The organism is Flavobacterium sp. (assembly GCF_039930565.1).
Lineage (GTDB): Bacteria > Bacteroidota > Bacteroidia > Flavobacteriales > Flavobacteriaceae > Flavobacterium.
In genome coordinates, this window is sequence record NZ_JBDTTP010000030.1 from 1 (window position 1) to 43,561 (window position 43,561).

A 43,561-nucleotide genomic window follows, 5' to 3' on the forward strand; every position below is an offset into this window, starting at 1 on the left:
AATCAGAATGGTTTTTGATAAAGATTTATTCAGATAGTCATTGCGAGGAACGAAGCAATCACACTAAAATAAATATTTTTAGAAGCTATTTCCTGCTATTCGTTGCAATCTTTTTATTTTTAAAGAAAAAATAAAAAGGATTTTCACTTCTATCAGGGCCAGAAAAATAAAAATAAGAAAGTTCTTCACGGAACATTAAAAACATAAAATTCATAATTTAAAATAACAGAACATGATTTTAGAAATGAAAGTCCCATCACCAGGGGAATCAATAAAAGAAGTAGAAATTGCAACTTGGTTAGTAAAAGACGGAGATTATGTAGAAAAAGATCAGGCTATTGCCGAAGTTGATTCAGACAAAGCTACTCTTGAATTACCAGCTGAAATGAGCGGAATCATTACGCTAAAAGCAGAAGAAGGTGACGCGGTTGCAGTAGGAGCCGTAGTTTGTTTAATTGACACGGATGGTGTAAAACCTGCAGGAGATGCTCCGGCAGCAGAAGCTCCAAAAACTGAAGCTAAAGCAGAAGCACCAAAAGCTGAGGTTAAGGCAGAAGCTCCAAAAGAAGCACCTGCAGCAGCAACTACATATGCTACAGGAACTCCATCTCCGGCAGCAAGAAAAATATTAGACGAAAAAAATATAGCACCAGCAACAGTTTCAGGAACTGGTAAAGGCGGAAGAATTACAAAAGACGATGCTGTAAACGCATCAGTACCTTCAATGGGAACTCCAACTGGAGGAAACCGTGGTTCTGAGCGTACAAAATTATCAATGTTACGTCGTAAAGTGGCTGAAAGACTAGTAGCTGCTAAAAACGAAACAGCGATGTTGACTACTTTCAACGAAGTAAACATGACGCCAATCAACCTGATTCGTAATGAGTACAAAGACGCTTTCAAAGCAAAACATGGCGGTTTAGGTTTAGGATACATGTCTTTCTTTACTAAAGCAGTTACAAGAGCTTTAGAATTATATCCTGATGTTAACTCAATGATGGATGGTGATTATAAAATAGCATACGATTTTGCCGATATCTCAATTGCAGTTTCAGGACCAAAAGGTTTGATGGTTCCTGTAGTTCGTAATGCTGAAAATTTAACTTTCCGTGGAGTTGAAGCCGAAATCAAAAGACTGGCTTTAAGAGCACGTGACGGACAAATCACAGTTGATGATATGACAGGCGGAACATTCACAATTACAAATGGTGGTGTATTTGGAAGTATGTTATCTACACCAATTATCAATCCTCCTCAATCAGGAATCTTAGGAATGCACAATATTATCGAGCGTCCGATTGCTGTAAACGGTAAAGTGGAAATTCACCCAATGATGTACGTAGCACTTTCTTACGATCACAGAATTATCGACGGACGTGAGTCAGTTGGTTTCCTGGTTGCTGTTAAAGAAGCTTTAGAGAATCCAGTAGAATTATTGATGAACGGCGATGCTAAAAGAGCATTGGAGTTGTAGTCAAAATTTACTCTTAAAATAAAAAAATCCGTCTCGTTCTAAAACGAGACGGATTTTTTGTTTATTTGCCCTACTAACGACCAACATTATTTATGGCATCCAACAAAAAACAAGCTGCAATCAGTTTTATCTTCATCACCATGTTGATTGATATTACAGGATGGGGAATTATTATTCCTGTTATTCCCAAATTAATCGAAGAACTGATTCAGGACGATGTCAGCGAAGCCGCAAAATATGGTGGCTGGTTAACCTTTGCGTATGCAATAACCCAATTTATGTTTGCGCCTTTGATTGGTAACCTAAGTGATAAATTCGGGCGTAGACCCATAATTTTGATTTCGCTTTTTGCTTTTTCGCTCGATTATATTTTGCTTGCATTTGCCCCAACAATAACGTGGCTGTTTATAGGAAGAGTAATTGCCGGATTAACAGGTGCCAGTATTTCAACTGCTGCGGCCTATATTGCTGATGTGAGTACGCCAGAAAACAGAGCCAAAAATTTCGGAATGATTGGGGTAGCTTTTGGCCTTGGATTTATAATCGGACCTGTTATTGGTGGACTTTTGGGGCAATACGGATCCAGGGTTCCATTTTACGCAGCAGGGATATTATGCCTGCTGAATTTCTTGTACGGTTATTTTATTTTGCCGGAATCATTATCAAAAGAAAACAGAAGACCTTTGAATCTGAAAAGAGCCAATCCAATTGGGGCTTTTTTAAATTTAAAAAAATACCCTTCGCTGTACGGATTAATGATTGCCTTGTTTTTGATTTATGTGGCATCGCATGCGGTAGAAAGCAACTGGAGTTATTTTACGATGTACAAATTCAGCTGGAACGAAAAAATGGTCGGAATTTCGTTGGGGGTTGTCGGAGTTTTGGTAAGTCTTGTTCAGGGAGGATTGATACGATTCACCAGTCGAAAATTCGGAAATGAAAAAAGCATTTATATTGGAATGGCATTGTATACTATCGGAATGTTTTTGTTTGCCTTTGCTTCAAAAGGCTGGATGATGTTTCTTTTTTTGATTCCGTATTGTCTTGCCGGTATCGCCGGACCTGCATTGAAGGCTATAATTGCAGGGAATGTCCTTCCAACGGAACAAGGTGAAATTCAGGGAACAATTGCGAGTTTGATGAGTGCGGCAATGATTATCGGTCCGCCAGTAATGTCGGGTCTTTTTTATTATTTTACGCATAAAGAAGCACCCTTTGAATTTGCGGGAATGCCATTTGTTTTGGGTGGTTTTTTGATGATGATTAGCGGTATTGTCGCTTACCGATCATTAAAAAAACATGCTGCTTCAAATACAAAATAATTAACTCCTTACTACCAAAAAATCCCAAATTCCATTAAGGAGTTTGGGATTTTTTTGAGTTCAGGGTTCGAATCTAATTCTTTATTCTTTTACAATTTTTAGTGTTTTGATTTTTCCTTCTGACTTCACTTTAATGAAATATACGCCTGTTGAAGTACCTGATAAATCAATTTCAGAATGTGTAGTGTTTATTTTTTTAGTTAAAACAGATTTACCTGCAATAGAAAATATTTCGATTTCATCAATAACTTCTGTGTTGCTTATCCACAAGTTTTGGTGTACCGGATTTGGGTAATATTTTAAATTCGGCAAAACAAAATCTGAAGTTGAAAGTGATCCGTTTGATTTTGCAGTTACGGCAAGACGTTCCTTACTTTCAATTCCGTTAATGGTTTGCGAGGCATAATAAGTCACACCATCAATCAAAACTGTTGTTAAAGGCAAAGTTGTTTCAGCTAACTTACGCGTTTTACCAGTTAATGAATTTTGTGAGCTGTACCATTTTATATTTTGACCATCAACAACAATATCTCCCAAAGTTTGTCCTGGAGTAAATTCTACAGCTAATGTGTTTTTACCATTTATTAACGGAGTAGGAGGATTTACTGTTACAGTCATCTCAAAAGCGCATGCATACTCATCTTTAACATAAATATTGTGATCCCCAAAAGCCATATTTGTAAAAACATTACTTGGTTGATAAGTAACACCATCTAATCCATAACTGTAATTAGCGTTACCTCCAGTAGCATTAATTGTTATGGTTTGATTTTCTACAGTAGCTGTTGCGACTAAAATAGTTGGTTCGGTTATGAATACCGGGTAAGTTACAAAACATCCAAGAGCATCTTTTACAGTTATGTTATAAGTACCAGATGCTAAATTTGTAAATATATTTGAAGTTTTGTAACTACTACCATTCATTGAATAAGTATAAGGTGACTTTCCTCCAGTTGTTTTAACCTCGATTTTTCCATTACTAGTACCGAAACAAGTATTGTCAATTTTTAAATATGTTACAGCAAGTGAAGGTAAAGGAGTTACGATTTTTTCAGAAGTGACTATACAGCCATAATTATCTTTTATATAAATAGCATAGGTTCCTGGATCTAAATTTTCAAAAAAATTATTTGTTTGAAAATTAACTCCATCTAAAGAATATTGATAAGGAGATCTACCTCCGGTAACACCAATGGTTAACTTTGAATTTGCACAGCTTGGATAGGTAAGATTAGCATAAGCAATATTCAAAGGAGAATTCAAGATCAAAAGAAAGGAACCCATAATACTGTTTCCAGTACTAATATATATTTTATAATAAATACTTAGTTGGCTTTCATTGAAAACAAAATTCTTAGGATCTGTAATTGCATACTCGTCATTTCTGGCATAAGTATCCTTTGCATAATATTTAATGTTGGTAATAGTTACATTAGAATTTTGATTTTTTATTTCCTCATATCGGCTTGTTAAATCAAAAGTAGTATCTCCAGCACAGTGTATTATACTGCTAATCTGAGCATAAAATAAGGAAGGCAGAAAAACAAGTAGACAAAATAGAGTTTTTTTCATAAAAGTATATTTGTTAAAAACAGATTTGGCAAATATAGATAAAAAACTTACTTTTTACTTCAAATACAAATAATGATTATAATAATCAATAATTCCTTTTCCTTCCATCAAAACATCAGCGCCTATAATGCCGTGAACAGGTTTTGCTTTGTATTGCGTTAATGCTTCATTAACATGAGAAAGGTCGAAAATTACTATTCCAAAATCAGTAGTTTTCCACGAACCAATTTGCAGGGAATTATGTTTGGAGATTTGGGTTTTCATTCCGGTTCCGCCTGCTCCTGCAGCTTTGGTTTTGGATTTTTTAGAAGTTAATTCAAATCGCTCGATACTTTCAAAACCCACGCAAGAGTTGGAAGCACCTGTATCTAAAATAAAATTTCCAGAAACACCATTGATTTTTGCTTTAATCAATAAATGCTGCGTTTTTATGATTTTGAACTTTATCTTTTTATACTTTTCTTTTTTGAGAACCAGGTGAAGATTTTCCATTTTTGATAACGATTGAAAACCAAAAATAAGCCAATTACAGCCAAAAAGCTAATGATATAAACGATATAATTTGTTGTGTTTTCCTGAGTAGATATCGAACCATAATAGACAAATGAACTCCAGTAATAAGGTGACTTTTTATCGTTTGACACTTCAGGATCATTTAAAAAGGCAATTTTAGCGTTGGTATTGGCTTCAAAATAAGTTTGGTTATTTTTTACATTCTCATAGAAGTCAGACATAAATACAGAAGTCGTATAATCATTCACTTTCCACAGGGAGAACAATAAATTCTGGGCACCGGCAAACTGAAACCCCCTTGCTATGCTCATTGCACCTTCGGCTTTGTACAGTTTGCCAATTCCGGTTTCGCAGGCGCTTAAAACAACTAGATCCGGATTTATATTGAGATTGTACAATTCAGAATACAGTATTTCCTGATCATAAAATTTGATGCTGGCCGGAGTTTCCATATCGCCCGAAGAAGCATGAGTACTTAAATGCAGAATAGAATAATGAGCAGCATTATTTTTGAAATTAGAAAATGTGGCAGTATTGTTTTCAAAAAACCTGCCTTTAAAATTCTTTTTTATGGATTGTAACTCATTTTCGGAAAAAGTTAAAGCAAAATTGGTTTTTTCAAATACAGGAAAAATTCCCAAAACTGTTTTTTTACTCTTTGAGAATGGAATCGAGTTTAAATAAAACGAAGCAGAATTATTATAGCCAATTTTAAAATCATTTAACAAATAATGCATTTTTGCAAAATTTGTAGTTGTAGATTCTTCACTAATCAGTGCTTCAAAAGGCAGGAAGCTCAAAATACCATCAGGAATGATAATAAGGTTTTTATACTTTTTAGAAGAAGGAATTTTTAACTTCCGGTATATTTTATTTCCAACCCGATTATAATTTTGGGGATCATCAGCAATCGCTTTCGGATTACTAAAAAAGCGAATAAAATCCATCAGATTACTAAAACCGGTATTTTCAAGAGAGATATAATGAAGTGTTATTTTTTTGTTTTCGACCGTAAAATTATAAATGCAATTATCGCCAAAAAAATACGCAATCATTGTAGCCTTGTCATTCTCTAATTTAGAATATAATTTTTCTAAGACAAATTCTGTTTTTGTTTCTTTAGCTTCTTCACTTTTATTATTTTTAAGAAGGAGTATTAATTCATTTTGCTTTTTGATGGCTTCATTAATTTTAGAAATATCTGCTAATTCCAGTTTTTGCTGTTCTTTTAGGATAGTTGTATTCCAGTTTTGAAGTTGCTGCAGAATTAATTTTTCTTCTCTTGTCATGCTTTCAGCATTGCTTAGATGATTTTTTAAAACCACAGATTTGGTTTGTTCAGAAAGAAGAAAAGCACTTTCGATATAACTCATTTTTTTTTCTTTTTCAAAAAGAGAGTAGTAGATAGCAATGCACTTTCCAGTTCGGTTTCGATTTCTGATTTGCGTGATGATTTTAGAATTTTCATATACCAAAAGCGATTGGAATAAATCTTCGATATAAAAGGAAAGAGCGTAACTTTTTAAAGCATTTTCAGGCTGTTTTTGTGCCTGATAAATTTCAGCCTGCAAATCTAAAGCATCCAGCAAAACAGTTTCAGCATACAGCGAATTTTGATTAGGCAAAATACTTTTTAGTTTCGAATAGTGGGGAAGAAGTGTTTTAAAAACAGCTGTAATATTTGTATTTGCTTCAGTTATTTTTGCTTGTTTGAAACAAATAAAAGCAGCCTCATAATAAAACTGCGCTATTTTCCGGGGTTCCTGATTTGGGATTTTATTAAATTCAATTTTAGCTTTTTCGAAATATTCCGAAGCCATTTTTAAATCGTTGCGTTCCAGGTTTAGTTTTGCTAAATTCCGGTAAGAATTGGATAAAGTTTCAGTTTGTGATTTATAATTTTTTAATAATGAAATGGCTTTCAGAAAAGCATTTTCAGCCTTGCTAAAAGCATTTTTTTGCATTAAAAAACCCTTTGTTGTCAGGAAATAATTAGTTCCTAAATTGTTTAATAAAATACCTTTTTGAGTTGGGGTTAATTTTTCTGTCTGAAGTGTCTTTTCGATTAAATCAATTGCTTTATAAACATTTCCTGTATTTTGGTAAACATTCGATAAATTAAGAATTGCAGCTACTTTATGGGGCTCATTTTTTTCGAGATTCGCAATAAAATAATATTGTTTAATGGTGTTTTCGGCGCTGTCATAATCGCCCAAAATCGTGTATAAGTTGCCTAAAGGTTTTAGGCAATATTCAGTAATATCATAATTATTAAGTTGGTGTTTCTGATAAACCTGCCAGGCCTTTTCGTAGCTTTTTATTGCATTTTGAGATTGCCCAAATTGATTTTCATAATAGGCTTTATTGCAGTTTAAAACTACAATCGCCAATAATTCATTTTTAGTTTTGGGTCTGGAATTTCGCCAAAAAGCTGTTTCTTTATTTGTTAGATTTTGTAACGCTTTCGCGGAAGGACGAGCGACAAAAACATCAATTGCATTGTATATTTTATCTTCCTGATTTTGTCCAAGAACATTCAGGTTAACAAAAAGAAAGATTAAACCATATAAGTAATATAAGTTCATATTAGTTTGTGCGTATTTATTTCACTGAGATTCACAAAGATTTTCGCAAAGGCACGCAAAGAGGTAAAAATAATTTTGCGAATCTTTGTGCAGTCTCTCTGAATCTCTGTGTCATAAACTAAAATTTCCAAATCCCATACAACTGGAAATAATTAAAATTCTGTTCAAAATTAATTACATAACGGGCACCCAGACTTGGGCCAATTCTGGCAAATCCGGCGGTTAAATCCAGCAGTAAACCGGTTTTTACGTCAGTAAATGAGTTTTTAACTGAATTAGATTCTGTTCTTGTATTAATAATGAATTTATCGGAATCCCCTTCAAAAAGATCGATTTGTTTAGTCTGGTTTTGTTCTTGCGTAATATTTATGTTAGCCTGAAAGCCGGCACCAATTCCTATGTAGTTGTTAATGTTGTACCGAATCAAAACCGGTACTTCCCAATTTAGGCTTTTATTTTCAGTACTCGTTGTCGTACGTTGTCTTTGCTTGACACCGTTTGGATTGGCAATTGTTTCATCAAGCACATTAATTGCACTGTCATATTTATTTAAACTATTCACCCATTCTGCCTGCCAGTAAAAGCGATACGATTTGAAAGGTGAAATGGTAGCTCCTACGAAATAACTGGTCGATTTTTCCAGATCAGGATAGAAATTATATCCGGCTTTAACTCCAATGGATATTCCGGGTAAAAACCGGGTCGTGGCATAATTGGTAATAATGGGTTCATTTTTATCAAAAATAATCGCGGTTCTGCTTTTGGTTTTTACTTTGTGAAAGTCTTCGTTGAATTTCATTGAATACCTTACAAAACCTTTTGTACTGTCTTTTTCCTGTACGTTTTTTTGCTCCGTTCCCGGAAGATAAATATTTTTGAAGGTAAAAATGATTTGTTTTTGTTTGATGATGGTATCCAGACAGCTTACTGTGGGTTCCTCGCCTTTTGGACAAATCGGGCATTCGGGATACATGCCTTCAATTTGAAACGTTTTTTTGTCGAACATATCCGGAATATCCGTCTCTAAGCGAATTTTTCTTGCAGGTCCTTCACCGTTGTTTTGAAAACGGGTTTTGAATTTTACTCTTTTAAAACGAACCAATCTGTAATTGATCAAATTTCCGTTAGAGCCCATTTTGTTGGGATCGTGGGAGGTTACAATTTCCATTTCAAGGTTTTTTATTTTATGATTCTTAAAACTTCGGTTCGGGACAAAAATACCCCGCATGGTAACCGTTGCACTGGTATCTTTAATCATTTCCGGAGTGGTTTTGAAAGTGTAAAAAACATTTCGTGTTTCTGTTGGATTGCTGTCGTCAAATTCCAGAATTGATACATTATTGTAAAGTGAATGTGCCTCTTTTAAACTAGCTTCCAGATCTTCTTCTGTCGTGGTGTTTTTGTATTTCTTGGTTTTGAAACTATTTTCGGCGGAAGCCAGATAATTTTTAGAATCGTCCAGATCATCAACTGATGCAATGGTATTTTCTTTTACTTCGCGTTCGCCTGCGTACGTTCTAAAATCAAGTAATTCGAAGTTGTTGTTTTTGAATTGTTTCTCGTTGTAAAAAAGATATAGTTTTCCGTTGGCAACATAATTCTCCAGGTTTTGGTAACTGACTACGACTACCATTTCCTGATCCGGAATGGGATCGCAGTTTTTTTGAATTGCAAATCCGTTTTGGCCGGCAATTGAGGCGATGTCCTGATAGGGATCGTCTGCTATTTCGTTGACGGCTACTTTTTTTGGACGTGTAGCAGGAGGTTTTCCGTTGTCGTAATTATTGGTAACGGCTAGACGTGCAGTGTAGGTTCCTTTGTTTTTATAAACATGTATGGGTTCTGCCTGTTTGCTGTAATGACCATCGCCGAGTTCCCATAAATAGGAGTAGCTTGGTTTCGGTGCGCCTGCGATTGGTATTAGTGGCGGGGTTTCGGGTTTAAACGTTACCGTATTTGCTTTTTGATTGTAGCTGATAGTGGCTCTTCGGGTGATGGTGTCTTTTACTTTGGTCTGCGCCAACACCATTACTGATGAAAGAAGAAGGAAACAGCATAAAAGTTTTTTCATGGTCGAGGAGGTTTTTTAGCCCTGATGGAAACGGCATCCTTTTGTGCCGGGGTTCGGCATAAAAGATATAGTGTACAGCAGGATTAGCTTATAATACCATTTAAACTTAGAATTTACAGCAATAAAATAACTTTTTTTCCTTTCTTCTTCAAAATAAAAAGAAACCGTAGCCAGCTATGCTTTATTTTTCTTTTTTGAAATAAAGAAAAAAAATCAAATTTTATTTACTATAAATTCTAAGTTTAAATGGTATAAAAATCATTAAAATGAGTTCAAATAAGTTTTAAATGTAAAAAAAAGTGATGAGCAAATCACCACTTTTTCTTAAAAAAGTATTTAGTAAGTTATTGAATAGCATTTATTGCGGCTACCAATTGGGCTTCTGTAACAACAGTTGTTTCAGCAAGTGTAAACGTATAAACTGCATTAGCTGTTGTAGTCACTCCTTTAATGGCATAACGCCAGTTACCGTTATCTTCTGTAGCGAAAATGATGTGACACGCCAATCCCACCGGAATTTGTCCGTAGTGTTCGCTGAATAAACCTTCTGCAGTATAAGTGTCTAATTTGGCAAGTGCGTTTTGGCCTTCTCCATCGTAAGATAAATAAACAGCGCTGTTTGTATTGTCGTAACCTTCAGGAGCATCTACAAGAATTGTTGTTTTAGGTCTTGGATCGCTGTAAAAACGGTCAACATTTGTCCATCCAAAGTTTCCAAAAGTAACATAATAGTTGTTTCCTTCACCTTGTACACCCCCTTTTCCACCATTTCCGTCAGCACCCGCTTTTGCTTCTCTCCATGCTAATTCTCCTGTGTCATCGATTAAACCATTCCATAAAGTCATAGTATTGTCGACACCATCAGTTAAGGCAGCAGGAACCATCATATTCATTGAGCAGGAAGTTTCAAGTGCTACACCACCTTGTGTTGCTTTGATAAAGAATTCACCACCTGAAATCAATAAATTTTTCTTTCCATCAGCTGTTACACCCATTGTAGGTTTGTTGGTAATAAGCATATTTCCTTTGTCAAAAAGCTCGATATATTCAATATTTACTGCTCCTGTTACTGCAACTCCGTTTTTTGTTAAGCAATCTCCGTTGATGTTTACTTTAACTCCTTTAGCAGATGTGAATGTTACTAGACCCGCTCCGGCTGTAACGGTAAAATTCTGTGTATTCTTTTTAATTCCTGCTTCGTTTATTCCTTTAAATGCAGCAGCAGTGGGAGGCGTAATCATAGTTTCGTTTTCTCCGTCATTATCATCACAACTTGCAAAAGTTGCTAATGCTAAAAATAATAATCCGATTTTTTTAAAATTTGTATTCATGATTTCTAATTTTTATAAATCTGAGCTGATCGTTATCAGTTGGTTTTCAGATTCTGGTTGTTAATTTAATTCTTATGTTCTTATATCAATTCGGGTTTGATATTGTTACCCTTTATTTCAAAATTTATTTTTAATCTCTGTTTCTACTGGTATATCAATTGGGTAAATAATTTGTTACCCCTGTTTTTGATTTTTTTTTAATCTTTATTTATAGGGTTATATCAATTGACTGAATAATTTGTTACCCCTGAATTTTAGTTTACTTTAAAACCCAATGCGATGTAAGGTTGTGCAAAATTTAAGGCTGGTCCGCCGGTTCCATAAAACGAGGAACTTAGAAAGACTGCAGTTCCCTGCGTAATTGGATATGGAACAGTTGAGCCGTTTGATTTTCTAAGTAAACGCCCCACAGTTTGGTTTAACATGGTATAGCCGGGAAGAATGGTTCTTTTTACGTTGATGATATCTCCGTTATTTACGATTACAGGTGTGATAGGTTGATAATCCAATGCTGTTTGAGAAAATGTATGCACACCTGAATAACTTGTATTGGTGGTTGTATTGGTTACTGTCATCGTATAGCCTCCGGTATACGTACTGGGGTTTTGATAGCCCACACTGCAGATTTCCCCATCTTCATTGATTTGAATCGTATATTCATGTGTCTCCAAATCCATTGTTGTTAGATCATCATAACTATTGGCTGTAGAAAACGCCGTAGTGATCAGAGTAGAAACATATGTTGTGTCGCATACATTGTTTGAAGGGTCGTTGTCATTGTCGCAACCTAATATTGAAACGAATGCAAAACAAAATATAAGAGTTTTAATAGTTTTCATAATTTTTGGTTTTAAAGATTTATAATAGATGTTGAAAGTGAAGAAATTGTTACCCTCCATTTTTTGATTTATAGGGAAAGGCATTTTTCTTCAAAAATATTTCCGTCTTCATCGACAGCTACAAGAATGTCTTTTTTATGATGGGAAATAATAAACTGATAAAGCCAGATAACGGACCAAATCCCAAGAGTTGCAAAAACCATCGCCAGATGAAATGAAGAATCAATCTGCTTTTTCTTTCGGGATAAAACTGCGTAAGGCAATTTGTCATTTTGCTCTATAATTACAAATCCATTGCGAATTTTGGCCGAAAGCGTTTTTTGAAATTTGGTAAAATCTTTTTCTGTTGTAAATTGATACCTGTTCATTTTGAGATTATTTAAATTCCTAAAAAGATTATTGTTCCCTTATATCAACCTCATCTTATAATTGTTACCCCTTTTATCTGAATTTATATTGGATTCTTTTTTTTACATTCGCATATAATTTTTAATATGGCAAATAGTACAATTCATCCCGACCAAATGTTTATAGGAGGACTCGCAAATAATGATTCTGCAGTTATTCAGACTATTTATAAAAAGTTTGTACCCAAAGTGGTTAACTATATAATGAATAATTCCGGTGACAAGGATCAGGCTCAGGACGTAATTCAGGAAGTTATGATTTTGCTTTTCAATCAGGCTAAAGCCAATACTTTGCAGCTCACTTGCCCGTTCGATGCCTACTTTTTTTTGTTATGCAAAAGAAAATGGCTGAATGAATTGAAAAAAACATCCAATAAAGGGGTAACAATTAATGAAGATGCAGCATCTATAAATGAATCTGCTCTTGAATTGGTTGAACAAGCCGAAACATTTGATGAAAAACAACAACTTTTTGATGCTATGTTTCTAAAGTTAGGCGATAAATGCCAGGAACTGTTAAAATTAAGTTTCGCGATTAAATCAATGGAGGAAGTAGCCGAAAAACTTAATGTTACCTACGGTTATGTCCGTAAGAAGAAATCGTTATGTATTGGGCAATTGACACAGTGGATTCAGGAATCGAAAAACTTTAAATCGCTAAAAAACTAACTAGTCATGAACGAGGAAAAATACATACAATTTGATCACTATCTTCAAAACGAAATGACAGTTGAGGAGCGCAACCTTTTTGAAAGCCGGTTATTGAATGATGAAGCACTGGCTGCAGAATTCAATACTTTTAAGGAAGTACAATTTCAATTAGACAGCAAATTTGGAATCGAAGAGGAACGTGAAGCATTTAAGCAAAACCTGAGTCGTATTGCTGATGACCATTTCAATAAAAACAAAACAAAAGTGATATCGTTACAGCCGTGGTATTATGCTGCAGCGGCTTCAGTAGCATTATTATTTGGATTGTTCTTTTTTAATCAAAATTCAAATCCTGAATTTGCTGATTATAATCATCCGGAACAAGCTTATTTTACAGAAAGAGGGAATACTGTATTAGAATTAAAACAAGCGGAAGATGCTTTTAATAGTAGAAATTACAAAACTGCAATTCCTCTTTTTGAAACCATTCTGAAAGAAAATAAAACAACTGAGATTCAATATTTTTATGGAATTTCTTTATTGGAGGAAAATCAGTTTGTAAAAGCAGAAACTGTATTTAAGGAACTAAAATCCGGAACATCCGTTTATAAAAATAAAGCAACCTGGAGTCTGGCGTTATCCAAATTAAAACAAAAAGATTACAAGGACTGCAAAGAAATTTTACTGACAATTCCTTCGGATTTTGAGCATTATGATCAGGTTGAGAAATTATTGAAAGAGCTGGATTAGTGATTTTTTGAAACAGTGAAATAAGATAGGAAGCCACTTTTTAAGATGTGTAAAAGACACAAGGAATTTTCCTTAGTGTCTTTTTTATTTTATGATTTTTAAATGATTAAATTTTAAAAAACTTCGCAACTTTGCAGTCTTAAACTTTTAACTTGGAAACAACTATTATAATAACCGATACACACACACATTTATATTCTGAAGAATTTGATCAGGATCGTGACGGAATGATACAAAGAGCCATAAATGCCGGAGTAACGCGTTTTTTTATTCCCGCCATTGATGCCTCCGCTACACAATCTATGTACGATTTAGAGCAAAATTATCCGGATAATGTTTTCCTGATGATGGGGCTGCATCCCACTTACGTGAAAGAGAATTACCTGGATGAGCTGCAACATGTTGAAACAGAACTTTCAAAGAGAAAATTTTATGCCGTTGGAGAAATCGGAATCGACTTGTATTGGGACAAAACGCATCTCAAAGAACAGCAAATTGCTTTTAGAAGGCAGATTCAATTGGCAAAACAATATAAATTACCTATTGTAATTCATTGCAGAGAAGCTTTTAATGAAATTTTTGAGATTCTGGAAGAAGAAAAATCAGATGATTTGTTTGGGATTTTTCATTGTTTTACCGGAACTTATGAGCAGGCAATTCAGGCAATTTCATACAATATGAAGCTGGGAATTGGAGGCGTAGTGACTTTTAAAAACGGAAAAATTGACCAGTTTTTAAACCAAATCAATTTGAAACATATTGTCTTAGAGACCGATTCACCTTATCTGGCACCCATTCCATACAGAGGAAAACGAAACGAAAGCAGTTATTTAGTAAATGTAATTGCAAAACTGGCTGAAATTTACGAACTTTCAGAAACTGAAATTGCAGAAGCCACGACACAGAACTCTAAAGACGTTTTTGGGATTTAATATCCTGATTACAATACTTTGATTTTTTTTTTGTTCTTTTGCGCTCCTAAATAGATATTTATAATGCAGAAATTTGATGCCATTCGTCCATTTTATGATTCTGAAGTAAATGAAGCACTTCATGGTGTTGTCAATCATCCGATGATGAAAACCATGATGAATTTTACTTTTCCGGAATTAGAAGATCAGGTTTGGAAAGAGCAATTGAAGAAAACACACTCTATTCGTGATTTTCAATGCAACTTTATCTATCAGACAATTCAAAAAGTACTCGACAAAAGTTCTGAAGGACTTACGACTTCAGGTTTTGAAAAGTTAGAAAAAAATACACCTTATCTATTCATTTCCAACCACAGGGATATTCTTCTGGATACTACTTTACTGAATGTTTGCTTGTTTGAACATGGCTTAGTAATGACAGCATCTGCAATTGGAGATAATCTGGTTAAAAAAGCATTCCTGAGTACACTGGCAAAACTGAACCGAAACTTTTTGGTTTTAAGAGGCCTGACACCAAGGGAAATGTTACAAAGTTCTAAATTATTGGCAGAATATATGGGGCAATTATTGCTTCGCGAAAATCGTTCAGTTTGGATTGCACAAAGGGAAGGCCGTACCAAAGACGGAAATGACGAAACCAATCCGGGTGTTTTAAAAATGATCGGAATGGGTTCTGACGAAGCCAATCTGATGGACTACTTCAAAAAATTAAAAATTGTTCCGGTTGCTATTTCCTACGAATACGATCCGACCGATGTTTTAAAAATGCCGCAGTTAATGGCAGAAGCCAATAATGAAGTTTATGTTAAAGATAAAAATGAAGATTTCATGACCATTTTAAGCGGTATCATGGGAACTAAAAAAAGAATACATATTTCTGTTGGAGATGTTCTGGATACTGAAATTGATCAGATTGTTGCAGAAAATGATAATTCGAACAAACAAATTCAGGCTTTGGCTCAGGTAATTGATGATTCCATTTTGCAGAATTACCAATTATGGCCAACCAATTTTATTGCTTACGATATCTTAAATGAAACCAATAAATATTCACATTTATATAAGGAAAACGAGAAGCTGCTTTTCGAGCGCCGTTTAGAAATGCGAATTGGTTGTGATAATGGTGTTGCCAGACAAGGATTTTTATCCATGTATGCCAACCCGGTTGTCAGTAAATTAAAATACCAGGATGTCATCTAAAGCCAAAATACTCTTGATCTACACCGGTGGAACAATCGGAATGAGTAAAGATTTTGAAACAGGAGCACTCAAAGCTTTTGATTTTGGCAAATTGCTGAAAAATATTCCGGAAATCAAACAATTGGATTGTGAAATCGAAACGGTTTCATTTGAAAATCCAATTGATTCTTCTAATATGAATCCTGAAATGTGGGCTAAAATTGCCGACATTATCGAGGAAAATTATCTTGTTTTTGACGGATTTGTAGTCTTGCATGGTTCTGATACTATGTCATACTCAGCATCTGCATTGAGTTTTATGCTCGAAAATTTAACCAAACCTGTGATATTTACCGGTTCCCAATTGCCAATTGGAGATTTGCGTACTGATGCAAAAGAAAACTTGATTACAGCCATTCAGATTGCTTCTCTTCAGGAAAATGGAAAGCCTGTTATTACTGAAGTTTGCCTGTATTTTGAATATAAATTATACCGAGGTAACCGAACTTCAAAAGTAAATGCAGAACATTTCAGGGCTTTTACAGCACCTAATTATCCTGAATTGGTAGAATCCGGAGTTCATCTTAAACTAAACCGGCATTTATTTCTTCCTGTAAAAACAGATGCAAAACTGATTGTTCATAAAAATCTGGATAATCATGTAGCCATTATAAAAATGTTTCCGGGAATGAGCGAAACTGTCTTAGGATCAATTCTGGCAATAAAAGATTTAAAAGGAATTGTTTTGGAAACCTACGGAGCCGGAAATGCACCAACGGAAGTCTGGTTTTTAAACCTCATAAAAAAAGCGATTCAGAATGGTTTGCATATAGTAAACGTTACTCAATGTTCCGGCGGAAGCGTGAATATGGGACAATACGAAACCAGTACTGTTTTAAAATCTTTAGGCGTTATTTCCGGAAAAGATATTACGACAGAAGCGGCCATCACAAAACTGATGTATTTGCTGGGACATTCGGTTACGATTCCGCAAACTGAATTTAAAACTATTTTTGAAACATCGTTAAGAGGTGAAATTTCACTTTAGGAAAGTTTTTTTATAAAATAACAGAAAACTGAGAAAGGATTCTTCAAAATAGTTTTTCTAACTCATTTTTTTTCATGTTATTTGCAAACCAAAATAGAGAGGTGTCCGAGTGGTTGAAGGAGCTAGCCTGGAAAGCTAGTATATGGGTAACTGTATCGAGGGTTCGAATCCCTTCCTCTCTGCGAGTTTTAACTCCAATAATAGTAAACCCCGGAATCTGTATTTCGGGGTTTTTTATTAACTTTCTCCCATTACCAAATCAACATTATAATGTCAGACGAACAAAAGAAATTGCTGGAACAAAAGCTGTGGGATATTGCGAATATATTACGAGGAAAAATTAGTGCCAACCAATTTCAGGATTATATATTGGGTTTTATTTTCTACAAATACCTTTCGGAAAAACTGGAGAAAAAAGCCAATGAATTTCTGAAGCCAGATAATTTGATTTTCGCTGAAATTGATGAAAATAGCGAGCAGGGAAAAGAAATTTTAGGCGCATTAAAAGAAGCTACAGTTGATGCTTTAGGATATTTCTTAAAACCATCTGAGTTGTTTGGAACACTTGCCAAAAAAGGAAATGCCAAAGTAATTAATGAAGATGACGAAGAACAAATTCAAAGTACTTTTATACTAGAAGATTTAGCCAATGTTCTAAATAGCATAGAAAAAAGTACAATGGGTTCTGAAAGCCAGGATGATTTTGATAACCTTTTTTATGATATCGATTTAAACTCAACCAAAATTGGAAGAACTACCAAAGACAGAAACGATGTTATCGTGAAAATCTTAACCGCGCTGGATGCAATTGATTTTGATTTGGACAATACCGAAGGTGATGTTTTAGGAGATGCCTACGAATATCTAATTGCACAATTTGCAGCAGGAGCGGGACAAAAAGCGGGAGAGTTTTATACGCCACAGCAAGTTTCGACTATTTTGGCGAAAATTGTAACCACCAAAAAAAGCAAATTAAAATCAGTTTACGACCCTACTTGTGGGAGTGGTTCGTTGTTGCTTCGTGTGGCAAAAGAAGTCGATGAGGTTGGTCATTTTTACGGACAGGAACAAAACCGTACGACCTACAACCTTGCACGAATGAACATGATTCTGCACGATGTCAATTATCATAAATTTGATATTAAACACGAAGATACGCTGGAACGCCCACAACACGAAGGATTAAAATTTGAGGCAATTGTAGCGAACCCGCCTTTCTCAGCAAAATGGAGTGCCAACCCATTGTTTTCGAACGAAGAACGTTTTTCGCAATACGGAAGATTAGCACCGGGAACTAAAGCCGATTTTGCTTTTATACAACATATGGTGCACCATCTTGACGATAACGGAATCATGGCGTGTATTGCACCGCACGGCGTTTTGTTTCGTGGTGCCGCCGAGGGACATATTCGTAAGTTTTTAATAGAAGACCGGAATTATATAGATGCTATTATTGGTTTGCCGGCCAATTTGTTTTATGGTACGAGTATCCCGACTTGTATTTTGGTTTTTAAAAAATGCAAAGAAAACCCGGATGATATTTTGTTTATTGATGCCAGCAACGATTTTGAAAAAGTAAAAAACCAAAATGTATTGCGTGAGGAACATATTAATAAAATTGTCGAAACCTATCAATCACGTGCTGTAATTGAGAAATACTCGAATACTGCGACTTTAGAACAAGTAAAAGCTAACGATTACAACCTGAATATTCCTCGTTATGTTAATACTTTTGAAGAAGCCAAAAGCATAGATGTAAATGCAATTGCAGAAAAACTGCAAAGTATTGATAGTAAAATGGAAACGGTTGATAAAACAATTGCTTCTTTTTGTGCAGAGTTAAATATAAAAACGCCTTTTTAAGATGGAAAAGCAGGAATTTATTTTTTACAACACTGTAGATGGAAAAGCAAATGTGGTTCTATTTGCCAAAGACGGAGATGTGTGGATGAACCAAAATCAACTGGCAGAACTTTTTGACACCTCTAAACAAAATATAAGTCTGCATATTGCAAATATCTTAAAAGATAAGGAGTTAGACGAATTTTCAGTTGTAAAGGATTACTTGACAACTGCCTCTGACGGTAAAAAATATAATGTTGCGTTTTATTCTTTAGCTATGATTTTGGCAATTGGTTTTAGGGTGCGAAGCATAAGAGGTACCCAATTTAGACAATGGGCAAACCAAAACCTGCAGGAATATATGATTAAGGGTTTTGTAATGGATGACGAACGTCTTAAAAACCCAAACGGAAGAGCCGATTATTTTGATGAATTACTCGAACGAATTAGGGATATTCGAGCTTCTGAAAAAAGATTTTATCAAAAAGTTCGTGATCTTTTTACTTTAAGCAGTGATTATGATGCAACAGACAAAGCAACCCAAATGTTTTTTGCCGATACACAAAATAAAATGCTTTATGCTATTACAGGAAAAACGGCTGCAGAAATAATTGTTTCCCGTGCCAATGCCGATACTCCAAATATGGCACTTACTAGTTGGAAAGGCAGTATTGTACGCAAACAGGATATTTATACCGCAAAAAATTATCTTACTGCAGATGAGATAGATTTACTTAATCGTTTTGTAGTAGTATTTCTTGAAACAGCAGAATTAAGAGCAAAAAATGCGCAGGATATTACAATGGATTTCTGGAAAACAAATGTGGATCGAATTATAGCGTTTAACGATAAAGAAGTCCTGAATCATAACGGCAATATGACCCATTTGCAAATGGAAAAAAAAGTAGATGCTGTTTACGATGCATTCCATAAACAGCGTAAACAGTTAGAAGCGCAAAAAGCAGATGAACAGGATCTCGAAGAATTAAAACAATTAGAAGACCAACTTAAAAACAAACGAAACTAATGACTGCAAAACAAACTTTACAGCCAAAATTACGGTTTCCTGAGTTTGAAGGGGATTGGAAAAAAAATGTTTTTGAAAATTTAGTTAAAATTAATCAAGGCTTACAAATACCAATATCAGAAAGATTTTTGGAAGAAGTTGAAGATTCACATTTTTACATTACTAATGAGTTTTTAAAAGAAAGTTCTCAAAAAAAATATTTTATAAAAAATCCAACTCAATCTGTTCTTTGTACAGAAGATGATATTTTAATGACCAGAACTGGTAATACAGGAATGGTTGTTACAAATGTAAAAGGAGCTTTTCATAATAATTTTTTTAAAATACGATTTCCAGAAAGTATTAACAAAGGATTTTTGTATTTTTTTTTGATTCTCGACAAAACTCAAAATTTGATTAAAAGCCTGGCTGGAACTTCAACAATACCAGATTTAAATCATTCAGACTTTTATAAGATAGAATTTGGACATCCCTCTCAACAAGAACAAACAAAAATCGCCAATTTCCTTTCGTCAATAGATGAAAAAATCAATTTATTAAAAGAAAAAAAAGCCCTTTTAGAAGAATATAAAAAAGGAATGATGCAGAAAATCTTTAATCAGGAGATTCGGTTTAAAGATGATAATGGAAATGATTTTGAGGATTGGGAGGAGAAAATTTTTAAAGAGATTTTTTCATTTAGAAGTACAAATTCTTTATCTAGAGATAAATTAAATTATTCAGAAGGAACCGTCAAAAATATTCATTATGGAGATATTCATACAAAGTTTAAAACACTTTTTTATCTAGAAAAAGAAAACGTTCCATTTATAAATAATGATGTTTTAATTGAAAAAATACCATTAGATAATTATTTAAAAATTGCCGATGCTTCTGAAGATTATGATGATATTGGCAAGAGTATTGAAATTATAAATTTGAATAATGCAAAGGTTTTAGCAGGACTGCATACTTTTGTAGCAAGACCTTCAAATAATTTTTTGTCTACTGGCTTTCTTGCCTACTTAATGAAATCTGATAATATCAAACTTCAAATAAAAATAATGGCTCAAGGAACTAAAGTGTTAAGTCTTTCCCCGACAAGATTTGCAGAGATTAAATTTGCTTTGCCATGTTTAGAAGAACAAACCAAAATCGCCAATTTTCTTTCAGCCATAGATGAAAAAATAGCTTTGGTGACAACTCAAATAAAAGATACGCAGGAATATAAAAAAGGACTGTTGCAGCAAATGTTTGTGTAAGTTGAGTTTGTAGTTTTAAGCAAGCGTGCGTTTTTAATGTAAAATGATAATTAGCGTTCGTTTTTTGTGAAATGCGTTTGATTTTTTCTAAGTCTTTTTCAATTAGATAGAACATAAAGCTTATAAATTCTTCGAGATTCATAAAGAATCTCGAAGAATTTATTATATTTGGTTAATCTTAATATATTCTCTTATGATTGAAGAAGCACCAAAAATGATTTTTACACAGAAGATATTTGTTCTGGCAAACAAGCCTGATGTCGTAATTAAAATTAAAGAGATAAATAATGAATATTTATATTGGGATAAAGTAAAATATAAAAAAATTGACGATTTAGAGCCTTCACAAGTATGGTCTGCCGTGAAAATGGCACGTGCTGTAAATTATAAAATCGTAACTTTTGGTAAATATCAATTCAATTATATAAGCACTGATTATATTCAAAAAACGCTTCATTATTTTGATATGAATATTGGCGGTTATATGGGAGCCAAAAATGTGGTTCCCGATGCAGACAAAACCAGATATTTAGTGAGTGCTATTATGGAAGAAGCCATTTCGAGCAGTCAGATTGAAGGTGCCAATACCACTCGAAAGAAAGCAAAAGAAATGCTTCGTAAAGAAGTAAAGCCTAAAACAAAATCAGAACAAATGATTGTTAATAATTACGTAACAATCAAACATATTACCCAAAATAGAAATGATGATTTAACACCAGAGAAATTATTATATATTCATGGTTTAATATCCTGTGACACTTTGGATGATAAAAAGGAAGAAGGGGCTTTCAGAATATCTGATGATGTGCATGTGGTTAATCATGTTGATGGAGAAGTGGTTCATACACCTCCGGGTAATAAAGAATTAGAAAAATTGATTGAAGATTTATGCAATTTTTTTAATACTGATAAAAAAGAAACTTTTATACATCCAATCCTGAAAGCCACAATAATTCATTTTATGATTGGTTATATTCATCCTTTTACAGATGGAAACGGGAGAACGGCCCGTGCCTTGTTTTACTGGTATTTATTAAAAAAAGGATATTGGCTGACAGAATATTTATCTATTTCAAAAATTATTCAGGATACTAAAAATCAATACGAAAAGGCTTATTTATATACTGAAGCAGATGCCAATGATTTGACTTATTTTATGACCTATCATTTGAAAGTAATGGATAAATCATTTGAAGCCTTAAAAGAATATATCCAACTTAAACAAAAAGAAAATTTACAGATTGCAAATTTTGTAAAGATTCCAGGAGTAAATGAACGACAAGCACAACTATTAAAAATACTGTATGATGAACCAGAAAGTATTTTTACAGTAAAAGAAGTGGAAAATCGTTTTTTAATATCCAATTTTACAGCTCGTACAGATTTGTTAGGACTTGTAAAAATTGGTTTTTTAGAAATAATACAAGTAAATAAAGTCAAGCAGAATTTTGTTCGCTCAGACAATTTCAGTTCTTTATTAATTAAAAACAAAATTAAATAAACTTCGAGATTTTTATAGAATCTCGAACTATTTACAAGATATGACATCACAATCCGAACTAATTTTAGAACAAAATCTAATCAATCAATTAACTTCAAATGGTTACGAAAGAGTGACTATCTTAGACGAAACTGATTTGCTGGTTAATCTTAAAAACCAATTAGAGAAGCACAATAACAAAGTGTTTTCGGAGAGTGATTTTAAACAGATTTTGAATCATTTGACCAAATCGAATAATGTTTTTGAAAAAGCATTATTGCTTCGGGATAAGTTTGCTTTTAGAAACGAGGCAAACGAATTGGTTTATATCGAATTCCTGAATATGGATTTCTGGTGTCAAAATGAATATCAGGTTACGAATCAAATAACGGTTGAAGGAACGTATAAAAACCGTTATGATGTTACGGTTTTGATTAACGGTCTGCCTTTGGTACAAATAGAATTAAAGAAAACGGGACTTGAATTAAAAGAAGCATACAATCAGATTGACCGTTATCAAAAACATTCGTTTTCTGCCAATACAGGATTATTCAATTTTGTGCAATTGTTTATTATCAGCAATGGTGTAAATACCAAATATTTTAGCAATTTCGGAAACAAAAAACCGGACTTCAAACAAACTTTTTACTGGACAGACGACAATAACAAACGTATTTCTAAACTGGAAGATTTTGCCAATATCTTTTTGGAAAAATGTCATTTGTCTAAAATGATTACGAAATATATTGTTTTGCACGATACTGATAAAATGCTGATGATTTTGCGGCCATATCAATTTTATGCCGTAGAACGTGTTATTGAAAGAGTGAAAAATTCTAATAAAAACGGCTATATCTGGCACACAACAGGTTCTGGAAAAACACTGACTTCTTTTAAGGCGAGTCAGATATTATCGCAATTGCCGAAAGTGGATAAAGTTGTTTTTTGCGTTGACAGACAGGATCTGGATTATCAGACAGCTAAAGAATTTAATGCCTTTAAACCGGATTGTATTGATCCAACAAACAATACCAAAAACTTAGTTCGTCAGTTTAATGACCACAACAATAAATTAATTGTTACGACAATACAAAAATTGTACAACGCCATTACCCGCGAGCACCATTTGAAAACGATGGATAATCTGAAGGATAAAAAGATTGTGTTTATTTTTGATGAATGTCATCGTAGTCAATTTGGAGATACGCACAAAAAAATTACGCAATATTTTGACAATTATCAAATGTTTGGCTTTACCGGAACGCCAATTTTTGTTGAAAATGCTTTATCCAAACAAAGACAAAATCAAACTACGGCAAGTCTGTTTGGCGATAAATTACACCATTACGTAATTACTGATGCCATAAAAGATGAAAACGTCTTGCGTTTTTCTGTAGAATATGTTGGGAAATACAAAGAAAAACAAGATTCCCAAAATGAAATAGATATTGATGTTGAGGCAATTGATACGCAGGAATTATTGGAAAGTAGTGAGCGTATCGAAAAAATTGCCAATTATATTATTCAACAACATCCGGTTAAAACACAAAACAAAACATTTACAGCTATGTTTTGTGTGAGCAGTGTCGAAATGCTGATTAAGTATTATGATTTGTTCCTCAAATTAAAAGAAGAAGATAAACATGATTTAAAAACCGCTACCATTTTTAGTTTTGGAGCCAATGATGAAATGATTAGCGACGTAACTGATTTTGATGAGCAGGATTTTAATAAAGTTGCAGATACTATAGAGGACTATAAATCCTACCATAAAAGAGATAAACTAGAAAATTATATACAAGATTATAATCAAACTTTTAGAACAAATTACAGCACAAAAGATAGTGAATCATTTTACAGTTATTACAAGGATATTGCCCAAAGAGTAAGAGCTAAACAAATCGATTTACTTTTTGTTGTAAACATGTTTTTAACGGGTTTTGACAGCAAATCATTAAATACATTGTTTGTCGATAAAAACCTGAAATATCACGGATTAATTCAGGCGTATTCCAGAACAAACAGAATTTTAGGAGACAAAAAATCGCAGGGTAATATTGTAGTTTTTAGAAATCTTAAAAAAGCTACCGATGATGCTATTGCTTTGTTTTCAGACAAAAATGCCAAAGAAATCATTATTCTGCAACCTTATGAAAAATATGTAGAGGATATTAATGAAGCCTATGAAAAACTAAAAAATATTGTTCCTACACATGAAGCAGTTGATGACTTGTACACAGAAGATGAAGAGCTTGAATTTGTAAAAGCATTTCGGGAAATTATTCGTTTAAAAAATATTATCGCTTCCTTTGTAGATTTCAGTTTTGATGATATCGATTTAGAGGAACAGGAGTTTGATAATTATAAATCAAAATATCTCGATCTGTCAGAAAAAGGAAAAAAAGTTAAAACTTCTATTTTGAATGAAGTTGATTTTGAATTGGAATTAATACATCGTGATGATATAACAGTTTCTTACATTTTAGGATTACTGTCTAAATTAAAAGGAATAACCTTTGAAGAAAAGGAAAAGAAGAAAAAGGAGGTTTTAGATTTAGTATCCGGCGATGTGAAATTACGAAGCAAACGTGAATTGATTGAACGTTTTATAGAAGAAAATTTGCCATTAATACATGATGATAACATTGAAGAAGGTTACAATTCATTTATGATTATTGAACAGCAAAAAGCATTTAATCAATTCGTAGCCGAAGAAAAACTAAATGCTGAAAAATTAAAAAAACTAACCGAAGATTATTTATTCTCGCAACGAATTCCAACAAAACAGGATGTTGTTTCAGTATTGGAAAATCAGCCCTCTATTTTACAGCGTTCTACTATCGGTGACACAATTTTAAGTAAGTTTTTGAATTTTATTGATACGTTTTTTAATGATTAGTATTTGTAGCTCGATTACAATGATCTAAAAACCAAAACCTCTGATCTAGCCACGATAGAAACGACATCCTTTTGTGGCGGGGTTCGCCACAAAAGATAAAGTGAATAGCGGGACAAAACGTATTTTGAAAACGGATTTTGTGCTTCTTAAAATATCCGTATGAGATAATTATAAACACAAAAGCGTATGTTTTTATTACAATATATCCTTTAGCGTTCGTTTTTAATAAAATGCGTTTGTTTTTTTGCAAAAAAATTTGTGTCAAAATAAAAACCGCAACTTCATCATAAATGAAATTGCGGTTTTTTACTTTATAATTTCTAATTAGATGTAAAACTCTAATTCACAATTATCAAAATTAGTAAATTATAATCTTGTGTGTAGATTTTGATACATCACTTCCTGAAAGCTGTACCATGTAAATGCCTTTTGATAAATGGCTCAAATTAATTTTTGCTGAATTATTTGAAACTGAATGTGCCGAATTTGACACTAATTTTCCGCTAATATCATAAATTGCAATCTTGATCTCATTTGAAGAACCAGCACTGTTTATGTTCAGAAATTTGTTATTGTCAACAAAAACCTTGAAATTATCCACCTGTGAGAAACTGTTTGTTGCAAGTGATTCAGGAGTTACAATTGAAAACTGCTGGTTCGAATTGGTGCTGCTGACTTCATACGTCTGAATTTGTGCGCCGGCATTTCCGTCCTGAATATCGAATGCTCTTACCGGGGAATTTACAGAACCAAAATTACAGGTTGTAAAAGCAATTTCAATCGTATATTTTCCTGCGGTAGGAGTTGCAGAAATTTTCAATAAGTTATTGGTATCCGTTGAAGTAAAGTTGGCTTTTGCATCACCAAAGTTGCCACACCAATTGTCGTTTATCCCAAGGTTTTTTGCGTTCCCCACATTTACGATTTTGTAAATATCATTTCCCTGATGCGTAAATGCCCATAACTGATAATTGTCCGAAGCATTGGGCACAGCCATATTGGCATCATAGGGCGCAGTTGTTGCTACCGTCATGACCTCATTGTGTACCGAAGAAAAGATTTTATAAGTTCCGTTTGCAATTATCTGCGCGGAGGAACTTGCAGAAAAGAATAAGCTTACCAGTAAAGTTAAACTCAATAAAAAGTAGTTTTTTTTCATGTTTGCGGTTTTAGTTAATAGTATCGGTTTCTTTTATTCTGAAATTTGATTTTTTCTGATTGTATAAAAATCCTGAAGTTCTTAATAATCAGCATCTTTAGCATTTGCTGTATAATTTGATTGTAAACAGGAGAAAAATGTAAAAACCAAACCTCTGTATTTTCATTTGCAGAGGTTTGGAATAATTTTAAATTTACCAAACGTAAGTTCCAACTGATCCTGCAGGAAGGATGGTAGAAACTGGTTTGCCGCCAGCATTGATGTTAAATGATTTTTGTGTTCCGGTGTTATTCAAAACGATTACAGCAATTTTATTGTCAGGAGTTTTGAAAGCGACATTAGGAAGCTCTACAGATGTATTGGATTCTATGCGGGTAGAACCGGATGGTACAAATTTAGAAGCATGGGCAATTATGTAATAGGCCGGATTTCTAACTACAGTACTTCCGTCAATTGTAATGGCTCCAAGACATTCCGTGCAACCGCCAGGTGTATGAGGATTGCTGTTTGGATCAGCAGCTAAATTCCATTCCAGAACATTTTTACTCCAGTTTCTTGGCGCACCAATTATTAATTCCCTGAAATGCCATTTGATATCTTCCGGGAAATTTCCTGGTGCCTGAACCCATTGTTCCGTGAAATATACATTTTTATCAGGATGTGCATTGTGAACCTGACTCATGTTGTCAATTTGTCCCGAATAAAGGTGAAACGCTGAACCGTCGATAAAAACTTTTGCCGCAGGATCATTCAAAATAGAAATTGGATAATTTACATTGTCAAGATTGTGGTCAAATAGGATAATTTTCGTAGTAATAGCATTAGTCTGAAAAATCGGTCCTAAATTATTTTTTATAAAATCCCTTTGCTGTGGAGCAGTCATAACCATACTTGGATTGTTATTCGGATTTTCCGGTTCGTTCTGGATTGTTATGGCGTCAATCGCGATTCCGTTTGCCTGCATCGCCTGAATGTATTTTACAAAATAATTCGCATACGATGCATAATAAGTTGGCATTAATGATCCTCCAATACTTGATCCGTTTGATTTCATCCAGGATGGTGCTGTCCATGGTGTTGCCAACAGTATTACATTTGGATTGATTTCTTTAATCTGTTTTAAAACAGGAATTAAATGCGTTAAATCCGGTGCAATTGAAAAATTTGTCTGGTTTACATCGGTTTGTCCCGCAGGCAAATCATTGTATGTAAACACGGAAGCATCCAAATCTGAAGCACCCATACTAATTCTTAAATAACTTACACCAATACTGTTTTCGCCCTGGCCAAATAATTCCTGCAATAAATTATTTTTTGCGGATTGCGACATATTGTTAATCAGCATAGCACTTCCGCCTGTCAGGCTATAACCAAATCCATCCATTTTTTGGTAAGTAGTACCTTCATTAACATTAATTGTAAAATTATTGTTGGTTGTTAAAGGCGTTATTCCGTTAGTCTGCAATTGCAGTAAACTACTTTTTGACGGTGTTGTAAGATAGAATTTTGCGTCTGTAGTTCCGGCAACTGGTGGTGGATAATTAGGCATATCCTTGTTATCGCAGCTATTTTGTAAAAAAATAAAGGAAGCGAATAGTATAATTTTTAAAGATGTCATTGCTTTATTTGATATCATGGTTATGTATATTTATTGTGAAATGTATTCGTAAGTCCCGGCTTGATACGTGTCGTTCAATGTTATGGTGACCTTGTAACTTCCTGTTGTCGTTACAGGCTTAAGATTAGAACCTCCGGAACCATTAACAAGACTTCCTGTCATTGTATTAGGAGTTGAAGAACCTATGTCAAAATCCCATGGGCTTATGAATTTCATCTCATAATTTGCATTAATTGTTCTTGTTGTCGTGTATTTATTTGGATGCTGATACGTCATTGTATATTCATCACGGTTGTCATAAACCTGCCAATGAAATAATTTAAAGTTGTAGTAAGTCCAGTTAACTCTGGCCTGACTGAAATCAATACTTAATCTCAAACCTCTGTCACTTGCAACTTTAATTGCCGTATTATTAGCGTTTAAAAGGTTAAATCCTGTAACCTTATCTCCATCTGGTGAACTTGAAACTCCAAGCTGGCCATTAATTGAATAACTGGTTCCAAAACCATTTTCCTGTGAGTTAAACGTATAATTTACAGAAGATTGCAGCGGAATAAAGTTAGGTGAACTGAATGTATCTCCGGACTTAGTAAATTTTTGAATAGAAACTCCATTTGCTAACAGGTAAAGTTCGTTTGGAGTAACAATTGTAGCTGGAGCAGTATTGTCAATTTCTATTGTATAAGTATATCCTGTTGCAGAAAGATTTAATGTTACAAAATAATTTCCGATACCTGTAGAATTTATATCCTGAAAAGAGGCACCTTGCGCTGCAGCCTGAGACTCCATGATTACTTTATTGGTAGAACCTGTTACTTTTTTAAGTAAATAATCCCAGTTTCCGTTAGCTCTGAAAACAAAATTCCCAGGGTTTGTAAGCATAATTGAAGCTTTCCAAATTCCGCCACCCTGATAAGTTAAGGGTTCATCTCCACCCCAGCCACCATTGATTGGATCTCCTACAACACTCCATCTGTCAATTTTCAATAAGGTGTACGAATTGTCATCAAGGTTTACTGATATTCTGTATTGTCCTGATTCCTTAACTGTAATTGGACTTCCGGATTTTACTAATTTATTATTAGAACCTCCATATTGATGACTTGGAAGCGATTTTTCACTATAAAATTTGTAAGTGTTTCCGGCAGTTAAACTTGTATATACTTCATGAATGTTAGAGAACGTACCACTTGAATTTTTAAGCCGCTGCATTTCTATTGCATTGCTTAAAACGTTGTTGTTTTCAGTTGCTGATCCGGAAACGTATAATTTTGTCGGGATCAATTCTGTCGGGAATCTTTTGAACGAAATCTTGTTTTGGGCATAAGCAACTTTATCTAAACTTTTAGCTTTTACAGCCCAGGAAATAGTTGCTAAATCGTTTACCGAATAGCCACTGTAAGATAAAAATTCATTTATTTTTTCGAAAGAAAGAGATACTGATAAATCTTTTCCTCCATTACTGGAAGGTATTTCCATAATGGGCGTGTCAAAACCGGCAGAACCAAGTGTGTCAAAAACTACTGAATAGGTGATGGCATAACCTGCTGTAGATTTTGCCGGAAGCCAGCTGAATGTTACTGTTTCATTTGGTTTTGCTTCATTTAAAACAATACTCGTTTCATTTGCCGGCTGTTCAATTACAGCAGCAATTAAATCCCAATTTCCCAAAGCGTCAAGATTATCCTTTTCACAAGAGAAAGCGACAACTGCCAATATTAAAAGGGCTATTACTTTTTTAATGTTTTTCATAACTATTTTTTATTAAAGTGGGTTTGGGACTAAAGCTGGATTTCTGTCTAATTCCTGTTGTGGAATCGGAAGCAGGATTTTTGCCGGTGTCATGTTATAGTTAATTTGATTTCCGTTTCTTAAGTCGGTTTCAACAAGGGTATTCATGGTTGTAACCAATAGATTAAAACGAGCTAAATCATCCCAACGGTGCCCTTCCTGAAACAATTCCAACCTTCTTTCTTTTAGGATTGTTTCTCTCATTACTTCTTTAGAACTTGTCTGGGCAGCAGTTAATTTTGGAAGTAAAACTCTCTCTCTGATTCTGTTGACTTCTGTTGTAGCTGCTCCTATATTGTTCAATTCATTATAAGCTTCCGCTTTTAATAATACCAAATCGCCATATCGTAATAAATACTGACGGTTAGTACTTGCAAAACCGCTGGCACTTTTCCATTTATAGGCAAAAGGAATTACACTTCCGGAAGCATTTCCCCAATATTCATCAACCCATGGAGCTGATTCATATTTTATAGAAGCATTTTTTCTCACATTATCTGATTGTTCATCGAATGCTGCAATTAAGTTTTTAGAAGGAGTGACAAATTTTCTCCAGGTATCACCGGATACTGATGGAGGCAAAAGCAACTGTGGGCCATAATTTCCTTCGTTTGCTCCAGTATATTGTACTTCAATTATTGATTCAGCATTGTTGTAATCACTTCCGCTAAAAAGATTATTATAATTGATTAAAGTATAATTGGCGGTACTTTTTTCCAATGCTGTAATATGGTCTAAAACTTTTTGGTAATCCGGATTTGGTTTTTGTGCATACACTTTTGCCAATAAAGCATGTGCTGCTCCGGAAGTTGCTCTTGCTTTGTTGATAGCTGCATTGTCTCCGTAAGTGTCAGGAAGCAATGTTGCTGTAAGTTCTAAATCTTCAATTATTTTTGCGTAAACCTCATCAACAGTGTTTCTTGGTACATTGACACTTCCGGCATCTGCAGAAGTACTGTAAGCAGTAACAAGTGGAACTCCGCCCCAAAGTTTTACCAATGAAAAATAGTGGTAGGATCTTAAAAACAACGCTTCACCTTTTATTTGTTTTCTTCTTTCTGCTGTAAAATTTACATCATCAACACCATCCACTTTTAGCAAAACTAAATTTGCTTTTGCAATAGCATTATAAAGATTGCTCCAGTTTTTATATAGTCTTCCGCTTGTAGGTGTAATTTGTAATTTATCAACTGCGAAAAGTTCAGGATTATCACCGCCGGCATACGCATTGTCTGCTCTTACGTCAGAATAATTAATATTGTCCCAAACGTAATATTCGGCAGATTGTAAGGATTCGTATGAACCCACCAAAGCTGCTTCAATCTGACTTGCTGTATTGTAACCATTACCACTTGTTTCTTCTGAAATTGGTTGCAAATCCAGAAAATCTTCACATGATGTCAGTGAAAAAAGCGAAAGAGTTACACTTAAAATAAATATTTTTTTCATGATTATTTTATTAGAATGATACGTTAAAACCAAAGATTATTGTTCTTGATTGCGGATATGTACCGTAGTCAACACCTCTTACCGTATTGCTTCCGCCAAAAGCATTTACTTCAGGGTCAAATCCGGAATATTTGGTAATGGTTATTAAATTTTCACCAGTTACGTAAAATCTTAAGTTTTCTAAATTCAGCTTATCGGTGATTGTTTCATTAAAAGTGTAGCCTAAAGAAACTGCCTTGAATCTTAAATAGGAAGCATCTTCAATAAAACGGGTAGAAATTCTTGAGTTATCAGTATTTCCAAAAGTAGATCTTGGAATGTTAGTAATATCTCCGGGTTGTCTCCAACGATCCAATACTGCTGTACTTTGATTTTTTGCGTCAATCATACCTTCCGTTTCTATTCTTGTTGCATTTAGCATATCATTTCCATACGAGCCTTCAAGAAAGACTTGCAAGCTTAATGATTTATAAGAAAAAGTGTTGTTAACTGAGTAAAAGAAATCAGCATTTGCATCCCCAATCACTCTTCTGTCATCTTCTGACGGAGTAAAGGTTGATACTCCATTTTTATCAATATAATAACTGTTCCCGGTTGCCGGATCAACACCTCCAAAAACATACCCGAAGAAACTTCCCAGCGGTAATCCTTCTTTAACTAAAATGGCTTCTCCTCTTCCTGAAATGTTTTCAAGCTTCAATTCTTCTCCAACCAAATATCTAACCTCGTTTTTGTTAAAAGAGATATTAAAACCAGACTCCCACTTAAAGGCAGAATTAAAATTTATTGTTTTTAAACCTATTTCAAATCCTCTGTTTTGAACTTCTCCAACATTTTGAATTGCCTTATCAAATCCTGATGTGGTAGGAAGTGGCGCATTAAGTAATAAATCGGTTGTCTTTTTTGTATAAGCGTCAGCCGTTAATCGTATTCTTCCGTTGAATAATTCGAAATCGACACCAACGTTTGCCTGTGTTGATTCTTCCCATTTTAAACTTAGATTTTCTATTGTAGAAGGAAATGTACCTGGCTGAGTTGTTCCTCCAATTGGATAATTGGCACCTGAACCAATTCGCCCTAAATAAGCATAATTTGTAATTTGATCATTACCTACAATTCCGTAACTCATTCTTAATTTTAAGTCACTGATGTATTTGCTGTCTTCGAGAAATTTTTCTTTAGAAACTTTCCAGCCCACAGAAACTGATGGAAAATAACCCCATCTGTTGTTGGGTCCAAAAACACTTGAACCATCTGCTCTAAAGTTGGCAGTCAATAAATATTTATCATCAAAACTATAATTTACCCTGCTGATAAATGCAGTGTTTGATTTTTCAGATTTGTTTGCAGTAGCGGCAAAAAGTTCAGACCCGTTATTAGGGGTTTGTATCGTTGCACTTGCAAAATTTCTGGTTTCAATACTGGAATTTTCATATTCAAACTTCTGAATTACAGTTCCAACCAATGCATCAAATTTATGGCTCTTTAGTGTTTTAGCGTAAGTTAGCGTATTGTCAAAAATGAAGTAATCAGTTTGGTTCGAATTTCTAATGGCTTGTCCTTTAAGCGCTTTTCCATAACCAGTTCTAAACGGATCAAGGAACGATTCGTAAACGCCGCTTGAATTATCTATTCCGTAATTAGTTTTGAAAGTAAAATCTTTTGAAAGTTTAGCCTGTAAAAACAGATTTGCTAAAAATCGTGTGCTTTTGAAGCCTCTTTCTAAACCATCTGTACTTGCGAATGGGTTTTCCCAGTTTTGGAACGGGTTGCTTGTGAAACTTCCGTTTGCATTATAAATACCGATCACCGAAGGCGTGGTTAAAGATCCAAGAAGTACCCCGCCAGAATTTACATTGGTGTTATCTTTAATATCAACATCAGAATATTTTGTATAGGCAATTCGGGTTCCTACAGAAAGCCAATCGTTGACCTTTTGGTCCAGATTGATTTTATAGTTCAAACGTTTCATTTCTGAACTTCTTACCGCGCCATCCTGTGATAAATAACCTGCAGAAAGGTAGTAATTCGTGTCATTGCTTTTTCCTCCAATTGACACTTGATGACTGCTTGAATGGCCTGTTTGAAAAATTTCCTTCTGCCAGTCAGTATTTTTGTTATAAAGATTCCAGTCGGTTGAAAGACCTAATTCTTCAACTAAATCTCTGTATTGTTCTCCATTTAAAACAGGTAATGTTTTCCATGCTTCAGAAAATCCAGTATAGGTTTCGTAAGTAATTCTTGGCTTTGAAGAAGTTCCTTTTTTAGTAGTAAGCAATACAACACCATTTGCGCCGCTTGCTCCATAAATTGCTGCAGATGCTGCATCTTTAAGAATAGTGATGCTCTCCACATCTGCCGGATTTATTGATCTTGTATCTGTTGTTGGCACACCATCAACCACATACAAGGGTTCGCTTCCGGATAATATCGAGCTCGTACCTCTAATACGGATGCTTAATCCTTGTCCGGGTTTTCCGGAACTGTTTAATACCTGAACTCCTGTAGCCTGTCCCTGAATTAAATTTCCAATTTGTGTGTTGGTCCTGTTTTTTAAATCATCACTTTTAATTAATGATACCGAACCGGTTAAGTCTTTCTTCTTTTGTGTTCCGTAACCTATGACAACTACATCGTTTAATGTTTGTACATCATCAACAAGTGTAGCATTTATTACGGTTTTACCATTTACTGGTATTTCTACAGTTTTCAATCCTAAATAGGAGAAAACTAAAATTGCATTTTTGTCGGCAACTTCTATTGCATAGCTTCCATCGACATCGGTTCTTGCTCCAGACTGGGAGTTTTTGATAAGTACCGAAGCTCCGGGAATTGGTATTCCAAACGCATCCTTAACTGCGCCTTTAACTGTCTTATCCTGTGAAGACATAGTAAAGCTTACCAATGTAAATAATACAGATAAAAATTTAATTTTTTGGCTGGTTAAATTCATAAAATAATGTGTAAAATTTGGTTTGTAGACTGTTAGTTTTATGTTAACTAAATGAATTAGTATTACAATTCCAAAAATACATATTGTAGGTGCAGATGAATTTACGTGGTAATTAAAAAGTAGATTTTTGAGTGAATATTTTTAATTTAAAACACTGATAAATAGTTATTTAGTATTTTTTTTTAAACGAAAAAAAGTGGTTAAATGTATGCTTTTCTTAACTACTAAATAGGTTAATTTTATGTTAATGTAATAATTTTACGCTATTTTTTTTACGTGATTCTCAAATTCCTCTCTGTTAATAGCGCTATTCTTAATTTTAACCCGGAAATTATAAATAGTGTTTACGGAGTAACGCAGTATTTTTGATATTTTAGAACTATTGGTAATTCCCAATCTGATCAGGGCATAAATCCTTAATTCTGTGTTCAGGATTTCATCATTGTTTTTTAATATAATTCGGTCTTCTTCTTTTAATAACTTATTGAATTCCGGGATAAAGTTGGGATATATCTGAAGGAAAGATTCATCGAAGTTTTTATAGAATAATTTTAGTTCCGTATCAATTACCTGTTTAGATTTAACCAAATCTAATAGATCGCGGGATTTGTTTGCCACGATATATTTGGTAACCAACTTTCGGTAGACGTCCAGTTTGTCAATGTATTCAGAACATAAATTTAAGAAAGTTCCAATATAATGAACTTTTATATCATTAGACTTCGATAATAGAACGTAGAGATTATTTAAATCATCATTCTTGATATTCAATTCCTGGTTTAATGAATTTAATTGTTCGTTAGCCACTTTCAAATTGTTTCGGGCCAGAGAAATTTTGTTTTTTTGTTTGTAAACATATACAACAACGACTAATAACAACAATCCGAGTAAACTTATTAGAATCAGGAAAGTTTTTAGTTTTAATTTTTGCTCGCTGCTTCTTACATCATAAGCCTTTGTAATGGATGTCAGGACGTTGGAAATGTTTACATGCCTTAATTGTGAGTTATAAAACTTCGCATCTTCCATAGAGAAAGAAATAAACTGATGTGCCTGGTCAATGTCCTTTTCAGAATATAAAATCATGGCCAGATTAGCTAATGAGGCATTGTCTTTTACGTTTGATTTTATGTCTGAAATGGCAGAAAGGATTAAAAACTTCTTCCGATTATCAACATCATTAAGAAGCTCATAAAGTATGGAACGTTCAAAAGTTACCATAGAATATTCCCGAGTTCCAATTTTTGTATTTTTCAGTCGCTGGGTGTTTATTTCCAATGCCTTGGACATCTTTCTCTCGTCACGGTATTTCTTTTCGAGAAGTGCCAGGTTTTCTGCTGAAGTAAGGGCAATCCTTTTAGAAAGTGAATCCTCGTATTTATAATAAAGCTCTTTATATTCGTACTTGTTGATTTTTACCATTGTGTAAAAATTCAGGCCTGAATAAGCTTCCTTCTGATTGAAATAGTAAATATTCAGTAAATTGTCGTTAAGATTAGAGCGTTTAATATCCTTCAGAATATCCAATGATTCCTTGTATCGTCCTGAATCAACAAGCAGGCGGCTTAACTTTAATTGTGATTCTGATATTTTGTATTTATCCTTAAGTTTCTTGGCTATATCAAGATTTTTTTCGGTAAAAAGTAATGCCTTGTCAAAACTGTAATATTGGTATTCATCAATTATCTTGTTGATTATAAAGTACTGATTGTTTAAACTCGCTTTTTCATCTGTTAGCAATGATTTTAGATTCCGGATCTTATCTTCCTTCGTTTTTATATAAAATTTGCTGTTGCTGATTTCCTTTTTAAGTACGTTTATCAAAGAATCGACTTCGCTGTTGGCATAAGCAGTATTTAGTACGAGAATCAGGATAAGGGCAAAGAGTGGTTTATATTTCATGGTGTAGTTATATAAAGTCGATAGTTTAAAATTCAAAGTTAATTTTTTTTATTTTTTGAACTAAAAAAATGGCTATAATTAAAAAAGGAAGTCATTGTACTTCCTTTTTTGACTGAATTATAAAGTTACTTTTCCTTAATATTTGATAGTTGCATTTTTCTTATCCGAATAAAATTTTACATTTTAAGTTTTATATTAGTATTAATTTCCTGAGCCAATTGAAACTCTATGTAATTCAAATAACTCAAAATAATTATAGATTCATTAAACGAATTCTAAAAATGAATAAAATATACAGCTACCATTTTCGTCCGGGTTATCAATCAAAAGATCTTTTAATTGATGTTTTTGGCGGTGCAGAAAGTGAAACTTTTAATTCTGATTTCCTAAATGCAATTGCCGAAATAAAACCTAAAATGATAGATATCGTAGATTTGTGGATGAATGATGAGGTGTTGATGACTTTTGATTCTGAAATTGGAAAATTCATTCTCTCAAAAGATATTTGGGGCAGCATCATCCATTCATGAATATAGTGTGTAATGTAGCTGGATATTATGCTTAAGCGGACTTTAATATCACTAATTTCTGAAAGTGTTTTTCCATAACTCATTTAAGGAGAACATGTTGGTTAAGTCATCAGGATTATAAACTGTTTCGCAATCAAAATTATTTAAGGGCACTTTAAAGAGTCTGTAAAAACCGCTAAGCCTGAAATTAACAATAATTGCATCAGCACCTTCGCTAAGTTCATAATTCAGCATTTTCTTAATTGGACCGATTACTGCACAGCCTTTTTTAACATCTTGTGAAAGCGAAGAATTGTTAAAGGATATGGGAACGGTCGTGCCAAAGTTAAATATCAGTAACATTTCCATGCTGGGTGATAAATGTTTAAGGACATTTTCTGATCCTGTATGGTAAATGTGATAATAATGACTCACAAACAACTTCGTTAAGGTTTCCTTCAATCAGGTAAAGCATACCATTTTTATCGTCCAGTACCATAAATTTGATGTTTTCAATTTTGCACTAAGGTAAATAATTCGAATTGTCCGTCCTTACCTCTCAGGATGTTTTTGCCTACGGATTCCACTTTATATTCAGCATCAAGGTTAAGCTGCGTAACAAGCGAGTCAGATACCAGAATATCTACATCATATTGATTACAAAGTCCTTCAATTCTGGCAGTCGCGTTAAGTACATCACCAGTAAATATAATTTCTTTTTTTAATACTCCAATTTCTCCGGTTGTCACTTTTCCACAATGAAGTCCTGCTTTAAATTGTGGAGATAATCCATATTTTTCTTTATACCCAGCTGATTTGTTCAGTAAAGATTCTTTCATGGCAAAAAAGCAGCGGATACAATCATTATTTTTTAGTCCTTTTTGCAATTTCCAGGATATGATCATCTCATCGCCGGCATATTGGTATATTTCACCACCATAATCAATTACGGGACCTGTCAAATCTGAAAAATATTGTTGGAGCATTTCAAAATACATTACATGTCCAAGCTTCTCCGCAATCTGGGTTGATGATTTCATATCCAGGAACATAAATATCCGCTCTTCTTCTACAGGCTTGTGATATTTTCCCAGAAAAAAATTACTAAGCATGCCTGTGCCCATACTTTCGCTTACCTCCGTATAAAACTGAGTCATAACGATAATGCTTGCCAGGTATGTTAAGATTCCGAGAAACGAGTAATCGGTAAAGAAGCTCCACATTCCCCGCCAAAAGAGTTCATTAGAAATTGCTGTGAACATTTCATTGTTCGTTGTCAGGAATATTATGAAGAGTAAAAATAAAATGATAACCAGGTAAATAGAAGATTTATATAAAATCTTTTTTGAGAAGCAATTTTGGCTGAACCATTTATTAATGTACAGGATTTCCAGTATACCGATTAAAGTTCCGAATGTAGTAGCCAATAGTGGAATTACTATGATATTGCGACCAAAAATATAGGGATTTTGCGATGATGGATAAAAGCTCAGATTACCTAGCAGACCTCTTTCAAGAATAGTATAAATCAAACTAAATACAAGCCATATGATAGCAAATGGTAAAATGCGTACAATATTTCTTTTGGATTTTGGCTTTATCATCTGATTTTCTATGTTATATTAGAACTAAGATATTCATTCTATACATACTAAATATAGGATGGAACGAAATTATGAATTGCGAATGAAATAAGGTTTAGAAATTGATAAAAAAGATGTCATGATGGAGTTGAATTCTTCTCTTTCAGGAAAAATAAAAACATTCTAAAATTTATTCTCAGATTTTTTTTAATCCTGCAAAGCCACTTTTACATTAGGTAACATTCGCTCCACAAATAACATATAAGCAGATTCAGAAGGATGCAAACCATCAGAAGCGACTAAATTAGGATTGATGAGTCCTTGTCTGGTAATATCTGTAATTCCAACAAAAACGATTCCATTGCTTTTGCAATAATTCTCTGCAAAAGAATTATACTCGTTTATTTCTTTTGTGATTTTTTCTGATTGATTTAGCGACATATTATTTCCATAAGATGTGTAAGCATAATCCGGTATCGAAAGTACAACTACATTTTTTTTATTACCTTTTGCTAATGTGATTGCTTTGCTTATCAATTCGGGAAATTCTTTTTGATATACTGAAAAAGGCACGCCTTGATATTGATTGTTCACGCCAATTAACAAGGTAACCAAATCATATTTTGATTCGGGATTTTGAGACTTTATTGCGGAAATTAAATTACTGGTAGTCCATCCCGTGGTTGCAATTATTTTTAATGTAAAACTGCTTTTAGGATACAATGTGGCTAATTTTGATTTTAGCTGCTCAGGAAATCTGCAGGTTTCACAAACGTTTTGACCAATGGTATAACTATCTCCTAAAGCCAGATAATTAATTGTTTTGGCAATTGGATTATTAGGTGTTGGAATTGTTGTTGGCGGAGTAACAACAATTGGGGTTGTAATAGGATTTGGATCTATAGAATTTTCAGCACTACAACTAAAAAGAAAGCTTGTAAATAAAACGATAACTATTTGTTTGAATTGCAGTTTCATAACTTATATTTTAATGAAGTTTTTGGAGTCATTCCAAACAATAGTTACGGTAAAAAAATAATTTAGGTTTTAAACCATTTCACTTTTCATCAAAATTTCCTCTTCAATAGCATTCCAAAGTCCAATTCGTTTTTCTAAAGCAAGAATGGAGATTTCTTCAACATCTGACCATTTTTGTGCGTCATCGCCGCATAAATCTGAAATCATTTGCATCGCCATCGGACCGTGTTCATCAGCATCCAGTTCAATATGTCTTTCAAAATAATAAAGCAATTTGCTTAAATCGGTTTCAGGTAAGTTTTTTTGAAAGTTTGTAAGGATTTCAGTGAACATAGCCGGAATTAAATCTTCTCTTCCAAAGGTAAAAGCCGCCGCTATTTCATGTGGCTTTCCTTCTTCAACAACCCTAAAAGTAAAATCTAAAAATGCTTTGATATTAGGATGTAGGGAACTTTGTTTTATAGCGACAAAAATATTTTGAAGCGAATGTACTTCAGATAAAAATTTATTGACAATACTAATGTCAGCACCGCAGTATTCCATTGCTTCAAGATACATTTCATAATGACTTTGTCTTCTTCCGTCAATGGTCAAATCAGTTTCTTCAGCCAGAACAATTTCATTGATTAAATATCGGGTCTCAGGATTTTTTGTTGGAAACCAAGGTGTAGTTGTGCAGGTAAGTTTAGTCTGTAAGGCTTTTAATAAAGACATAAAATCCCAAACTGCAAAAACATGGCTTTCTAAAAAACGATGTAAGTCATCAATGCTTTGAATTTTATTGTACAATGAATGCTGTAATAGCATTTCCTTTTGAGGGTGAATGCGATTGTTGATAGTTTCAATATTCATGATGTGGTATTTTTTGTAAATATAAAAAAGCTTCCCGGTTAGAAGAAGCTTTTTGTATTGATTTTCAATATATTTTAATAGAGTAATATTATTTGAATGCAGAAATTCCCGTTACGTCCATTCCGGTAATTAATAAATGAATGTCGTGTGTGCCTTCATACGTAATGACACTTTCAAGGTTCATCATGTGTCGCATAATCGAATATTCACCTGTAATTCCCATACCGCCTAACATTTGTCTGGCTTCACGCGCAATATTTATTGCCATGTCAACATTATTTCTTTTTGCCATCGAAATCTGTGCAGTAGTTGCCTTTCCTTCGTTTCTTAAAACCCCTAAACGCCAGGTTAACAATTGTGCTTTGGTGATTTCGGTAATCATTTCGGCTAATTTCTTTTGTTGCAACTGAGTGCCTCCAATTGGTTTTCCAAACTGGATTCTTTCTTTTGCATATCGTAAAGCAGTATCGTAACAGTCCATTGCTGCTCCAATTGCACCCCAGGCAATTCCATATCGGGCAGAATCCAAACAGCCAAGTGGCGCTCCTAATCCTGATTTATTTAGTAATAGATTTTCTTTGGGGATTTTTACATTATCAAAAATCAATTCTCCAGTTGATGAAGCTCTAAGCGACCATTTATTATGAGTTTCCGGAGTTGTAAAACCTTCCATACCGCGTTCCACAATTAAACCGTGAATTCTTCCTGTTTCATCTTTTGCCCAAACTACAGCAATATCTGCAAAAGGGGCATTCGAAATCCACATTTTGGCACCATTTAAAAGATAATGATCACCCATATCCTTAAAATTGGTAATCATACTTCCGGGATCAGATCCGTGGTCTGGTTCTGTTAATCCAAAACAACCCATGAATTCTCCTGTAGCCAGTTTTGGCAAATATTTCATTCTTTGCTCTTCATTCCCGTATTTCCAAATTGGATACATGACTAAAGATGATTGTACAGATGAGGTAGATCTTACGCCGGAATCTCCGCGTTCAATTTCCTGCATGATCAAACCGTAAGAAATCTGATCTAAACCTGCTCCACCATATTCTACGGGAATATAGGGGCCGAAACCGCCAATTTCTCCGAGTCCTTTTATGATTTGCTTTGGAAATTCTGCTCTTTGGGCATATTCTTCAATAATAGGAGAAATTTCTCTTTTTACCCATGCACGCGCCGACTCTCGAACTAACTTGTGTTCGTCGGTCAATAAATCGTCAAGGTTATAATAATCGGGAGCTTGAAATAGGTCTGGTCTCATTTTTTGTAGTTTTACAAAACAAATTTACGCAATAAAAATATAACAAAACAAAACATAATTGTTATATTATTTTAATTGTAATTTTGAACTAATGAATATAACTATTACATTTTCAAATAAAAGTCTTTTGTCAATTCGATATATTCAGGAGTATAAACGTGCCTGTAAATTTCAATTGTTAATTCATCGATTTCAATTTTCCGAACTTGATTTCGGCTAAAAGCCAATAAACTGCGCTTGATTTCGGATTTTGAAGTTCCTTTTACACGGGTAATTTTTATTGGGTATAATTCTGATTCTTTGGCTAAAGTGATAAAATTTTCTTCTTCTTTGAATGGAAGGATAACAGCAAAAATTCCATTTTCAGAAAGTAACAAATCAGCAGCTTCAATTAATTCTTCAAAAGGCATGGAATCCTGAAATCTTGCCAAATCACGTTGTTGGTTTTCAGTTTTATAATCTTCAGAATAAAAAGGAGGGTTGGAGACGATTAAATCATATTCATCCTCGGGCTCGTCAATAAATTCATCTAAGCCGGCATGAAAACAAAATAAACGGTCGGTCCACGGTGAACTTTCAAAATTTTCAACCGCTTGTTCATAAGCTTCTTCGTCAATTTCAAGGGCATCAATTTGCTCAGCATGCGTTCGCTGCGCCAGCATTAGAGCAATAACTCCGGTTCCGGCACCAATGTCCAAAACACTATAAGGATTGTGATCTATAGGAGCCCAAGCTCCTAATAAAACGCCATCAGTACCCACTTTCATAGCGGTTTTATCTTGTTGAACAGAGAATTGCTTAAATTGGAACATTTATTATAATTGAAAATTAATTATTAAGATTTTTTAATAAATCTAAAAATCCAACAATCCAGAAGACTAAAACCTAATTGATCTAAAGTCTATTAAAGATACATCTCAACCAATCCTTCCGGCAGATTCATGATGACCTTTTTATTGTCGCGGTCAATTTTTACAAGGAAATGATCAATCATCGGAATGAGCATTTCGACTTCTCCATTTAAAACTTCAAAAAGAGGTTGTGCAGTAGTATCGTTTATGGCTGCTATTTTTCCAAATACGCCTAAACGCTGGTCTTCGATTTCAAACCCAATAACTTCGTGGAAATAAAATTTGTTGCCTGTAAGTTTTGGCAGCATATTTAAAGGAAGATAAATTGCATTTCCCATAATGGCGTCTGCATCTTCTTCGGTATTCATGTCTTCAAAACGAATTCTAAGAAAATCGTTTTTATGCAAGGAACTTTTTTCAATAAAAAAAGGAACCAGGTGTTTATTGCATTCAATAAACACTGATTCCAGATTTTCGTATAACTCAGGTTCGTCTGTGTCTAAATAAGCCAGAACTTCACCCTTGAAACTAAATTTTTTAGCGATTTTACCTAAATAAAAACATTCTTCTTTACGCATTATCGCTAACTAAAATTATGCTTCAGTTGTTTCGTTATTTTCTTCAGCAGCAGGAGCTTCTTCAGTAGCAGCTTCCGCTTCAACTTCAGCAACTTCTTCTTCTTCAACTGCTGGAGTTGCAGCAGCGATAGCATCAGCTTCAGCCTGAGCTGCAGCCGCTAAACGTTTAGCGTTAACTTCTTGTTCTGCTTTAAAAGCTTTTGCTTTAGCATCAGCTTGCGCTTTTGATAAACCGTCTTTTTTAGCATCAACTTTTCCAGATTTAGCATCTAACCAGTCCGCTAATTTTGCATCAGCTTGTTCCTGAGTTAAAGCTCCTTTACGAATACCTCCATCAAGGTGGTGTTTCAATAAAGCTCCTTTATATGAAAGGATTGCTCTTGCAGTATCTGTTGGCTGAGCACCATTGTGCAACCATTTTACAGCGCTATCAATGTTTAATTCGATAGTTGCAGGGTTTGTGTTTGGATTGTAAGTACCGATTTTCTCTAAGTATTTACCATCTCTTTTTGAGCGTGCATCTGCAGCTACAACCCAGTAAAAAGGTTTTTGTTTTTTACCGTGTCTTTGTAATCTAATTTTTACTGACATAATCGTATGATTAAATTTTGAGGTACTCGACCTCTGTTAATTAAGGGCGCAAAGATATAATTTTTTTCTGAATAGTATATTTAAATTTTATTAAATCTATTGAAGATGAATTTTGTTCTTTTATTTGATTGTTTACTGATTATAGTATCATAAAATCAAAATAAAATCATAAATAATCTAATCTATAGTAGATTACAAAAAAATAAGAGTACCTTTGTTGTATTATTATAAATAAGTACATATGAACATTTTTGTTGGAAGCCTTCCATTCAGTATTGAGGAAGCAGATTTAAGAGAGTCTTTCGAGGCTTACGGAG

34 protein-coding genes, 1 tRNA gene and 1 pseudogene are annotated in these 43,561 nt (G+C 34.0%); 15 read left to right on the top strand and 21 right to left on the bottom strand.

All coding sequences use genetic code 11. From position 1 onward, the window contains the following. The first annotated feature begins 232 nt into the window (after nucleotides 1-232). Together odhB and ABI657_RS09365 are read left to right on the top strand one after the other, a co-directional pair. Nucleotides 233-1,474 carry a 2-oxoglutarate dehydrogenase complex dihydrolipoyllysine-residue succinyltransferase gene (odhB, locus tag ABI657_RS09360; protein WP_348096989.1) on the top strand — a complete coding sequence of 414 codons (1,242 nt, stop codon included), beginning with the start codon at nucleotides 233-235 and terminating at the stop codon, nucleotides 1,472-1,474. A 92-nt stretch (nucleotides 1,475-1,566) separates the two neighbouring features. Then, the gene (locus tag ABI657_RS09365) at nucleotides 1,567-2,796 is read left to right on the top strand and encodes a TCR/Tet family MFS transporter (protein WP_348096990.1); all 1,230 of its coding nucleotides are present in this window, start codon (nucleotides 1,567-1,569) and stop codon (nucleotides 2,794-2,796) included. Nucleotides 2,797-2,877: 81 nt separating this feature from the next. Here the strand turns inward: ABI657_RS09365 and ABI657_RS09370 are convergent, their stop codons facing one another. The 7 genes from ABI657_RS09370 to ABI657_RS09400 form a co-directional block, all read right to left on the bottom strand. Further along, the gene (locus tag ABI657_RS09370; protein WP_348096991.1) at nucleotides 2,878-4,368 is read right to left on the bottom strand and encodes a T9SS type A sorting domain-containing protein; all 1,491 of its coding nucleotides are present in this window, start codon (nucleotides 4,366-4,368) and stop codon (nucleotides 2,878-2,880) included. 54 nt (nucleotides 4,369-4,422) lie between these two features. Further along, a complete protein-coding gene (locus tag ABI657_RS09375; protein WP_348096992.1) occupies nucleotides 4,423-4,860 on the bottom strand; it encodes a retropepsin-like aspartic protease in 438 nt (145 codons plus the stop codon). Beyond that, nucleotides 4,812-7,466 (bottom strand): CHAT domain-containing protein, encoded by a 2,655-nt coding sequence (locus tag ABI657_RS09380; protein ID WP_348096993.1) that lies wholly within the window; start codon nucleotides 7,464-7,466, stop codon nucleotides 4,812-4,814. Before ABI657_RS09380 ends, ABI657_RS09375 begins: the two co-directional genes overlap by 49 nt. A gap of 118 nt (nucleotides 7,467-7,584) precedes the next feature. Continuing rightward, a complete protein-coding gene (locus ABI657_RS09385) occupies nucleotides 7,585-9,537 on the bottom strand; it encodes a PKD domain-containing protein (protein WP_348096994.1) in 1,953 nt (650 codons plus the stop codon). Between the two features lie 344 nt (nucleotides 9,538-9,881). Beyond that, nucleotides 9,882-10,868, bottom strand: a complete 987-nt coding sequence (locus ABI657_RS09390) for a hypothetical protein (protein ID WP_348096995.1) — start codon at nucleotides 10,866-10,868, stop codon at nucleotides 9,882-9,884. Nucleotides 10,869-11,122: 254 nt separating this feature from the next. Next, on the bottom strand, nucleotides 11,123-11,707 hold the full coding sequence (locus ABI657_RS09395) for a hypothetical protein (RefSeq protein ID WP_348096996.1): 585 nt from the start codon (nucleotides 11,705-11,707) through the stop codon (nucleotides 11,123-11,125). Between the two features lie 68 nt (nucleotides 11,708-11,775). Then, on the bottom strand, nucleotides 11,776-12,075 hold the full coding sequence (locus tag ABI657_RS09400; RefSeq protein ID WP_348096997.1) for a hypothetical protein: 300 nt from the start codon (nucleotides 12,073-12,075) through the stop codon (nucleotides 11,776-11,778). A gap of 126 nt (nucleotides 12,076-12,201) precedes the next feature. Here ABI657_RS09400 and ABI657_RS09405 point away from each other — a divergent pair, with 126 nt between their 5' ends. The 11 genes from ABI657_RS09405 (at nucleotide 12,202) to ABI657_RS09455 (ending at nucleotide 25,163) form a co-directional block, all read left to right on the top strand. Next, entirely contained in the window at nucleotides 12,202-12,783 is a 582-nt protein-coding gene (locus tag ABI657_RS09405; RefSeq protein ID WP_348096998.1) for a sigma-70 family RNA polymerase sigma factor, read from the top strand. 6 nt (nucleotides 12,784-12,789) lie between these two features. Then, nucleotides 12,790-13,515 carry a tetratricopeptide repeat protein gene (locus ABI657_RS09410; RefSeq protein WP_348096999.1) on the top strand — a complete coding sequence of 242 codons (726 nt, stop codon included), beginning with the start codon at nucleotides 12,790-12,792 and terminating at the stop codon, nucleotides 13,513-13,515. 152 nt (nucleotides 13,516-13,667) lie between these two features. Next, nucleotides 13,668-14,447 carry a TatD family hydrolase gene (locus ABI657_RS09415; protein WP_348097000.1) on the top strand — a complete coding sequence of 260 codons (780 nt, stop codon included), beginning with the start codon at nucleotides 13,668-13,670 and terminating at the stop codon, nucleotides 14,445-14,447. A 63-nt stretch (nucleotides 14,448-14,510) separates the two neighbouring features. Next, on the top strand, nucleotides 14,511-15,647 hold the full coding sequence (locus tag ABI657_RS09420; RefSeq protein WP_348097001.1) for a 1-acyl-sn-glycerol-3-phosphate acyltransferase: 1,137 nt from the start codon (nucleotides 14,511-14,513) through the stop codon (nucleotides 15,645-15,647). Next, nucleotides 15,637-16,674 (top strand): asparaginase, encoded by a 1,038-nt coding sequence (locus ABI657_RS09425; RefSeq protein WP_348097002.1) that lies wholly within the window; start codon nucleotides 15,637-15,639, stop codon nucleotides 16,672-16,674. The genes ABI657_RS09420 and ABI657_RS09425 overlap by 11 nt, the downstream gene beginning before the upstream one ends. 95 nt (nucleotides 16,675-16,769) lie before the next feature. Further along, nucleotides 16,770-16,856: transfer RNA gene (locus ABI657_RS09430), tRNA-Ser, on the top strand. Between the two features lie 88 nt (nucleotides 16,857-16,944). After that, nucleotides 16,945-18,537, top strand: coding sequence for a type I restriction-modification system subunit M (locus tag ABI657_RS09435; RefSeq protein ID WP_348097003.1), 1,593 nt, complete (start codon nucleotides 16,945-16,947; stop codon nucleotides 18,535-18,537). A 1-nt stretch (nucleotide 18,538) separates the two neighbouring features. Next, on the top strand, nucleotides 18,539-19,543 hold the full coding sequence (locus tag ABI657_RS09440) for a virulence RhuM family protein (protein ID WP_348097004.1): 1,005 nt from the start codon (nucleotides 18,539-18,541) through the stop codon (nucleotides 19,541-19,543). Further along, nucleotides 19,543-20,784 carry a restriction endonuclease subunit S gene (locus ABI657_RS09445; protein ID WP_348097005.1) on the top strand — a complete coding sequence of 414 codons (1,242 nt, stop codon included), beginning with the start codon at nucleotides 19,543-19,545 and terminating at the stop codon, nucleotides 20,782-20,784. The genes ABI657_RS09440 and ABI657_RS09445 overlap by 1 nt, the downstream gene beginning before the upstream one ends. Before the next feature lie 193 nt (nucleotides 20,785-20,977). Beyond that, nucleotides 20,978-22,285, top strand: coding sequence for a Fic family protein (locus ABI657_RS09450; protein ID WP_348097006.1), 1,308 nt, complete (start codon nucleotides 20,978-20,980; stop codon nucleotides 22,283-22,285). A 40-nt stretch (nucleotides 22,286-22,325) separates the two neighbouring features. Further along, the gene (locus tag ABI657_RS09455; RefSeq protein WP_348097007.1) at nucleotides 22,326-25,163 is read left to right on the top strand and encodes a type I restriction endonuclease subunit R; all 2,838 of its coding nucleotides are present in this window, start codon (nucleotides 22,326-22,328) and stop codon (nucleotides 25,161-25,163) included. 358 nt (nucleotides 25,164-25,521) lie between these two features. Here ABI657_RS09455 and ABI657_RS09460 read toward each other — a convergent pair whose 3' ends face one another. The 6 genes from ABI657_RS09460 to ABI657_RS09485 form a co-directional block, all read right to left on the bottom strand. Continuing rightward, nucleotides 25,522-26,322, bottom strand: a complete 801-nt coding sequence (locus tag ABI657_RS09460; RefSeq protein WP_348097008.1) for a T9SS type A sorting domain-containing protein — start codon at nucleotides 26,320-26,322, stop codon at nucleotides 25,522-25,524. A gap of 193 nt (nucleotides 26,323-26,515) precedes the next feature. Beyond that, nucleotides 26,516-27,958 (bottom strand): glycoside hydrolase family 30 beta sandwich domain-containing protein, encoded by a 1,443-nt coding sequence (locus ABI657_RS09465; RefSeq protein ID WP_348097009.1) that lies wholly within the window; start codon nucleotides 27,956-27,958, stop codon nucleotides 26,516-26,518. A 12-nt stretch (nucleotides 27,959-27,970) separates the two neighbouring features. Beyond that, entirely contained in the window at nucleotides 27,971-29,692 is a 1,722-nt protein-coding gene (locus ABI657_RS09470; RefSeq protein ID WP_348097010.1) for a SusE domain-containing protein, read from the bottom strand. 12 nt (nucleotides 29,693-29,704) lie between these two features. Then, a complete protein-coding gene (locus tag ABI657_RS09475) occupies nucleotides 29,705-31,180 on the bottom strand; it encodes a RagB/SusD family nutrient uptake outer membrane protein (RefSeq protein ID WP_348097011.1) in 1,476 nt (491 codons plus the stop codon). 10 nt (nucleotides 31,181-31,190) lie between these two features. After that, a complete protein-coding gene (locus ABI657_RS09480) occupies nucleotides 31,191-34,133 on the bottom strand; it encodes a TonB-dependent receptor (RefSeq protein WP_348097012.1) in 2,943 nt (980 codons plus the stop codon). A 258-nt stretch (nucleotides 34,134-34,391) separates the two neighbouring features. Continuing rightward, entirely contained in the window at nucleotides 34,392-36,071 is a 1,680-nt protein-coding gene (locus ABI657_RS09485) for a DUF6377 domain-containing protein (protein ID WP_348097013.1), read from the bottom strand. A 245-nt stretch (nucleotides 36,072-36,316) separates the two neighbouring features. On the opposite strand from ABI657_RS09485, the gene ABI657_RS09490 reads away from it, so the two are divergent. Further along, on the top strand, nucleotides 36,317-36,565 hold the full coding sequence (locus ABI657_RS09490) for a hypothetical protein (protein ID WP_348097014.1): 249 nt from the start codon (nucleotides 36,317-36,319) through the stop codon (nucleotides 36,563-36,565). Nucleotides 36,566-36,616: 51 nt separating this feature from the next. Here ABI657_RS09490 and ABI657_RS09495 read toward each other — a convergent pair whose 3' ends face one another. From ABI657_RS09495 to ABI657_RS09530, 8 genes are all read right to left on the bottom strand, one after another. After that, nucleotides 36,617-36,979 (bottom strand): DUF6597 domain-containing transcriptional factor, encoded by a 363-nt coding sequence (locus ABI657_RS09495; RefSeq protein WP_348097015.1) that lies wholly within the window; start codon nucleotides 36,977-36,979, stop codon nucleotides 36,617-36,619. 77 nt (nucleotides 36,980-37,056) lie between these two features. After that, nucleotides 37,057-38,148, bottom strand: coding sequence for an adenylate/guanylate cyclase domain-containing protein (locus ABI657_RS09500; protein WP_348097016.1), 1,092 nt, complete (start codon nucleotides 38,146-38,148; stop codon nucleotides 37,057-37,059). A 186-nt stretch (nucleotides 38,149-38,334) separates the two neighbouring features. Beyond that, on the bottom strand, nucleotides 38,335-39,105 hold the full coding sequence (locus ABI657_RS09505) for an SGNH/GDSL hydrolase family protein (protein WP_348097017.1): 771 nt from the start codon (nucleotides 39,103-39,105) through the stop codon (nucleotides 38,335-38,337). A gap of 69 nt (nucleotides 39,106-39,174) precedes the next feature. Further along, nucleotides 39,175-39,957, bottom strand: a complete 783-nt coding sequence (locus ABI657_RS09510; RefSeq protein ID WP_348097018.1) for a DUF3050 domain-containing protein — start codon at nucleotides 39,955-39,957, stop codon at nucleotides 39,175-39,177. 88 nt (nucleotides 39,958-40,045) lie between these two features. Then, entirely contained in the window at nucleotides 40,046-41,224 is a 1,179-nt protein-coding gene (locus tag ABI657_RS09515; protein WP_348097019.1) for an acyl-CoA dehydrogenase family protein, read from the bottom strand. A gap of 104 nt (nucleotides 41,225-41,328) precedes the next feature. Continuing rightward, entirely contained in the window at nucleotides 41,329-42,036 is a 708-nt protein-coding gene (locus tag ABI657_RS09520) for a methyltransferase (RefSeq protein WP_348097020.1), read from the bottom strand. A 92-nt stretch (nucleotides 42,037-42,128) separates the two neighbouring features. Next, nucleotides 42,129-42,653, bottom strand: coding sequence for a ribosome maturation factor RimM (rimM, locus tag ABI657_RS09525; protein WP_348097021.1), 525 nt, complete (start codon nucleotides 42,651-42,653; stop codon nucleotides 42,129-42,131). Nucleotides 42,654-42,668: 15 nt separating this feature from the next. Beyond that, the gene (locus ABI657_RS09530) at nucleotides 42,669-43,244 is read right to left on the bottom strand and encodes a 30S ribosomal protein S16 (protein WP_348097022.1); all 576 of its coding nucleotides are present in this window, start codon (nucleotides 43,242-43,244) and stop codon (nucleotides 42,669-42,671) included. 241 nt (nucleotides 43,245-43,485) lie between these two features. Here ABI657_RS09530 and ABI657_RS09535 point away from each other — a divergent pair. Further along, a pseudogene (locus ABI657_RS09535) lies at nucleotides 43,486-43,561 on the top strand (RNA-binding protein); the annotation flags it as partial.

Coding starts and splice junctions, on each gene's coding strand:
- ABI657_RS09395 (WP_348096996.1), bottom strand. CDS start 11,707: ATGAAAACTATTAAAACTCTTATATTTTGTTTTGCATTCGTTTCAATA.
- ABI657_RS09490 (WP_348097014.1), top strand. CDS start 36,317: ATGAATAAAATATACAGCTACCATTTTCGTCCGGGTTATCAATCAAAA.
- ABI657_RS09440 (WP_348097004.1), top strand. CDS start 18,539: ATGGAAAAGCAGGAATTTATTTTTTACAACACTGTAGATGGAAAAGCA.
- ABI657_RS09480 (WP_348097012.1), bottom strand. CDS start 34,133: ATGAATTTAACCAGCCAAAAAATTAAATTTTTATCTGTATTATTTACA.
- ABI657_RS09445 (WP_348097005.1), top strand. CDS start 19,543: ATGACTGCAAAACAAACTTTACAGCCAAAATTACGGTTTCCTGAGTTT.
- ABI657_RS09400 (WP_348096997.1), bottom strand. CDS start 12,075: ATGAACAGGTATCAATTTACAACAGAAAAAGATTTTACCAAATTTCAA.
- ABI657_RS09470 (WP_348097010.1), bottom strand. CDS start 29,692: ATGAAAAACATTAAAAAAGTAATAGCCCTTTTAATATTGGCAGTTGTC.
- ABI657_RS09455 (WP_348097007.1), top strand. CDS start 22,326: ATGACATCACAATCCGAACTAATTTTAGAACAAAATCTAATCAATCAA.
- ABI657_RS09505 (WP_348097017.1), bottom strand. CDS start 39,105: ATGAAACTGCAATTCAAACAAATAGTTATCGTTTTATTTACAAGCTTT.
- ABI657_RS09365 (WP_348096990.1), top strand. CDS start 1,567: ATGGCATCCAACAAAAAACAAGCTGCAATCAGTTTTATCTTCATCACC.
- ABI657_RS09420 (WP_348097001.1), top strand. CDS start 14,511: ATGCAGAAATTTGATGCCATTCGTCCATTTTATGATTCTGAAGTAAAT.
- ABI657_RS09520 (WP_348097020.1), bottom strand. CDS start 42,036: ATGTTCCAATTTAAGCAATTCTCTGTTCAACAAGATAAAACCGCTATG.
- ABI657_RS09370 (WP_348096991.1), bottom strand. CDS start 4,368: ATGAAAAAAACTCTATTTTGTCTACTTGTTTTTCTGCCTTCCTTATTT.
- ABI657_RS09510 (WP_348097018.1), bottom strand. CDS start 39,957: ATGAATATTGAAACTATCAACAATCGCATTCACCCTCAAAAGGAAATG.
- ABI657_RS09375 (WP_348096992.1), bottom strand. CDS start 4,860: ATGGAAAATCTTCACCTGGTTCTCAAAAAAGAAAAGTATAAAAAGATA.
- ABI657_RS09515 (WP_348097019.1), bottom strand. CDS start 41,224: ATGAGACCAGACCTATTTCAAGCTCCCGATTATTATAACCTTGACGAT.
- ABI657_RS09405 (WP_348096998.1), top strand. CDS start 12,202: ATGGCAAATAGTACAATTCATCCCGACCAAATGTTTATAGGAGGACTC.
- ABI657_RS09500 (WP_348097016.1), bottom strand. CDS start 38,148: ATGATAAAGCCAAAATCCAAAAGAAATATTGTACGCATTTTACCATTT.
- odhB (WP_348096989.1), top strand. CDS start 233: ATGATTTTAGAAATGAAAGTCCCATCACCAGGGGAATCAATAAAAGAA.
- ABI657_RS09390 (WP_348096995.1), bottom strand. CDS start 10,868: ATGAATACAAATTTTAAAAAAATCGGATTATTATTTTTAGCATTAGCA.
- ABI657_RS09410 (WP_348096999.1), top strand. CDS start 12,790: ATGAACGAGGAAAAATACATACAATTTGATCACTATCTTCAAAACGAA.
- ABI657_RS09380 (WP_348096993.1), bottom strand. CDS start 7,466: ATGAACTTATATTACTTATATGGTTTAATCTTTCTTTTTGTTAACCTG.
- ABI657_RS09425 (WP_348097002.1), top strand. CDS start 15,637: ATGTCATCTAAAGCCAAAATACTCTTGATCTACACCGGTGGAACAATC.
- ABI657_RS09465 (WP_348097009.1), bottom strand. CDS start 27,958: ATGATATCAAATAAAGCAATGACATCTTTAAAAATTATACTATTCGCT.
- ABI657_RS09385 (WP_348096994.1), bottom strand. CDS start 9,537: ATGAAAAAACTTTTATGCTGTTTCCTTCTTCTTTCATCAGTAATGGTG.
- ABI657_RS09435 (WP_348097003.1), top strand. CDS start 16,945: ATGTCAGACGAACAAAAGAAATTGCTGGAACAAAAGCTGTGGGATATT.
- ABI657_RS09530 (WP_348097022.1), bottom strand. CDS start 43,244: ATGTCAGTAAAAATTAGATTACAAAGACACGGTAAAAAACAAAAACCT.
- ABI657_RS09450 (WP_348097006.1), top strand. CDS start 20,978: ATGATTGAAGAAGCACCAAAAATGATTTTTACACAGAAGATATTTGTT.
- rimM (WP_348097021.1), bottom strand. CDS start 42,653: ATGCGTAAAGAAGAATGTTTTTATTTAGGTAAAATCGCTAAAAAATTT.
- ABI657_RS09460 (WP_348097008.1), bottom strand. CDS start 26,322: ATGAAAAAAAACTACTTTTTATTGAGTTTAACTTTACTGGTAAGCTTA.
- ABI657_RS09475 (WP_348097011.1), bottom strand. CDS start 31,180: ATGAAAAAAATATTTATTTTAAGTGTAACTCTTTCGCTTTTTTCACTG.